The 54549-nt window shown below is 37.3% G+C and carries 50 protein-coding genes, 4 tRNA genes and 3 riboswitches (1 of these 57 cut by a window edge); of the genes, 13 read left to right on the forward strand and 41 right to left on the reverse strand.

The window, feature by feature from the left end:
* Positions 1–943, forward strand: the 3' portion of a protein-coding gene (pdxR, locus tag MOK21_RS19450; RefSeq protein WP_249075609.1) for a MocR-like pyridoxine biosynthesis transcription factor PdxR. It extends 434 nt beyond the left edge of the window; the window shows 943 of its 1377 coding nt (coding positions 435–1377); its start codon lies off the left edge, out of view; its stop codon occupies positions 941–943.
* Positions 944–1008: 65 nt separating this feature from the next.
* On the opposite strand, the gene MOK21_RS19455 is transcribed toward pdxR, so the two are convergent.
* The 3 genes from MOK21_RS19455 to MOK21_RS19465 all read right to left on the reverse strand — a co-directional run bounded on the left by MOK21_RS19455 (position 1009) and on the right by MOK21_RS19465 (position 4921).
* Entirely contained in the window at positions 1009–2052 is a 1044-nt protein-coding gene (locus MOK21_RS19455) for a hypothetical protein (protein WP_249075610.1), read from the reverse strand.
* Positions 2053–2070: 18 nt separating this feature from the next.
* Entirely contained in the window at positions 2071–3525 is a 1455-nt protein-coding gene (locus tag MOK21_RS19460) for an MBOAT family O-acyltransferase (protein ID WP_249075611.1), read from the reverse strand.
* A 427-nt stretch (positions 3526–3952) separates the two neighbouring features.
* Complete coding sequence (locus MOK21_RS19465) at positions 3953–4921, reverse strand: quinone oxidoreductase family protein (protein WP_249075612.1); 969 nt, start codon at positions 4919–4921, stop codon at positions 3953–3955.
* Between the two features lie 75 nt (positions 4922–4996).
* Between MOK21_RS19465 and MOK21_RS19470 the strand changes: the two genes are divergently transcribed.
* Positions 4997–6631 carry an ABC transporter substrate-binding protein gene (locus tag MOK21_RS19470; RefSeq protein ID WP_249075613.1) on the forward strand — a complete coding sequence of 545 codons (1635 nt, stop codon included), beginning with the start codon at positions 4997–4999 and terminating at the stop codon, positions 6629–6631.
* On the forward strand, positions 6631–7248 hold the full coding sequence (locus tag MOK21_RS19475) for a hypothetical protein (protein ID WP_249075614.1): 618 nt from the start codon (positions 6631–6633) through the stop codon (positions 7246–7248). Before MOK21_RS19470 ends, MOK21_RS19475 begins: the two co-directional genes overlap by 1 nt.
* A gap of 20 nt (positions 7249–7268) precedes the next feature.
* Here the strand turns inward: MOK21_RS19475 and MOK21_RS19480 are convergent, their stop codons facing one another.
* The 7 genes from MOK21_RS19480 to MOK21_RS19510 all read right to left on the reverse strand — a co-directional run bounded on the left by MOK21_RS19480 (position 7269) and on the right by MOK21_RS19510 (position 12842).
* Positions 7269–7727: a hypothetical protein gene (locus tag MOK21_RS19480; protein ID WP_249075615.1), complete on the reverse strand. Its 459-nt coding sequence runs from the start codon at positions 7725–7727 to the stop codon at positions 7269–7271.
* A 583-nt stretch (positions 7728–8310) separates the two neighbouring features.
* On the reverse strand, positions 8311–8457 hold the full coding sequence (locus tag MOK21_RS19485) for a hypothetical protein (protein ID WP_249075616.1): 147 nt from the start codon (positions 8455–8457) through the stop codon (positions 8311–8313).
* Positions 8454–8729 carry a hypothetical protein gene (locus tag MOK21_RS19490; RefSeq protein WP_249075617.1) on the reverse strand — a complete coding sequence of 92 codons (276 nt, stop codon included), beginning with the start codon at positions 8727–8729 and terminating at the stop codon, positions 8454–8456. The genes MOK21_RS19485 and MOK21_RS19490 overlap by 4 nt, the downstream gene beginning before the upstream one ends.
* Entirely contained in the window at positions 8722–8910 is a 189-nt protein-coding gene (locus tag MOK21_RS19495) for a hypothetical protein (protein WP_249075618.1), read from the reverse strand. Before MOK21_RS19495 ends, MOK21_RS19490 begins: the two co-directional genes overlap by 8 nt.
* Positions 8911–9075: 165 nt before the next feature.
* Entirely contained in the window at positions 9076–10260 is a 1185-nt protein-coding gene (locus MOK21_RS19500) for an NAD(P)/FAD-dependent oxidoreductase (RefSeq protein ID WP_249075619.1), read from the reverse strand.
* A gap of 50 nt (positions 10261–10310) precedes the next feature.
* A complete protein-coding gene (locus MOK21_RS19505) occupies positions 10311–10739 on the reverse strand; it encodes a helical membrane plugin domain-containing protein (RefSeq protein ID WP_049667242.1) in 429 nt (142 codons plus the stop codon).
* Positions 10740–11327: 588 nt separating this feature from the next.
* Positions 11328–12842 carry a DHA2 family efflux MFS transporter permease subunit gene (locus MOK21_RS19510; RefSeq protein ID WP_249075620.1) on the reverse strand — a complete coding sequence of 505 codons (1515 nt, stop codon included), beginning with the start codon at positions 12840–12842 and terminating at the stop codon, positions 11328–11330.
* Between the two features lie 157 nt (positions 12843–12999).
* On the opposite strand from MOK21_RS19510, the gene MOK21_RS19515 reads away from it, so the two are divergent.
* On the forward strand, positions 13000–13905 hold the full coding sequence (locus MOK21_RS19515; protein ID WP_249075621.1) for a TetR/AcrR family transcriptional regulator: 906 nt from the start codon (positions 13000–13002) through the stop codon (positions 13903–13905).
* Positions 13906–14039: 134 nt separating this feature from the next.
* On the opposite strand, the gene cydS is transcribed toward MOK21_RS19515, so the two are convergent.
* The 12 genes from cydS to MOK21_RS19570 form a co-directional block, all read right to left on the reverse strand.
* A complete protein-coding gene (gene cydS / locus MOK21_RS24020; RefSeq protein WP_374110256.1) occupies positions 14040–14138 on the reverse strand; it encodes a cytochrome bd oxidase small subunit CydS family protein in 99 nt (32 codons plus the stop codon).
* 11 nt (positions 14139–14149) lie between these two features.
* Positions 14150–15178, reverse strand: coding sequence for a cytochrome d ubiquinol oxidase subunit II (locus MOK21_RS19520; protein WP_249075622.1), 1029 nt, complete (start codon positions 15176–15178; stop codon positions 14150–14152).
* On the reverse strand, positions 15175–16518 hold the full coding sequence (locus MOK21_RS19525) for a cytochrome ubiquinol oxidase subunit I (protein WP_249075623.1): 1344 nt from the start codon (positions 16516–16518) through the stop codon (positions 15175–15177). Before MOK21_RS19525 ends, MOK21_RS19520 begins: the two co-directional genes overlap by 4 nt.
* A gap of 129 nt (positions 16519–16647) precedes the next feature.
* Positions 16648–17424 carry a sulfite exporter TauE/SafE family protein gene (locus MOK21_RS19530; RefSeq protein WP_249075624.1) on the reverse strand — a complete coding sequence of 259 codons (777 nt, stop codon included), beginning with the start codon at positions 17422–17424 and terminating at the stop codon, positions 16648–16650.
* 313 nt (positions 17425–17737) lie between these two features.
* On the reverse strand, positions 17738–18370 hold the full coding sequence (locus MOK21_RS19535; RefSeq protein WP_249075625.1) for a response regulator: 633 nt from the start codon (positions 18368–18370) through the stop codon (positions 17738–17740).
* Positions 18367–19404 carry a PAS domain-containing sensor histidine kinase gene (locus MOK21_RS19540; RefSeq protein ID WP_249075626.1) on the reverse strand — a complete coding sequence of 346 codons (1038 nt, stop codon included), beginning with the start codon at positions 19402–19404 and terminating at the stop codon, positions 18367–18369. The genes MOK21_RS19535 and MOK21_RS19540 overlap by 4 nt, the downstream gene beginning before the upstream one ends.
* Positions 19405–19733: 329 nt before the next feature.
* Positions 19734–20072 (reverse strand): rhodanese-like domain-containing protein, encoded by a 339-nt coding sequence (locus MOK21_RS19545; protein ID WP_249075627.1) that lies wholly within the window; start codon positions 20070–20072, stop codon positions 19734–19736.
* Positions 20073–20281: 209 nt separating this feature from the next.
* A complete protein-coding gene (locus MOK21_RS19550; protein WP_249075628.1) occupies positions 20282–21688 on the reverse strand; it encodes an MBL fold metallo-hydrolase in 1407 nt (468 codons plus the stop codon).
* A 21-nt stretch (positions 21689–21709) separates the two neighbouring features.
* On the reverse strand, positions 21710–22273 hold the full coding sequence (locus MOK21_RS19555; RefSeq protein ID WP_249075629.1) for a helical membrane plugin domain-containing protein: 564 nt from the start codon (positions 22271–22273) through the stop codon (positions 21710–21712).
* Positions 22274–22298: 25 nt separating this feature from the next.
* On the reverse strand, positions 22299–23492 hold the full coding sequence (locus tag MOK21_RS19560; protein ID WP_249075630.1) for an NAD(P)/FAD-dependent oxidoreductase: 1194 nt from the start codon (positions 23490–23492) through the stop codon (positions 22299–22301).
* Between the two features lie 381 nt (positions 23493–23873).
* A complete protein-coding gene (locus tag MOK21_RS19565) occupies positions 23874–25517 on the reverse strand; it encodes a sensor histidine kinase (protein WP_249075631.1) in 1644 nt (547 codons plus the stop codon).
* Entirely contained in the window at positions 25514–26215 is a 702-nt protein-coding gene (locus tag MOK21_RS19570) for a response regulator transcription factor (protein WP_249075632.1), read from the reverse strand. Before MOK21_RS19570 ends, MOK21_RS19565 begins: the two co-directional genes overlap by 4 nt.
* 103 nt (positions 26216–26318) lie before the next feature.
* Here MOK21_RS19570 and MOK21_RS19575 point away from each other — a divergent pair, with 103 nt between their 5' ends.
* From MOK21_RS19575 to MOK21_RS19585, 3 genes are all read left to right on the forward strand, one after another.
* Positions 26319–27491, forward strand: coding sequence for a DUF418 domain-containing protein (locus MOK21_RS19575; protein ID WP_249075633.1), 1173 nt, complete (start codon positions 26319–26321; stop codon positions 27489–27491).
* Between the two features lie 204 nt (positions 27492–27695).
* Positions 27696–28250 carry an SLOG family protein gene (locus MOK21_RS19580; protein ID WP_249075634.1) on the forward strand — a complete coding sequence of 185 codons (555 nt, stop codon included), beginning with the start codon at positions 27696–27698 and terminating at the stop codon, positions 28248–28250.
* A gap of 348 nt (positions 28251–28598) precedes the next feature.
* A complete protein-coding gene (locus MOK21_RS19585; protein WP_249075635.1) occupies positions 28599–28913 on the forward strand; it encodes a hypothetical protein in 315 nt (104 codons plus the stop codon).
* A 41-nt stretch (positions 28914–28954) separates the two neighbouring features.
* Here MOK21_RS19585 and MOK21_RS19590 read toward each other — a convergent pair whose 3' ends face one another.
* The 3 genes from MOK21_RS19590 to MOK21_RS19600 form a co-directional block, all read right to left on the reverse strand.
* Complete coding sequence (locus MOK21_RS19590; RefSeq protein WP_283164816.1) at positions 28955–30283, reverse strand: L-cystine transporter; 1329 nt, start codon at positions 30281–30283, stop codon at positions 28955–28957.
* 313 nt (positions 30284–30596) lie between these two features.
* Positions 30597–31553, reverse strand: coding sequence for a GGDEF domain-containing protein (locus MOK21_RS19595; protein ID WP_249075637.1), 957 nt, complete (start codon positions 31551–31553; stop codon positions 30597–30599).
* Positions 31513–32412 carry an EAL domain-containing protein gene (locus MOK21_RS19600; RefSeq protein ID WP_249075638.1) on the reverse strand — a complete coding sequence of 300 codons (900 nt, stop codon included), beginning with the start codon at positions 32410–32412 and terminating at the stop codon, positions 31513–31515. The genes MOK21_RS19595 and MOK21_RS19600 overlap by 41 nt, the downstream gene beginning before the upstream one ends.
* A 415-nt stretch (positions 32413–32827) precedes the next feature.
* Here MOK21_RS19600 and MOK21_RS19605 point away from each other — a divergent pair, with 415 nt between their 5' ends.
* The 4 genes from MOK21_RS19605 (at position 32828) to MOK21_RS19620 (ending at position 36752) form a co-directional block, all read left to right on the forward strand.
* Positions 32828–33013 carry a hypothetical protein gene (locus tag MOK21_RS19605; RefSeq protein ID WP_249075639.1) on the forward strand — a complete coding sequence of 62 codons (186 nt, stop codon included), beginning with the start codon at positions 32828–32830 and terminating at the stop codon, positions 33011–33013.
* The gene (locus MOK21_RS19610) at positions 33003–34421 is read left to right on the forward strand and encodes an amidase (protein WP_249075640.1); all 1419 of its coding nucleotides are present in this window, start codon (positions 33003–33005) and stop codon (positions 34419–34421) included. The genes MOK21_RS19605 and MOK21_RS19610 overlap by 11 nt, the downstream gene beginning before the upstream one ends.
* A 186-nt stretch (positions 34422–34607) precedes the next feature.
* The gene (locus MOK21_RS19615; protein WP_249075641.1) at positions 34608–35768 is read left to right on the forward strand and encodes a PucR family transcriptional regulator; all 1161 of its coding nucleotides are present in this window, start codon (positions 34608–34610) and stop codon (positions 35766–35768) included.
* A gap of 102 nt (positions 35769–35870) precedes the next feature.
* Positions 35871–36752: a DMT family transporter gene (locus tag MOK21_RS19620; RefSeq protein WP_249075642.1), complete on the forward strand. Its 882-nt coding sequence runs from the start codon at positions 35871–35873 to the stop codon at positions 36750–36752.
* 40 nt (positions 36753–36792) lie between these two features.
* Here MOK21_RS19620 and MOK21_RS19625 read toward each other — a convergent pair whose 3' ends face one another.
* The 6 genes from MOK21_RS19625 to MOK21_RS19650 form a co-directional block, all read right to left on the reverse strand.
* Positions 36793–37362 (reverse strand): YitT family protein, encoded by a 570-nt coding sequence (locus MOK21_RS19625; protein ID WP_249075643.1) that lies wholly within the window; start codon positions 37360–37362, stop codon positions 36793–36795.
* Positions 37363–37658: 296 nt separating this feature from the next.
* Positions 37659–38180, reverse strand: a complete 522-nt coding sequence (locus MOK21_RS19630) for a DUF2179 domain-containing protein (protein WP_249075644.1) — start codon at positions 38178–38180, stop codon at positions 37659–37661.
* Between the two features lie 345 nt (positions 38181–38525).
* On the reverse strand, positions 38526–38669 hold the full coding sequence (locus MOK21_RS19635) for a hypothetical protein (protein WP_249075645.1): 144 nt from the start codon (positions 38667–38669) through the stop codon (positions 38526–38528).
* 359 nt (positions 38670–39028) lie between these two features.
* Positions 39029–40327, reverse strand: coding sequence for a nucleobase:cation symporter-2 family protein (locus MOK21_RS19640; protein WP_249075646.1), 1299 nt, complete (start codon positions 40325–40327; stop codon positions 39029–39031).
* Positions 40327–40911: a xanthine phosphoribosyltransferase gene (locus MOK21_RS19645; RefSeq protein ID WP_249075647.1), complete on the reverse strand. Its 585-nt coding sequence runs from the start codon at positions 40909–40911 to the stop codon at positions 40327–40329. Before MOK21_RS19645 ends, MOK21_RS19640 begins: the two co-directional genes overlap by 1 nt.
* A 188-nt stretch (positions 40912–41099) precedes the next feature.
* Positions 41100–41201: riboswitch (purine riboswitch) on the reverse strand.
* Positions 41202–41397: 196 nt separating this feature from the next.
* On the reverse strand, positions 41398–43221 hold the full coding sequence (locus tag MOK21_RS19650; RefSeq protein WP_249075648.1) for an APC family permease: 1824 nt from the start codon (positions 43219–43221) through the stop codon (positions 41398–41400).
* Between the two features lie 174 nt (positions 43222–43395).
* Positions 43396–43547: riboswitch (cyclic di-AMP (ydaO/yuaA leader) on the reverse strand.
* A 551-nt stretch (positions 43548–44098) separates the two neighbouring features.
* On the opposite strand from MOK21_RS19650, the gene MOK21_RS19655 reads away from it, so the two are divergent.
* Positions 44099–45364, forward strand: a complete 1266-nt coding sequence (locus MOK21_RS19655; RefSeq protein WP_283164810.1) for an Nramp family divalent metal transporter — start codon at positions 44099–44101, stop codon at positions 45362–45364.
* 329 nt (positions 45365–45693) lie between these two features.
* Here MOK21_RS19655 and MOK21_RS19660 read toward each other — a convergent pair whose 3' ends face one another.
* The 5 genes from MOK21_RS19660 to MOK21_RS19680 all read right to left on the reverse strand — a co-directional run bounded on the left by MOK21_RS19660 (position 45694) and on the right by MOK21_RS19680 (position 50759).
* Positions 45694–46383, reverse strand: a complete 690-nt coding sequence (locus MOK21_RS19660) for an ABC transporter permease (protein ID WP_249075649.1) — start codon at positions 46381–46383, stop codon at positions 45694–45696.
* Positions 46376–47299 (reverse strand): ABC transporter ATP-binding protein, encoded by a 924-nt coding sequence (locus tag MOK21_RS19665; RefSeq protein ID WP_249075650.1) that lies wholly within the window; start codon positions 47297–47299, stop codon positions 46376–46378. The genes MOK21_RS19660 and MOK21_RS19665 overlap by 8 nt, the downstream gene beginning before the upstream one ends.
* A 137-nt stretch (positions 47300–47436) precedes the next feature.
* Entirely contained in the window at positions 47437–48372 is a 936-nt protein-coding gene (locus MOK21_RS19670) for a sensor histidine kinase (protein ID WP_249075651.1), read from the reverse strand.
* Between the two features lie 5 nt (positions 48373–48377).
* Positions 48378–49070 carry a response regulator transcription factor gene (locus tag MOK21_RS19675; RefSeq protein WP_249075652.1) on the reverse strand — a complete coding sequence of 231 codons (693 nt, stop codon included), beginning with the start codon at positions 49068–49070 and terminating at the stop codon, positions 48378–48380.
* A 228-nt stretch (positions 49071–49298) separates the two neighbouring features.
* Positions 49299–50759: an amino acid permease gene (locus MOK21_RS19680; RefSeq protein ID WP_249075653.1), complete on the reverse strand. Its 1461-nt coding sequence runs from the start codon at positions 50757–50759 to the stop codon at positions 49299–49301.
* An 86-nt stretch (positions 50760–50845) separates the two neighbouring features.
* Positions 50846–51022: riboswitch (Lysine riboswitch) on the reverse strand.
* Between the two features lie 176 nt (positions 51023–51198).
* On the opposite strand from MOK21_RS19680, the gene MOK21_RS19685 reads away from it, so the two are divergent.
* Entirely contained in the window at positions 51199–52407 is a 1209-nt protein-coding gene (locus MOK21_RS19685; RefSeq protein ID WP_249075654.1) for a CynX/NimT family MFS transporter, read from the forward strand.
* A 136-nt stretch (positions 52408–52543) separates the two neighbouring features.
* On the opposite strand, the gene MOK21_RS19690 is transcribed toward MOK21_RS19685, so the two are convergent.
* The 5 genes from MOK21_RS19690 to MOK21_RS19710 form a co-directional block, all read right to left on the reverse strand.
* A complete protein-coding gene (locus MOK21_RS19690) occupies positions 52544–53593 on the reverse strand; it encodes a nitric oxide synthase oxygenase (RefSeq protein ID WP_283164812.1) in 1050 nt (349 codons plus the stop codon).
* Between the two features lie 615 nt (positions 53594–54208).
* A tRNA-Glu gene (locus MOK21_RS19695) sits at positions 54209–54280 on the reverse strand.
* A gap of 1 nt (position 54281) precedes the next feature.
* Positions 54282–54358: transfer RNA gene (locus MOK21_RS19700), tRNA-Asn, on the reverse strand.
* Between the two features lie 4 nt (positions 54359–54362).
* Positions 54363–54439, reverse strand: a tRNA-Ile gene (locus tag MOK21_RS19705).
* Between the two features lie 8 nt (positions 54440–54447).
* Positions 54448–54521 (reverse strand) — tRNA-Gly (locus tag MOK21_RS19710).
* Between the last annotated feature and the right edge of the window lie 28 nt (positions 54522–54549).

Raw genomic sequence — 54549 nt, forward strand, 5'->3', positions numbered from 1 at the left:
GCGTACGGAAATTGCTCGCTATGTTGAACGATCAAGAGGCGTTACTTGTGAAGCATCACAGGTGTTTGTTTATAGTGGTACACAAAATCAGCTTCAAGCTCTCTGTCACTTTTTTGGCCAAAAAGCACACGTTGGCTTAGAGGAGCCTGGCTTTAAAAGAGTACGTGCAACATCGCAACAGTGTGGATTAACAACCCATGCTATTCCTGTTGATAACTTAGGGGTAACCATACCGAAAGAGTCCATCCACATGTTATACACAACACCTGCGCACCAGTTTCCGCTTGGGATGGTCATGCCTGTTGAACGGCGTGCAGAACTTCTGCAATGGGCTAATTCTGCGAAGGCATATATTATTGAGGATGACTATGATTCCGAATTTCGTTATAAGGGGCTCCCTATTCCCTCTTTAGCAAAAATGGACCAGCTTCAACGCGTTATTTATTTCGGAACCTTTTCCAAAACACTAATCCCAGCGCTGCGCATAAGCTACATGATTTTGCCCAAATCGTTAGTCGAAGAATTTATGCTTTTCAATCAAGAACAAAAATCTGTTGTTTCCAAAATCGATCAGCTTGTGTTAGCTGATTTTATTGCTCTAGGTTTATTCGATAAGCATTTAGCCAAAATGCGCACTATTTATCGTAAAAAGCAACAAGCGTTACTAGCAGCGATTGAGGCAAACTTTTCTAAGGAATTCGAAGTAATTGGTGAAAAATCTGGGTTACACATTGTTATGAAGTTACCAAAAAGGCTTTCTGAACAGGATGCCATAAGGCTTGCCCAGGAGGTAGGAATCAAAGTCTACCCATGTTCAACCTCCTATCAGCAAGCCTCAAAACATGCTATGGTCATTATAGGCTATGGTGGGCTAACCATTGAGCAAATCAATGAAGGCGTCGCGTTACTTGCAATAGTTTGGCAATCATCCACACCAAAATAATTTCAAGTTAAAAACTTAAAAAAGATGACTCCGACAGTACAAATCGGAGTCATCTTTAGAATCGTTTAATCAATATTTATATCTACTACTACATTTTTAAGGTATTCATCAAGATTCCCTCTATTTACATCCTGCATAATATTTGAGGGTTCATCCCTACTCTCTAAAGATTTTATGATTAAATCTCCAACGTTTGGATAGTAATGCAACCAATCAAAAAAGTTATTCTCATTTGTTGTTACGTCATTCACACCATGGAAGCTATATACGGTACCAAAAACATCCACCATATCGTTCATCCATCTACTATAAGCCTCGTAACGATCATCGTTATGCAAAATGGTTTGCAGCCGTTTTGCAGGCATTAACTCTGTAAAAATTACTAGTTCTGAATTTGGGAATGCATCTTTTATAGCTTGGAGCCTTTTTCGATAGTCGGTATCATACACAAAAGGCTTGGCTGTCTCCGCTTTAAATTTTTTCTTGAATTCTTGCCATTCCTGCTCCATATCATCATTGGAGTACGTCGTTTGAGCAATATTATGACGCGTGTAACTACGAGCGCCGTCGTAATGATTTGCTTTTGAAATATCATAATTAAAAAGAGCATAGTGCATCGTGCTTTCTGAAAACAGTGATTTTATTGCATAAAACGGTGCCTCAGACGTCTCAAAATAAGTTTGCGGAGGATTCAAAGCATTCGATTTTTCAGCATTCGCTGAATCAACATATAACTCCATAAAAATCCTCTTAAACGGCTTACCATTTTTCTTTTCAGCATATTGCATATAAGGCAAATATTCTTCTATATGCAGCCCGCTCAATGAATAGTTATAAACATTTTCTTTGGTAAAGGCTCTCTCATCAAGATACGTAATCCTGCTCGTTCCAATTAACAAACTATCATAGTTAAAATCATGGCTATTCATATAATTTGTTTTTAATTGTCTTTCATCAAAGCCAAGCTGATAGTCATTAAAATCATTTGCATGTGTGTAATTCCAAAGAGGGTCAATATAATAATTGAAACCCATAATTCCGAAAACAGGTAATCCTATTACGATGAAAGATGTGGCAAACAATTTTACTAACCATTTTTTCGGATCCAAGTTCATTCACACCTTTATTTAGAAATTAAAATATAAGAATATACTATTTTTTTGCATATAATAAATCGATACTAGCACTAGTGCAATCATACATTGTGTATAAATGATTGCTCCCCAATTAAATTTCATCTTATCCATTAATTGAATAGAATTTAAGGTCGTAAATGCAATAACAAGTGCGATTAACAGTCCTACAACAATCACTAATGGATCACTTAATGATAGCCCCAAAATATTAAATGCTTCCGCTTGAGCAAAACTCGTGTGTGGCTCCGTAAAGAAATTATTAATAGCTGTCATATCTGGCGTAAACATTTTGGCTATAATGGTGTTCGCTTGCTCCATACTTGTTGCACGGAAATAGACCCAAGCGATATTAACAAATTGGAAAGTCATAAACCATGAAAGTAAATACGGAAGCTTAATACCTGTTTTACTAAAAAGTCTCACTACGACAGACGCAAAGCCATGAAGAAGCCCCCATAAAATGAAATTCCAACCAGCACCATGCCAAAATCCACTGATGAAGAAAATAATTAATATATTTATATAGGTTCTAAAAGCACCTTTACGGTTACCACCTAACGGGAAATATACATATGTAGTTAAAAACCTGTTCAATGTCATATGCCATTTTTTCCAAAACTCTTGAATATTACGTGCTTTATAAGGAGAATAGAAATTGACGGGCAGTTTAATATTAAATAATAATGCTAAACCAATCGCCATATCAGAATACCCACTAAAATCATAATAAAGTTGCACTGTATACGATAATGACGTAATCCAAGCCTCTACAAAACTTAAGTTACTATAATTCGCAAAGCCTTCATTCGCCCATATACCAACCGTATCAGCAATAACAACCTTCTTAACTAAACCAATAGCAAAAATAAATATGCCTCGTGCAACATGTTCATGAATAACTTTACGATTTTCCTTCGTATCATACTGTGGAAGCATCTCATCATGCTGAACAATTGGTCCTGCAATTAATTGCGGGAAAAACAAAATGAACAGCGCATAATGACTAAATTTATAATGAGCTGTTCCATCACGATAACTATCAACAATAAAAGCAATCTGTTGAAATGTGATAAAACTAAGTCCTAATGGTAGCAATAAGTGCAACAGCGCAATATTTGTACCCAGTAAACTATTTATATTTTCAATAAAGAAATCAGTATATTTATAGTAACAAAGAATTAAAATATTGAAGGCGACCCCAATAATCATATACGTTTTTCTCCAACGATTATTAGTATTAATCACCCGACTTAAAGCAAAGTTCACAACAATTGAAATAGTGATGATGGCTAAATAAGTTAACTTAAAATAGCCATAAAAAAATAAAGAGCTCAGTACCAACCAATAAATCGCATATTGCTGGTTCCTGAAACGATTTAATAAAAAGTAAATAATAAATGTTATTGGTAAAAATAGAAAAATAAATTCAAAGGAATTAAAAAGCATTGCACCACTCCCCTAATAGCCATTCCTTTACTTAATGAAATACTATGGTTCACCATTATAATGTGTGGTTGATTTCTGTTACGATTGGCTTTTTCTGAGCCGTCCAGTCTGAACGAAAATCAACTAATTTTAACAGGTGAAGAGCTATCAAAATTAATGACCTATTTTAATTTAGCCAAATATACTATTTTAGTAAAAAGTCGAACTGTAATATATGTCAGAATCAGTCAAAGAAAGACAAAAATCCATATAATGATACCTCATTTTGGTAACTATTAAAAGGAAATCCTCGTTTATTGTCGATGAAATAATAAATTCTTTACTAATTGGGTAAGCTCTTTCGCAGAATTACAGTTACGTGGCACAACTACAAGCACTAAAGTAGAAACACCCCCTGTATAGTGATCACTAACAGGGGGTGTTCATTCTATATTTTAATTAAAATTTTCCCTTGATGCTGGCGACTTTCCATCAAATCATGCGCTTTCTGCATGTCCTCTAATGCAAAAATTTCAGCAATTGGTACTTGGAAGCTTTCATCCTTTAATAAGGTAAACATCTCCTGAGCAACTTGATGTAGCATTTCTGGCTTGGAAGCTCGAGTCGTTCCTAAGCTAAAGCCTTTCACATTGCGGCAGCTACTATGTAAATCCGATGTTTTTATATTTCCCGCCTTACCGCCACTATTTCCAAATTGCACTAGCGTTCCATACAGAGCTAAACAGTTCAAGCTTTCTTCCGTAATATTTCCAGCAATGGAGTCAAATATTATGTTTACACCATGGCCTTCCGTATATTCATTGACTTGAGCACTAAAATCATCGTATGTCAGTACATGGTGTGCGCCTAGTTCAAAGGCAATTGGCGCCTTCTTCCTATCACTAACTGTGCCAATAATATTTTTGGCACCTAGCTTTTTCGCCATCTGAATCAGCATTGTCCCTACCCCACCAGTTGCAGCATGAATCAAGACGCTATCGTTTGTACTAATTGGAGCAATTTGATGTGTTAAGAGATAGGATAAAAACAAAACTGTCGGCACAGCAGCTACCTTTTCCAAAGAGACATCATTCGGAACTTTGAAGACAAGCTGCTCTTTCGCCACCACATATTCTGCATAGGCACCATTCTTCGGGAATGCAATTACGATATCTCCAACTTTAAAAGTACTACATTCATCAAAAACCGCTTCAACTACACCAGCTACATCTAAACCGAGGATCATCGGAAAATTTGCTTTTGCCTTATTACCTGTTCTATTTTTAATATCAGCAAAATTCACACTCGTATAAGTCGTACGTATTAATACTTCCCCTGCTGAAATAGTAGGCTTTGGACATTCTACGTACTTTAAAACATCAGAAGTACCAAACTCATTAATAATCACAGCCTTCATATTTTCTCCCCCTTTGTTATAGTTAGATTATAAAATAAAACAATTTTCACAAAAAGAGACAAAAGGAGATATTAAATGTCCACCTTTCTATCAAAAAATAAAACACTATTTTATTTACTCACACTCTATTGCCAACAGAAAGGCAACAATTTTCATCATCAACAATTAGCAACTATATTAAAAATAAGTCCTAAACAACTAAATCGTTATCTTAAATTGTTTCAGCAACACAATTGGCTTATTTATAACGCCGGGAATGGACGTGGACACTTATCCAAAATCCAATGGCAAGGAGATATTGAACAAATTATTGTGGATAAGCTTAAATATCATCTCTCAACAATGACGATGTTGGATTGGGAAGAATTATTCGCATTTCCTAATTTAACGGATTCTTTAGCAGTGAAATTTAAGCATCTATATCAACAAAATATAAAAAACAATATCCTATATAATGAGCATTTGATTGTGCCAATCTACCATCCTATTCATACTTTACAACCGAATCAAGTAAACGATATTTATAGTGCCGCACTTCTATCCAATTTAACAAATCGTTTAGTTGAAGCAGATGCAAATGGTATTATCATCCCTTCTCTTGCGCACCATTGGAAAATTAATGGCGTAACATTGCGTCTTTATTTACGGAAGAATGTTGCATTCCACAATGGCGATTTACTAACAGCACGTGATGTAGCTTGGTGTTTACGCCAATTACTACACCTTCCTTTATGGCAGCCTATTCGAGAAATTACCATTGTTGATATGTGGACAATTGATTTTATTTTTTCGGAGACTTGCACATACGCACTACACTTACTAACAGATATCCAAGCAAGTATCTATAAAATTGTTGATAATGTAGTTTTCGGAACAGGTTCATTTGCTATATCAAAACATACACCCCATCAAATTGTTTTGGAGGCATATGACAATTATTTTGGCATGAAAGCATTATTACATACGGTAGAATTAAACATACTTCCAAAAGGATCTAATTCGTTTTATCAAACTAATTTCTCCAATGACATTAATCATAAAAAAATTAATATCCAAAACGGGGTTTGTGCAGTTATTTTAAATAAAAATAAAGAAGCTTGTTCAATTAAAGCGCAAAGGCAACATATTAAAAACATAATACATAAACATTTATATAAAGTTATTGAAAATGATTCTGCCTTACAAAATCATTTAAGTAGTTTTAGTAAAAATATCTCCCCGCTATGTAAAAAAGAGGTTTTAAATATCGGTGTACCTAAAGATAAAATCAATCTCGGCCAACACTTATTTTCATCTTTATCGAAATATGGCTATCACCCACAAATAGAATCCTTAAAACTATCTCAATATATTAAAGATAGCCTTCAGCCTCTTAAGTACGATGCATTTGTTTATACGAATGTCACAACTGTAAATAGTGCTTTTCAAAAATTGCATACCGCTTTCAGCCCAGTTTCTCCAATTTACAAAGTGTGCAAAGAAGATGCTTATTTTATCAATATCTTTGAAAAATTTAAATTAGCAACAATCGAAGAATGGCCGTTCCTTTTCGATTCTTTAGAGCACTATTTAATTGAAGAAGCTATTTTGATACCATTATTTACACATCTCGATGCTATACCCTTTGCCCAGGATATTTTAAAATTGGACTTCAACCACTTAGGGCACATCGATCTTTCAACAATTTGGTATGACAAGGAGGAATTATGATGAAAATAAAAGCAGTAAAAAAACAGCACAACGATATACCATACAATTACTTTGATAAAGAAAGTGATAAGGTGTGCTTTATGTTCTCTGGCAAAGGCTATACGTATGAAAAACCACTTCTTTATTATTCTACTGAGCTAATGCTGGAGCTTGGCTATGATGTAGTACAAGTATGCTATACATTTGATTCGAAGCAATTTGAACAAGAGCCAAAAGCTATTTCAGAAATGGTTTATAATGCAGCTAATCCTATTGTGGAATATATTTTAAGCACAAAACCTTATACAGAAGCTGTATACATTGGAAAATCACTCGGAACACTGCCCATCACAGATTTTTATATGCAGCAGTCTTCTTCTATTCCTTCTCGTTATGCGCTTTTGACACCCCTGTTATCACTTGATCATGTGATGGAAAATTTGCTTGGAAAGCAGGCCTTTCTAGCAATCGGTACGGCTGATCCTCACTACTCTAAAGAAAGATTAGATCAGCTTTCTTCCCACGAGCTTGCTATTGTAGAAAATGCTGACCATTCTCTTGAAATAGCTACTAATACGGTAACGTCAATCATCATTTGTCAGTCTCTATTTACAGCGCTTAAAGCTTATCTTCAATAATGTCGAAATCATTTCCGAATTTATCGGAATGTTTTTCTGACCTCAATGAGTAAAAGAGATATCGATGCTATCGCTTCGATATCGGAAGAATAAAGATATAAAAATAGTAGCGCCTCTTTTATAAGAGGTGCTACATAAATGTTTGGATAAGACATAATGTATGCTGATCTCGTATCGATAGCTCTGTTTGTCACTTTGGCGATTCTATCTTTCGTGGCTTTGTCGGGGCTATCCACGATTTTGGTGGTTCTATCCACGTTTTTGGCCTTTCTATCCGCAATTTCGGCCTTTCTATCCATCAGGCTGACTTTTTTGGTCGTTTTGGAAATTCTATCCATTACTTTGACCATTCTATCCACGTTTTTGGCCTTTCTATTCACGCTTTTGACCATTCTATCCGCAATTTCAGCCTTTCTATCCATCAGGCTGACTTTTTTCCGTCGCTTTGAATGTTCTTTCCGTCGCCCTACCTCTTTCATCCGTCACTTCGACTGTTCTATCCGTCGCTCTGATTTCTTTCCGTCGCTTCGGCTCTTCCTTCCGTCGCCCTGCCTCTTTCATCCGTCGCTCTGACTATTCTTTCCGTCGCCCTGCTTCTTTCTTCCGTCACTTCGACTGTTCTATCCGTCGCTCTGATTTCCTTCCGTCGCTTTGGCTCTTCCTTCCGTCGCCCTGCCTCTTTCATCCGTCACTTCGACTGTTCTATCCGTCGCTCTGAATCTTCTTTCCGTCGCTCTGACTTCTTTGACCATTCTATCCGCTATTTTCGCTTTTCTATCCATCAGACTGACTTTTTTTCCGTCGCTTCAGCTCTTCCTTCCGTCGCCCTGCCTCTTTCATCCGTCGCTCTACTATTCCTTCTGCCGCTCTGACTTCCTTCCATTGCTTTGGCGATTCTATCCACGACTTTGACCATTCTATCCACGTTTTTGACCATTCTATCCGCTATTTTTGCTTTTCTATCCATCAGACTGACCCTTTTTTGTCGTTTTGGCTATTCTATCCATGACTTTGGCCATTCTATCAACGTTTTTGACCATTCTATCCGCAATTTCGGCCTCTCTATCCATCAGGCTGACTTTTTTCCGTCACTTTGAATATTCTTTCCGTCGCCCTACCTCTTTCTTCCGTCACTTCGACTGTTCTATCCATCGCTCTGATTTCTTTCCGTCGCTTCGGCTCTTCCTTCCGTCGCCCTGCCTCTTTCATCCGTCGCTCTGACTATTCTTTCCGTCGCCCTGCTTCTTTCTTCCGTCACTTCGACTGTTCTTTCCGTCGCTCTGATTTCTTTCCGTCACTTCGGCTCTTCCTTCCGTCGTTCTGACTATTCTTTCCGTCGCCCTACTATTCCTTCTGCCGCTCTGACTTCCTTCCATTGCTTTGGCGATTCTATCCACGACTTTGACCATTCTATCCACGTTTTTGGCCTTTCTATCCACGTTTTTGACCATTCTATCCGCTATTTTTGCTTTTCTATCCATCAGACTGACCTTTTTTTGTCGTTTTGGCGATTCTATCCATGACTTTGACCATTCTATCCACGTTTTTGGCCTTTCTATTCACGCTTTTGACCATTCTATCCGCAATTTCAGCCTTTCTATCCATCAGGCTGACTTTTTTCCGTCGCTTTGGCTCTTCCTTCCGTCGCCCTGCTTCTTTCATCCGTCACTTCGACTGTTCTATCCGTCGCTCTGACTTCCTTCTATCGCTCTGAATTTTCTATCCTTCGTTTTAATTTCTTCCCATTACTCTGCTCTTCTTCCCGTCGCTCCATTAAAAAAAGGACATGAATACAATATTTCTATTGTTTCATGCCCTAAAAAAATATTAATACGCTAAGCCGAATAGCGCTTTAATGTGTGTAAGATAGCGAATGTTTGACGCTTCTTTCATAAGAGTTGCAGGAAGACCTTTAAGTTCTGTGTTGCTAGCACCGATCGTCGCAACAGCGTCTTTACGGCCTAAGCTTGCAAGTGTACCAGAGTTAATAGCAGAGAAAGGCTTCATCTCTTGGTTTTTGTATTGTGCGAATAAGTTGTAACCAGCGCACTCACCCATTTGCCATGCAACTTGAGCAGTTGGTGCGTATAGTGGACGTCCACCATCAGCTGGTAATGCAACAGATGCGTCACCGATTACGAATACATCATCGTGAGATGTAGATTGTAAGAACTCGTTAATTGTAGCTTTACCGCGGTCTGCCGCAAGACCAGACTCACCTACGATTGGAAGTGGAGCTACCCCACCTGTCCAAATAAGCGTATTAGCAACGATTGGTTCGCGATCTTTCAGAGAGATGACATTTCCATCAACGCCTGTTACAGGAGTACCTGTAATGAATTCAACGCCACGTTTTGTTAAGCTTTCAGTAGCACGTTGGATAAGTGCATCTGGAAGTACTGGTAAGATTTTTGGACCAGCTTCAACAAGTTTGATTTTAAGATCAGCAAAGTTAACACCGTGTTTTGCCGCGATTTTCGGGAAGTTGTCCACGATTTCACCAACAAGCTCTACACCTGTTAAACCGCCACCACCGATAACAATCGTAGCATCTGCTTCGTCTTTTGTTTGTGCATATGCTTTAATACGATCTTCGATGTGTTTGTTAATTTTGTTTGCTTCGTCCACTGATTTAAGTACCATAGAGTTTTCTTCTAATCCAGGGATACCGAAGAATCCAGTTTGGCTACCTAAAGATACAACTAAAGTATCGTAATTTAAAGTATAACCATTGTCTAGGTCCACTTTTTTAGTGTCTACATTGAATTTTGTTACTTTAGCAATTTGTAAATCAATATCTAAACCTTTAAAGATTTTTTTAAGTGGTAAAGCAACAGCACCTTCTGCAATAGTACCACCAGCTAAACGATGAAGTTCAGTGATGATTTGGTGTGTTGGGAATTGGTTTACTACAGTAATTTTAGCTTCATCAGCTGATAAATACTTACGTGCTGTTAATGCAGTTAAAACGCCAGCGTAACCAGCACCTAAGATGACGATTTCTTTTGACATGATTAATTAATCCTCCGTCCTTACGTTTTGAATATATCTCGAGTCAAGTCTTATTTAGCTTTACGTTCAGCGCTTACTTGTAAGAAAGCATTAACAAAACGGAAAACACCTTGAACTTGTGGGTCCTTTAACATTTTCATAAGACCAAATAAGCCAATTACTTCTTGGCTTTCAGAAGCGCGATCTTTCGCTTCAATTGCAGTAGCTGCAAGGTTTTTAGCCGATCCTACTACAGGGCCTGCCATTTCTGTTACAGCACCAACAGTATCATTTTTAAGCACTTCATCCGTTGCAACAGCTTGAGCAAACTCATATGATTTTGTTAATAGCGTCATCATTTCAGTTAACTTAGGTAATTGCTCAACTAAAGTTGTAAGTGATTCCTGAACCTCAGGCTTTAATAATTGATCTAGCACATCCAGTTGTTCTTGACTCACAGTTAATTGTTCAGACTGTGTTTGGTTTTTCGTTTCTGACATTTTGAACTCTCCTTTGCCATCACTATTACTATTTTAATTTTATTGCTTCCATGTAAAAAAGACCATTAAGGCACTTCTTAACAGTCGTTACAGCGCGTATATCTTACAAATCACCAGTCTCAAGAGCTGGATAGCAATTCGTATAACTTGTTATTACAATGTTAACTTTATTTTGCAAAAAGTGCATTATAATTCCATCCTTATCTTGTCTTGGTGACATTACAAACTCCATTATAAGACTGTTTACATATTATTTCAATGAGCTAAATCACAATTTCGACAATCTTTTCAAAATTCATTGATTTTGTAACTATATATCGTAGTTAAGCTTGCTTTTTTGTCCCTACTGTAAAAAAAATACAATGTTTTCGAGTTTTAAGGTACATTACACCAAAACGTTCCCGGGCACAACGTTTGTTGATGAGCCATCTCGAATCTTTAAAATGTCTTTTATTTGGTCTATTTAAACTTCCCCGCAATCGTTCGTGTAATACTACATTTTTTAGTTATGCCCAAACCACCTCATTGCTTTTATTTAAAAAAACCTGTTAGAAGGAAAAATTCCACTAACAGGTCTAAACATCAAATTTATTTAGTTGGTTTTTTTAAATCCATAGAAGCTGCTGCGCTTTCAACTTTAACGCGTTTTAAGAAGAACGCAAGCACTAGTGCAAGAACTGTAATACAAGCTGCTATGAAGAATGAATGTGTAATACCTTCTAATAAAGCATTTTGCGTAATCTGATCCTGCATTTGTTGCATTTGTTCTGGCGTTGGGGCAACACCTGATTGCGCTGCATTAGCTTTTGCGTCTGCAATTAATTCTTCCGCTTTTGCTTTTGTACGGTTATTCATAAGCGTTACCATTACAGCACTACCAATCGCCCCAGCCACTTGCTGTAAAGTATTATTAATGGCAGTACCATGTGGGTTCATCATTTGTGGTAATTGATTTAAACCATTTGTCATAATTGGCATCATAACCATTGACATACCGAACATACGAATTGTGTACATAGACACGATAAATGTATAGCTTGAATCTAACTCTAACTTTGTTAAACCGAATGTTGCAATTGTTGTAATCGCTAAACCAATTATCGCTAATACACGAGGTCCAAATTTATCAAAAAGTTTCCCTGTAATCGGCGACATAATCCCCATTACAAGTGCCCCTGGAAGCATCATTAAGCCCGCTTTAAATGGATCAATTCCACGAATCGATTGTACATAAGCAGGTGTTAAAATCATCCCAGAGAACATAGCCATTGATACGATAACCGAGATAGCAGATCCAAGTGCAAACATTGGATATTTATAAATACGTAATTCAAGTAAAGGTTGATCCATACGTAGTTGTTTAAATATGAAGATAATTAAAGCAAGAAGGCCAACTGAAATTGTGCCGTATACCCAAGGACTTGACCAGCCCTTATCCCCTGCAGTACTGAAACCATATAGAATACCACCGAACGCTATTGTTGATAATAGGACTGAAGGGAAATCCAAATGAACTTCACGTGTTTCCATCACGTTTTCTAATTTCCAAATACCAAATAATAAACTAATTACAGCAAATGGAATAATCATTTGGAATAGCATACGCCAATCATGGTGCTCAACAATATATCCAGATAATGTAGGACCTATCGCTGGCGCGGAAATCATAACTAAACCGAAAATCCCCATTGCTGCACCGCGTTTTTCTTTTGGGAAACTAATCAGCATTACATTCATTAAAAGTGGTGACATACTTGCAGCACCTGCTGCTTGCACCATACGACCTGCTAAAAGTGTACCGAAGTTAGGTGCAAATCCAGCCATAATCGTACCGATTGTAAAGACTGACATCGCTACAATAAATAAATGTCTATTTTTAAAGCGTGTTACGAAGAATGCTGAAGCAGGTACTAAAATACCACTTACAAGCATATAACCTGTTGCAAGCCATTGTACTGTTGAATACGTTATATCAAAATCTTTCATGATTGTTGGTAATGCAACATTTAACAATGTGTTATTAAGAAAAGCAACAAAAGCACCCACAAATAAAATTGAAATCATTCCATAGGGGGGCTTTTTCAGTGTTTGACCACTATTCATTTATATCCCTCAATTCTTTCTTGTTTTTTTCGATAAAACTTATTTTATACTCGCAGTCTACTTTTTTCAAGAATTAAGTCTATAAATTTTTAAAACATTGATATATAGGCGTTTTAGATATAGAATAAGAGTATAATATTTTAAAAAAGGTGAGGTTATGAACAAAAGAAAAAGACAAATCATTACTGCTGCCCGTGCTCTTTTTATTGAAAAAGGATTCGTAGATGCATCGATTAACGACATCATTAGTGCAGCTAAAATTTCAAAGGGTACATTTTATAATCATTTTTCTTCTAAAAATGAATGCTTAATCGCCATATTAGATGAAGGGCGCGAGGAGGCCAGTAATCGCCGCCACGAACTTCTTTATGGCAAAGACCCTACTGATTTGGAAGTATTAACTCAACAAGTTGCAGTACTCATGTATGTCAATCGAGAACATAATTTAATTCAAATTTTTGAATCGGTTTTCCATTCTCGTGATAATGAACTGAAAAAAATTATTTTAAACTATCATTTACAAGAACTGGAGTGGCTTGCTAATCGACTTGTACAAGTTTTCGGAGAAGAAGTTAGTCCAATTAGCTACGAATGTGCTGTGCAGACACTTGGTATGATTAACCTATCAATACGTGCTGTCTTAATTGCTGATTATAAATATATAAATCGCGAAGCCATTGTACGTGTAGCATTACGCAATATTAGCGTAATTATACCCGTTATGCTTGAATCAAAAGAAATCCTCATTAGTACGGAAATGATCAACACGATACAAAACGTCGCGAACTATAAAACTGTAGACAAGGCGACGGTCATCGAGCAATTAACAGGCTTTAAAAAAGGATTGCCTAAGAATGAAACAGCGGAAGGCTTAGAATATGTAGAATTCTTATTAGAGGAACTACAGCGCGAAAAGCCAAAGCTCTTTATCATCGAATCACTTCTTACACCTTTCCGTAAAGCATTCGTTGGAACCGAACACGCAGAAGAGGCACGTGATATCGCTAATAGCTTGTGGCGCTATGTAAAAATCGAGCGACCATCAGAGCGCTGCATGAAGTAAAATAACAGATAAACAAAAGGGGCTATATAGAAAGTCAATCACTCAGACTTTCCATATAGCTCCTTTTTTGAACTTCTATCCTATTTAATTAATTTATACGATAAAACAGACTCCTTAGGATTAGCGTCTGTAATCTATTTAATTTGACGATCTTTCGGTCCTATCCAAAAGCCAATCATAATGCTAATAGCTACTACGAGAAAAGGTGCATACAAAATAATAAATTGATTCATTATAGTTCCCCCTATACATGGTGATCGTGTTTACCGCAAGCATAATCACGATCAAACACAAACCATTTCATTACTAAATATAGTGAAGGTATGAGTAGAACTAATCCTCCAACAAACGCTATCACTAATGCAATTGCCATTGTTTCATTTGTAAAGCTATCATAGACTGAGATATACGGATACAGTAAATACGGATAATGCGAAATACCATAGCCGAAAAATGCAAATCCAAATTGGGCAACCATTAAAAAGACAGCTATGCCATAGTTTTTCTTTTTAAATAGAAGAACTAGCGTTATAAGAAATAGCACACCTGAAATGGCGAAAAGCCACCACAGATCTAACATATTTTCGTAATGCTCGGGCACATGTCCCTTTAACTCCACCATAATCCCTATTACACTTATTATGAGCGGCAAAGACCAACCGAGTGCATACTTTCTCATTAAATTAGAAGCATGTTCATCTTGTGCTCTTTTTCCATACCATGTTAGGAAAACAGCTGAAATATATAAAACTGCCACTATACTTAATAGCACAATAGACCACGTTAACGGATTGGTGAAAAGTTTTGCAAATTGTAAATGCGGTTCGTCATTTACAATTTTTACGAACCCTCCCTCAGATATCGTCAATACAATAGAAAGGGATGCAGGTATAAATAAACCAGTAATTCCGTACATCATTGTATATCCGATATGACCGCCTTTTCCACTGTAGGATTCAAATGCATAATAACTCCCTCTAATTGCAATTAATATTAATGAGATACTGACTGGCACTAGCAAAATTGTGCCATAATAATATGCCGTTTGAGGAAAGAAACCTACCGTTCCAACAAAGAAAAATACAAGGAAGACATTCGTAATTTCCCACACCGGAGATAAATAGCGCTTAATCACATTTGCTAATATATGATCTTTACTTATTAAGACACTATAAGCATTAAAGAAGCCCGCTCCAAAGTCTATGGACGCAACAATGACATAGCCGAATAGAAATAACCACAATACCGAAATTCCTAATATTTCTAAGCTCATTGCCCTGCACATCCTTCCACTTGTTTATGTTCTTCAATCTCACGTTCAATCGGATTGTTACGGAACATACGAATAAGCACTACGATACTCCCTATTGCTAAAATAATGTACAGCCCTGCAAATAGTATTAGCATAGTATCGACTTGACCACTTGTTGTAGCACCTTCCGCCGTTTTCATATAACCACGAAGAATCCAAGGTTGACGCCCTACTTCCGCAAACCACCATCCTGCCTCAACAGCAATAAGCGATAGCGGTCCACCTGCCAATACTATTCTCTTAAAACTTTTTGAAGAAATAAACTTCCACCCTCGCAACTTACCTAGCACATAAATAGCTGCAACGACAATTAGGAAAGTTCCGATAACTACCATGATGTCAAACAAATAATGGATATAAAGTGGCGGCTGTTCGTCCTCAGGAAATTGATCTAAACCTTTTACTTCTGCGAAAGGATTATTATGCGCCAATACGCTCAATGCGTACGGTACTTTGATAGCATATTTTACTTCTTCCCCATCTAATACTCCAAATAACACAAGCGAAGCATCCTCTTTTGTTTCAAAATGCCATTCAGCAGCAGCTAATTTCTCAGGTTGATATTCCGCTAAATACTTCCCAGAAAAATCACCTACAATGAGTGCTGCTAGCGAAAATACTAGTCCAAGTTTCAGTAAAAGATGTAATGCTTTTTTATGATACACATGCTTCGACCCTCGCAGCATACGATAAGCTGCAATAGAAGCTAATAAAAATGCTGCCGTCATATAAGATGTTACTAATACATGCGCTACCTTCGTTGGCATTGCAGGATTTAGCATCGCTAATACAGGTTGGATATTTACAAGCTCTCCATCTACAAGGTCAAAGCCCTGCGGTGCATTCATAAAGGCATTCACAATCGTAATAAAAACAGCCGACATAGAAGCACCAATCGCTACTGGGACCAATAATAATAGATGTCGCTTCGGATTTTTAAATCGATCCCATGTATATAAATAAAGCCCTAAGAAAATTGCTTCAACAAAGAACGCAAATGTTTCCATAAACAATGGTAATGCGATCACCTGACCAGCCAACTCCATAAAGTTTGGCCATAGTAGTGATAGCTGCAATCCAATGGCAGTACCAGTGACAACCCCGATTGCCACAGTAATCACAAACCCTCTTGCCCATCTTCTTGCGAGTAATAAATAGTGTTCGTCATTATTTTTTAATCCCACCCATTGAGCAATCATAATCATTAAAGGTATACCGACGCCAATTGTTGCGTAAACGATATGGAATGATAATGTTAACTCCGTTAAGGCCCGACTCCACATTACAGCTGAATCATTCATTTTATTTCATCTCCTAGGTACCAAAAATTCTTCCAATGATTGAAAGAAACATTATCCCCGCTACTAAAAAACTTATAATTATTAGCTTTCTTTCATGTGATTTATAGGCAACCACTTTTTGTTTTTTCATCATAATAAATCAACCCAAATTTTAATCGCCGTCGCTAAGATGAGTACGGCTAATATACTTTGCAAAATTTTCGTATTCATTTTTTTACCTACTTTTGCCCCTAGAGGCGCCGCCAGTAAACTTGCCACTATCATAATACCTGCGGAATAGTATTCGACTTGCCCTGTCATTAACTTACCGATTGTTCCGCCGATTGAAGAGATAAACGTAATGGCCAAACTAGTAGCAATCGTCATGCGCGTTGGGATCCCAAGTACTACAAGCATAATCGGAACAAGCAAGAAACCACCTGCAGCACCAACGATCCCTGAGCCAATCCCAACAATAAATGCTAAAATAGCGGCTAACGGCTTGTTGAAAGTTACTTCATTCATCGGCTTATCATCAATTTGTTTCTTAGGAATAAACATCATCACAGCTGCAATCAAGGCTAAAATCCCGTATACGACATTCACACCACTTTCAGACAAAAACTGTGATCCGTAGCTCCCAACAAAGCTACCAGCTAAAATGGCTCCCCCCATATAAAGAATGAGGGGCTTATTAAGATATCCACCTTTTCGATACGCCCAAACCCCTGCAATCGAAGCAAAAAACACTTGTACCGCACTAATACCTGAAACTTCATGTGCGGAAAATGCCGCTAAGCCAAAGAGTGGTGGTATATATAGCAGCATTGGGTATTTAATGATTGAACCGCCTATCCCCAACATACCGGACACAAAGGATCCAACGAATCCAATCAGGAAAATCACAATTATAAATGTTATATCCACTGTGCTTGCATCTCCTTTTATTTATGTGCTTTCAGTATAGTCCTGCTGCAATTTCAGACATATAGGGGTTTTCCACTATTAGCTTACTCACTGTGACAATATTAAAAATTATTCCTAAAAAACAAAAAAAGATCACTCATATTTCAAGTGATCTTAGCTTGTTGGCAAAGGAATAATTTTAAAAATGTGTATCCTTCAATTTCACCTTGGCTTAATTGTAGCTGTCGCTTTTCTTGCATACAAAGCGCCTAGCCGGAATGTTAATGTTGCAGAAGAGACATATTTCAATTACATACTGCACAGTAACAAGTTGTTACATATAGTTATTTGTTAGCCCATACTGAATAAGCTCAGCTTTATTACTTAAATTGAGCTTTTGCATAATATTTGATTTATGATTTTCAACCGTTTTACTACTAATATATAGCTGCCCAGCAATTTGGATATTCGTATACCCTAGAACTGTTAACCTCATTATCTCCTGCTCACGCACAGTTAAAATGCATTGATCTTCATGCCCCTTATGTTCAAATAATTTATCCAGCTGTTCTTGAGGAATACCTACGTTGTAATATATGCGACCACTATATACAGCATGGATAGCCTCGTATAGAATTCCACCTTGACTATTTTTTAAAATATAGCCATTGGCTTCAACAGCAATCGCTTTTTGAATATAAGCAACTTCATTGTGCATTGTTAACATAATAATTTTCACGTTAGGCATTTGCTTATGAATTTCTTGAGTAGCCGTAAATCCATCTAACCCATTCGGAATGGATACGTCCATTAAAATGACATCTGGGTTTAATGAAGTTGCCTGAATGATGGCCTCTGCTCCATCACCCGCTTCACCTACAACCTCTATATCTATATAATTTTCCAATAAAAGAACAATCCCTTTACGGATTAGCACATGATCATCTACTACTAAAACACGAATCATCTAAAGTCATCCTTCCAATTAGGTACTTGAATGCTAATTTGAGTACCTTTATTGTGAGCCGAATTAATATTAAAAGATCCACCTAACAGTGTAATTCGCTCCTCCATATGCTTTAAACCGAGTCCTTCTTTTTTCACGTACTGCAGATCAAACCCTACGCCATTATCTTCTATATAGAGTGATAAATTCGAAGCTTTCTTTTCGAGTCGTATGACGACCTTAGAGGCCTTCGCATATTTAATAATATTGTGTAAAGCCTCCTGCACGACGCGATAAATATTGATTTCTACAGAAGGATGACACCGTTCTTCAAAATCTGTTTCTAACATTATCGCAATATTAGGATGTACCTTTTGCACTGAATCGACAAGGGTGTCTAATGTAGGCGAAATCCCTAACTGATCTATGCTATGGGGGCGAAGCTGATAGGAATACAATTTAATATCACTCATTACTTGCTCTAGCTCATTGCGTACTTCTTCAATATAAGTATTTAGCTTTTCATTGTCTTTGACATAAGATTCAATCGCTTGTAGAGCAACAGATATTGTATATAATGATTGACCTACGCCATCATGTAATTCCTGCGCAAGCCTTTTATGTTCTTCCTCCTTGGCCTCAATTAGCTTTTTAATAATAAGCTTCGAAATCCGAGCCTCTTCTTCCTTTAGTTGAAGAGTTTGATCGCGCAAAACAAGAAGAAACTCTTGCTCGTTTGTTTTACCGTCTGTATACATCAGTGCCGTACTCATTTCAACATCTATCTTACTGCCATGATACGTCGGCATTTTCGATAAAAAGTAGGGAACCTCATTATGCTCTATTAAATAACATGTATGTTCTTTTGGAGACTTTTGACGGTTTTCACAAAATGAACAAAAGGGCACTCGCTCTCCTAATTTCCATCCCGTTAACCGCTTCGCCGAGGGATTCATCATTAAAATTTCACGGTTGTGATTCATTATGATAATGCCATCTTGAATATATTGAAATATTTGCTGTAAATATTTATTTTTCAGCTGTTCTTTCTCCAATTTAAACACACTCCTAGATCAATTATGCCTCGGCATAATTGCGTCCGGAATCGGCTTTGTGCTTGCACAAAGAACTCCTCTCCGATTCCGCGACATCCGCCGGAGGCTTTAGGCCAACACGATGTTGGTCACTCAGTCGTTGCCACAGGACGTGGCGTTTTTAGACTGAGTTCCTTTATTTCAGCGGATGTTTGGACACTTGCTGAAAAGTGACTTAAAACTGCATTCAACTCACCACCTATAGAAGTGGGAAACTTCAGCTGAAAGAAGTTAAAAAAGACATAAAGCCTCCCTTTAAGTTTACTTGTTACCAATCAGCATACTTGACCCTATACTTTTTCTTCTATCAAGCTATAACTCCTCACTTCATGCCCTGCTTTCCGAATGATACGAACACTCATATTTTTTTCTAGCTGTGTTGATGCAATAATATGAAGGGGTTTTTTTGGTAGTTCATGTATATGACGTACTAAATAAGCTATTGGTAAATTTAATGCATTTGGTGTAGGTGATTTATAAGAGTCATTATAATCACGTACATCCACTATCGCCATTCCCGCATTCAACTCTTGTAGTAAACACTTCTGTATTTGACGTACCGGGATACGTCGTTTATAAATAATTCTACCAACAATAAGAAGGAATATACTCAAACTTACAATAATCATTTTTTAACCCCTTTTACCGAGAAAAAAGGTTGTCTAAATCCGTTTTGCTTTCTACTGACGACCATGTATAAGTGTCATAACACCTTATTAAAACCTTTAATTAAAAATAAGAATTTCCTCCTAAGATGCCTCTATAAAGCACTAAACGAAGAAAAAATAGCAGACTAGGCTTACTAGTATGCTATTTTTCTTTTAGAAAACAACCTCATTTATTTAGTCACTGCCTCTTGTTGCCAAGCCATATAGCCACCCGTTAAATTTACAACGTCGTGAATGCCATTTGCTTTTAGTACACTTACAGCAATTGCAGAACGAGCACCGCCTTGACATTGAACAATAATTTTTTTAGTTATTTGCAATTCATCTAAACGTTTAGCTAGTGTACCAACCATAATATGTTGAGCATTTTCAATATGCCCTGCATCAAATTCTGTTTGATTGCGCACATCAAGCACATGAACTTGTTCACTTTCAATTAATGATTTCGCTTCTAAAGGAGTTATATTTTCATAACTTTCTAGAGAATTAGCCTCTTCCAATATTTTTGTCACGTCTCCATAGCCAACAACATTGTCTATACCGATAGAACGTAATGCTATTAAAATATCATCTAGTTGAGAAGGATTAATCAATAAATATAATGGTTTTGTATAATCTACTAGCCAACCAGCCCAATTGGTTAATGAATTATTGTAAGGGATGTTTAGTGTACCTGCGATAAATTCTTGTGAGAAATCTTCAGCCGGTCTAGTATCAATCACTTGCGTTCCATCTGCAAGAAGTTGAGTAATCTCTTCATAGTTGGACACTGCCTTTACTGGTGGTAAATTCTTAAGAAGTTCTATCCCTACTTTATTAACACGCTTCATAACAGCGAAATAATAAGGAGGCTCCGGTTGACCATCTAGTAACGCGTCAATAAATTTTTGTTCATCATCAAATTGCATAGCCCAGTTGAATTGCTTCTCATACCCCACCGTCGAAGATGGCACAGCTCCTAATGCTTTACCACAAGCACTTCCTGCTCCATGAGCTGGCCATATTTGCATGTAATCTGGTAAAGCCTTAAAACGTTCTAATGATTTAAACATCGCTTTTGCACCAGATAGTGATGTACCCTGAATACCAGCAGCCTTTTCTAACAAATCAGGGCGTCCGATATCACCTACAAAAACAAAGTCACCTGTAAAAATCCCCATTGGTTTATTTGCTACGCCGCCACGATCTGTTAATAAGAAAGAAATACTTTCTGGTGTATGTCCTGGTGTATGCATAACTTTAAAAATAAGATTACCTATAGTAAATTCATCACCATCTTTTAATAATTGATGAGGAATTCCTTCAAGGTTTTGATACTTCCAATCAGCATCCCCTTCGTCAGAAATATACATCGTTGTTCCAACACGGTCTGCTAACTCACGAGACCCAGCTACAAAATCGGCATGGATATGCGTTTCTAACGCACCAACAATTTGCATCTTTTCTTTTTCTGCTAATGCAAGATAGGGCTCAATATTACGCATCGGGTCAATAATGACCATTTCACCTTTCGCCTGACATCCCACAACATAAGAAGCGTGTGCTAATTTTTCATCGTAAAAATATCGTAATAACATGTGTAAAACTCCCCTTTATAATTAGTTTTTTTCTTTTAAAATATCTAATGCAGATTGGACATAATTAAGTGATTTTTGAACAGAAGGATCTTTCATCCATTTAACAATTGAAAAAACATTAATATGCTGAGGCTTTTCTTCTGCTCTTTGCTGTACCATTTTCAAGAAATCCAAACCTGTCTTTCCTTTTTCAACATATGGATCGACATAGCCCTTTAAATTATTCATTGTATAGTCTGTTGTTTGCTTATCCTGAAGTACTACTGTGACAAAATCAATAATGTTTTCTAACTGATGAATGATTTGAACAAGCTTTGGCAATTTCTCCATTAGCTGTACAATAGCCGTTATCGTTTCTGAGCCTACGTTATACGTAGAGACAAATTGCTCGTATCGATTTATTATCTTTTCATCCGTTAGCACCGTTTTTCCAAAATCCACTACATTTTCTGCTGATTCTATCGTTTGCTCTACATTCGGTAATTTTTCTAACAATCGCTGTAAAGAGTGTCGAACATCTGGTTTTTCAAGCGTTTCGAGTATTTGAAATAATTCCTCGCTCATGCTTATCGTTGCATTAGCCACGCCTGTCGCCTCCCTTCATTCGTAATTACATAGTGCCCTTCAACATTCCATCCCAGTACATAACAGGTAGTAAATCCTTCTTCATGAAATACATACTGGATCTTTCTACTGCCTGGTTGAAAGGCATAGATTCGACAGGCTCTTTACTGTAGTCAAACTCCGCCAATATCAGTTTGTTGTAGCCTGTTACAATTGGGCAAGAAGAGTAGCCATCATACATTTGCGTCATTGGCTGTTGTCTCATTAAAGCAATAAGATTTTGTGCAACGATAGGAGCTTGCTTGCGTATAGCTGCCCCCGTTTTAGATGTTGGTAGATTGGCATTGTCACCTATTCCAAACACATTGCCATACTTTTTATGCTGCAAAGTAAATTTATCAACATCTACCCAGCCACATTCGTCTGCTAATGCACTTGTTCGTATAAACTCGGGTGAACACATATAAGGTGTCACATGAATCATGTCGTATTTAATTTCTTCAACTGTGCCCGTATCTAAATTTTCAAAAATAGCTATTTTTTCATCAGCCTTAATTTCAATCAAATTACGACGGAATCGAGCATCAATATTTTTCCGCTCTATAACTTTTTCAAGCGCTTCACGATATTTCAAAACATCGAAAATAGCTGGATTGGCCGAGCCAAAAATAACATTAATATTGTCACGAACATTGACTTTATTAAAATGGTCCTCTGCTAAATGCATAATTTTTTGTGGAGCACCGCCACATTTTACCGGAGAGTTTGGATGTGTAAACAATGCAGTTCCTTCTTTAAAATTGCGGATCGTATCCCATGTATAATCCACATGTTTAAAAGAATAATTACTACATACACTTTTAGTCCCCAACGCCTCTTTCAGCCCTTTAATAGCTCCCCAGTCAATTTCTATCCCACCAGCAACTACTAAAAAGTCATACGTGTATGTTGTACCATCTAGTGTTATTACCTGATTTTGATTGGGGTCAAAACTACTAACAGCCTCTTTTAACCAAACAGCTCCTTCTGGGATAACAGAAAGCATCTCACGTTCAGAGTCCCACTTATTTGCTGCACCACCTCCCACCAATGTCCAAAGTGGTTGATAATAATGTTTTTCTGCAGGATCTATGATGGCAATCTCCCCTTGAAGCGAATGAGATTGACGGAGTAAGCGTGCCGCTACCGAAATACCAGCAGTTCCTCCTCCAACGATGACTACTTTAAAAGAAGTCTTCATGTGTATATCCTCCTTATCATGCTGTCTTTCGTATACAACTTTTACACCTTAATAATAGGTTTAAGAGTGAGCCGTTCATATAGGGGTAATCCCCTAAAAAATTACACTCTAATACTCAAATAGCGCAAAAAAGGCAGTACAAGGTGAATGTTTCATCACTTGTACTGCCCTAAATAACAGTGTTTTACTTTACTTCTTCAATCAAAAACTAGCCATCAGCCATAACGTGGAGTTGATTTCCGTTCCGACTGAGAGCTTTGCTTTCGCACTGGGGCGTCCGATGAATCGCCCTAGTCGATAAAAACTGAAATTTTTCCGATAAAACGAGATTTAATTCTGATAAATCTTCAAAAAATACCCCAACTTTTAGGCCAGAAACTGCTACTTACATTTAAATTTCATTACAAAGACTGTACCTTCCGCTCCTGATTGAACACTAATGGTACCGTTATGTAGATCAATTAACTGCTTAGTAATAGCCAATCCTAGACCTGTACCCGTTGTATCGTCCGTTGTATTAGTACCACGATAATATCGCTCAAAAAGGTTATCGAGCTCCTCCTGAGGAATCCCAGGACCTTGGTCAGCAATGGTTAGCATGATCTCCTGGCCTACATTTTGCGCTTCTACGTTTACCTTTGTACCTTCAGGCGTATATTTTTTAGCGTTGGTTATAAGATTATCTAAAATGCGCTTTAATAAAAGCTCGTCCGCTTCAAGCATAACATCCCCATAAACCTTTACAGACACTTGCTCATCAGCTAATTGAGGTAACCATACATTGAGTGGTATCAACACTTTTTCAAGCTGTATCGCTCTATTTTTCAGTTGGTACGTATAGGTTAAGTCTCCTATAAGGGCATCCATATACGTTGCCTTCTCCTGCATCGTAGTGGCAAAGACGCGCATTTCTTCTTTCGTCCACTCATAATCCTCAGAAGCAAGCATTGTTGAATAGCCATAAATCGAGCTTAAAGGTGTCTTTAAATCATGCGATAAGCCCGTTATCCATTCCTCGCGTAATTGCTCTGCATGCTTAATTTGTCTTTCATTGGAGGAAAGACGTTCTGATAAGTTATTAATCGATTCATCGACAGGCTGGAATAATTTAAACTTCCTCTTTAGCTTCCCTGTCTTCCGATGATGGATACTTTTATCCCTTTCTTTACTGTAGTTAAATTGCGTTAGTCGCTCGATACGAGATATTACATAAACAAGCGGACGAACAAATTGACGGGAAATACTAATCGATAAAAAGAGGATCCCTATTAACACAATAATATGTCCACCAAAGAACACGGAAACGAATAGCACCATCGCTTTATTAAAAGGCTCGTCAAATGGCTTATACGCTGGATTTGGCATCCGTACAACAAATGTCGAGCCATCCTCTAACGCTACATTTTGTGTAAGTTCTTTATTCTCAAAAATATCGTATTTTTCTTCTATCAACTGAGGCTTATTTAACTTTTTATAACGCTCACCAATGACTTCTACACGATCCCACTGTTCATTATAGATTTCAACAGAAGCCTTCTTATCCTGTAAACGTTGGAGTAGCTCTGAAGAAATCTCACCTTTTTCCTTCCAATCCTGAACCGCTTCTTCAAAAAGCGGTTGTACGGGGAAAGCCGGGAGGAATAATAAATGGTATTTAGGAATCGCCCACGTGTGCATCCCTGGCCGTTTAAGAGACATTATTTCGTTATCTGTCAAGCTACATAGTTCACATTTGTCTCCTGTGTAATCAACAATGTCCATCGATCGATTGAACAAATATAATTGCCCTAAGTTCTCCTCAGCTCGCTCCACTAAATAATCAGCAATTTTAATGGATTCCCCATTTTCAACGATAGCATCATCTTTAATTTCAGAGGAAGACATGATATGAATATCATCACCGACATGACCATTAATAAAGCTAGCAAAAAACACAAAACTAATAATAAAGCCAGAAATGATTAGTAAATAAAATATGATGAAATAAGATACAAAACGAAGCGTTAATCTTCTAGCTGGCTTCATGATTGAACGTCTCCAACAAGTTTATAACCAATACCCCTTACAGTAATAATGCAGGTTGGCTTACCTGGATTCTTTTCTATTTTTTCTCGCAGTTTTCGAATATGTACCATTACGGTATTATCATCAAACAAACAGTCACCCCATACGCGTTCGTAAATTTGTTCCTTCGATAACACTTGCCCTGCATTTTCACATAAATATTTCAATAAATAAAATAACCTACCGCTAATAATTTCCTTTGTGCCATTTACAGTCACCTCTGCCGCATCGATATCGAATGTAAATCGACTGCATGAAAACAAATGACTTTTAGGCACATCCTTTTTCTTCAAATATCTTGTAAGCTGGACCTTGACCCTTGCAACAAGCTCAAGTGGGTTAAATGGTTTCGTAATATAATCGTCAGCCCCATTCATAAAACCACGAAGCTTATCCGCATCACTACCTTTTGCAGTTAAAAAGAATATAGGCGCTTCACTTTGCTCTCGAATCATATTCGCCATATCAAGTCCACTACCATCCGGGAGCATAATATCTAATAGATAAAAATCAAAAACCTGCGTTTCAATTTTCTTCTTTGCTTCTTGAACAGATTTGCAGAGAGTAATGTTTAAAAACCCTTCTTTTCTTAAGATAATTTCAATCATTTCTGCAATTGCATGTTCGTCCTCTAATACTAAAATTGATGCGTCTTGCATGCTATCACCTTCTTTTAAGATTACTTTAAGGTAGCCATTATTTCACCATAAGCTTTCCCAAATACACTATGTATAAGATAACCAATTAAGGAGATAAAACGCAATGACAACTAACCGTGTTACCTTCATAGATACAATGCGTGGGTTTAGCTTATTCGGCATCTTAATGGCAAATCTATTGATTTTCCAGTTTGGCATGTATGGCAAAGATGAACTAAAAGATCTGTCCGCCCTCGATAATGGAGCCTGGTACTTTGTAAAAATCTTTATTGAAGGTTCCTTTATGCCGACCTTCACCATTTTATTCGGCTTCTCTCTTATTAAACTTATAGAGTCTATTCGTAGAAAAAAAGATAAGAGTCGATGGTCCATTTTACGCCGTGCAACTGGGTTAATCGCCTTAGGTTTACTACATTCAACGCTTTTATGGGAAGGCGATATATTATTTTCCTACGGCTTTATGATATTGTGTTTAATCCCATTTATTAATCGCAAACCAAAAACTTTATTTATTTGGTCTGGCATCTTCTTAATACTGATTACCAGCTTAACATTTGGTTCCGTTGAAAAAACTAAAAAAGAACAGCAAGAAATAGCAACCTTTGTTGAGAAAGCCGACAATGTATACGCTAATGGAAGCTACTTAGACATTTATGATTTCCGTGCAAATACTCTACCTCCTGGCATGGATGATGCAGGTTTAGTCATTTTCTTATTAATTTTCCTCGCACCAATGGTTACCACTTCATTGACTCTTTTCGGTATGGGGCTCGCGAAGAAGCAAGCTTTTATGAATATGGATGACGAAAAGAAATGGTATAAGCTCGGCGCTCTGCTTGTTCCAATAGGGCTAGCTTGTAAGAGTCTTAGTTTTATAGAAAGCAATTTTTCCGGAATGTTATTAACAGGTGGATCTGAATTATTAGCAGTTGGCTATGTCTGCCTTGCAGCTTTAGTATATAAAACTCGCCCTGTACAACGTCTCGCTCCTGCCTTCGAGAGTGTCGGTAAACTATCTTTAACCAATTATCTAATGCAAACCATTATTTGTACAACAGTATTTTATGGATATGGTCTAGGCTTATACGGCAAGCTCGGTGTATTTGGCGGTATTTTATTTGGAATCGCCTTATATAGCTTGCAATGTGTTTTCAGCCTTGCCTATTTCAAGAAATTTAAACGCGGACCATTTGAAACTGTATTGCGTGTATGGACGAATTGGTCTTGGAACGGACAGATTAAAGTAAAAAAGAAAGGAAGTACTTTACATGAATAGTGACTCCAAAGAGGACTTTACAGATACATGGTGGTTCTTAGGAATCTGTACTGCCGTAGCTGTAGTTTTAACACTATTTGCTTTTTCATAACACAATAAACTTTACTTGGGAACAACTATACAACACTATCTTGGAATTCGTTTTCACTTGCCCCCTACTGTATACTATGACTACACATACTATACAGCTTAGGGGGCGTTTTTTTGCTACAGCGGATTATTATTACTGGCTATAGACCACATGAATTAGGCATTTTTAATGACAAGCACCCTGGTATTGCCATTATAAAGAAAGCACTAGAAAACCGTCTACGTATATTAATCGATGAAGGGTTAGAATGGGTGATTATTAGTGGTCAGCAAGGTGTAGAAACATGGGGTGCCGAGGTTACTCTTATGTTACGAAAGGAGTTTCCTCACTTAAAATATTCTGTTATCACGCCTTTTTTAGAGCAAGAGAAAAATTGGCAAGAACATAAAAAAGAAAAATATCAAGCATTAATAGCTCAAGCAGATTTTGTAACAAGCGTAACGAAAAAGCCATACGAGGCTCCATGGCAATTTATCGAAAAAGACAAATTCATTATCCAAAACACAGATGGTCTGCTGCTTATTTATGATGAAGAGAATGAAGGCTCCCCTAAATATATGAAACGTCTTGCAGAAAAGTATATGGAAACACACGACTATACACTTTTAATGATTACTGCGTATGATTTACAAGTAGTAGCAGAAGAAATGCAGCAACAAGATTGGTAGAAAAAATTGCTATAATTTTCTGATAATTATATACTTGAACTATATTATGGATCATCACAATAGCATGTGGTTGATTTCCGTTCCGACTGGGCGCTTTCCTGGGGGCGTCCGATGAGCCGCTTCACTCGCGCTGCTCGCTCCAGGGTCTCGGGCCAACACGAGGTTGGTCACGAAGGCGTTATCACAGGATGTGATGTTCTTAGCCTTCGTTCCCCTATCGCTGATCCCCAAGGAGTCGCCCAGCCTCCACTTCAATCAACTTGTATAAAAATAGTATTTCTTTTAACGAATATAAACATTTTCTTTTCTACCCTTCAGTGCTAATTTCTAAAAAGGAGCTGATAACATTTGAGTAAAAAAATCGAAATGGTTCTTGAGTCGTCGCCGGTGAATGTTTCCCACGATACGTACCGAAGAGAGTGCAGATATACACGTGGAATTCATATTGAAGAACAAGAGTTTAGAGCTATTTTAGATTCAATGTGTCACGATTCTCGCTTGTATTTTGATTTTCATAATCCTCGTAGGGAGATTAAAAAAGGAACCTATTTAAATGGACACTCTGGATTAGCGCAAAGCATCTATAATTACTATAAAACTAATTATGACATTGAAATTAACGAACTAATTAATGGCAAAGATTTTTACGTAAAAATAATATAGAAAAAAGAGCTACTCTAAAAATTAAGAGTAGCTCTGCTTTATTATAGGTCCGATACTTGGGCACCTAATTCTTTATTGTTGTACATTTCAGTGTCCAATTCTTTTGTAATACGTGCTGTTGTCACACCTGCAGTCATTGAACCACTTACATTAAGAGCAGTACGGCCCATGTCAATTAATGGCTCAACGGAAATTAATATACCCGCAAGTGCAATCGGTAAATCAAGTGCTGATAATACAAGAATGGCCGCGAATGTCGCACCACCACCGACACCAGCTACACCAAATGAGCTGACAGCTACAACTGCAATAACAGTAATGATAAACACCGGATCAAGCGGATTAATCCCAACTGTCGGTGCAATCATAATCGCTAGCATTGCAGGATAAACACCAGCACAGCCATTTTGACCGATAGATAAACCAAATGAGCCCGAGAAGTTTGCAATACCCTCTGGTACGCCAAGACGACCTGTTTGTGTTTTAATGTTCATTGGCAAAGCACCTGCACTTGAACGTGAAGTGAAGGCAAACAATAATGTTTCCGCAGTTTTCTTTAAGTACGTAAATGGATTTAAACCACTTAAAGTAAGAATGAGTAAGTGTACTAATAACACAATAAATAACGCTACATAAGACGCTACAACAAACTTACCTAAGTTATAGATTGCCCCGAAATCAGATGTTGCCACTGTACGTGCCATAATTGCTAAAATACCATATGGTGTTAAACGTAAAACAATTGTTACAACGCCCATTACTAATGCATAGATGGCATCCAAGCCTTTTTTAATAGTAGCTGCAGTATCTCCATCCTTACGTGCTACACGTAAGTAAGCAAAACCTAAGAATGCTGAAAAAATGACAACAGCAATTGTTGATGTAGAACGAGCACCTGTTAAATCTAAGAATGGATTTGCTGGGAATAACTCAATAATTTGCGTTGGTAAATCCGGTGCAGTTAATCCAGAAGTTTTTTCCTCTAAATATGCTCCGCGCTCTGCCTCAGCAGCACCTTGCATAATATGGGAAGCATCTAAATGAAACACTGTTGCTGAAAAAATACCAACAGCAGCTGATACAGCGGTTGTGCCGATTAAAATAGCTAAAATAAGAGCGGCCATTTTACCGAAGTTTTTACCTACCTTCATTTTCGTAAAGGCTATTAAGATGGAAATGAAAATTAATGGCATCGCAACCATTTGTAATAATTTAACATACCCAGTACCGATAATATTGTACCAACTTGTTGTTTTTGCTAATACATCCGAATCAATACCATATATTAAATGCAGTCCAAGACCAAGTACAATACCTAAGCCTAGAGCCGTAAAAACACGATTTGAAAACTTAACGTGCTTTTTATTCATAAAATATAAAATTCCAACGAACACGAGTAAAACGGCAACGTTAAGAATAATTTGTAATGTTGACAATTGAAAGCCTCCTAAGAAGTTTAATTATAATGTAAATCGAATTATATACCTATAATCCCTATAATTCAAGTATGTTTTATTTAGATTAATAATTTCCTAAAGTAAGGCGATTTATTTCTTTTGATTATGCCCTTAAAATCGAATTTCATAATTCAGCCCATCTCCGTTGTAGAAAGATCCGTTATAAAAAAAGACTGTGGGTAAGCTCAAGTTATTACGAGCTTGCCCACAGTCTGAAATACTTCATTTAATGAACGAGGTAAATTTCTTTTTCATGGTCATTAATAAGGTAACAGCTTCCCGAAATTCTTTTACATTGTTTTTTCACACGTGTCACCGCATCCGACAATTGATCAACAGATTCAAATTGCTGATATTGATTAGTAATAACCGCAATGGATAGCGAAGTACAAGAAAAAGGCTCTAGTTTACCAGCCCTATTTCGTACTTGTAAATGGGTTAAATCCTCTACATCATAAAAGCTTAAAATACATGCTTCAAACTCATCAATAATCCTTTGACAGATTGGCGCAGCTTCATAATGCGGAAGAATTGCAACAAAATCATCTCCACCAATATGCCCTAAAAAATCTTCTGTACAATCTATATTTCTTTTCAAAATATCTGTTAAATACAGTAAAATCTTGTCTCCTTTATTAAAACCGTACGTGTCATTGTATGATTTAAAATGATCTAAATCAAAATATATTAAACTAAATTGTGATAGCTGTAATGCTCCCTCTAGCTTTTCATCAATTAATTTATTGCCAGGAAGACTACTTAATGGATTTAAAAAACTAGCAATAGCTACTTGTGTCTCTACGAGCTTTAACAATAGCTCTCGAATACTGACTACACCATAATATAAGTCATTTCTCGTTACAATCACATCATCATATAAGTCCTCTGGAGGTCTAGACATTGCTAACGTACTGACTTCTGTTATTGGTATATTGCGATCTACCATTAAAGGATTCTCTTTAATAATAAGCTGATTATGCCGTCCCATAAATAAATTATAGCCATAGCGTGTACCAATTTTTTGATAGAAATGTGTACGTGTAATATGCCCAATTGGTTTGTCATCTCGAACAACAACCACACTACGTAATGACGGATTACTTGTAAACAGTAAATCCACCTCTTGATTTTTCACGAATTCATCAATACAAGGAACGTTTTCTATGACTTCCCCTATCTTCATGGCCATCCATCCTTATTTTCCCCAATTGTATTTCCTTTGCGGGTTTCCCTATCGCATAACCTTGCGCGTAGTGGATTCCAATATCATGTAAATAATGAAGCTCTTCCTGACGTTCAATACCCTCTGCAATAATTTTGGTCTCAGCCTGCTCTGCGTATCGCATCAGCAATGTAACAAGCTGCTGCTGCTCGCTGTTTTTATCAATAAATTGTATTAAGGAACGGTCTAGTTTAATAAACTCTGGCTTTAAATAAATAAGTGTTTTCAAGCTATTATAGCCTGAACCCATATCATCCACTGCAATTCGATAGCCCTGTGATCGGTAATGTGATAATACACGTTCAAACTCTACAAAATCTATCACAGCACTACGTTCAGTTAGCTCAAACACTACTTGCTGTGGTTTTATGCCAAGCTCCTTTAATAACTGCAAGGTTTCACCACTATGGTAGTTCTTATCTAGTAACACATTAGGATGTATATTGACAAATACTAAAAAACTCTCGTTTATCCATTCTCTATGCAGTCGTTCTTTAAAACGCTGTAATGAAAGATTACGACAAAAGCATTCAAATAAAAATACACAGTCCGTTTGCCCAACAAATTCATAAAACTGATCGACGCTATTAAACAATTCCGAAGGCTCCGGACGGTTTAGTGCCTCGAAACCAAGCGTCTGCCTCGTCTGTAAATCGACGATAGGCTGAAAATAAGTATGTAAATTCTTGTCCTGCATAATTTGCTTCAATGCTTTTAAACGTTTTATATAGAGCGTATTGTTTTGATGCTGCCCGTATAAATACTTTAAATAAGAAAATAAATTACTTGTTTTTATGCTTTGTCTCACAACAGACTCCATTTTCGCACCTCTTAAATTGGTTATTAGGATCTATTGTACGCTTTGGTTGTAAATGTACTGTGAATAATATGTAAAAAGAGGTGGCTCTAGCACTAGAATTCCTTTTCAATAGTTAACACCGCTCTATTAAAAGTACTCTTAATTACTTGATAGAGTAGTATATTTTTCGCAATAAATTATATATTCAATCAATTCATTGATATATATTGTAAATAGTGTATGCTTGTAATAATAGTATTTTATTACCTTTTGCAAGAATTTATTATTTTTATCGTGAAATAATTAATTATCTCCAACTCCAGGGAAGCATCAGAGCTTATCCCACTCTATGGCGATGATTTTTTATAATAAAAAATCTGTTCTTTATAGGGAGACCTATTTAGATAAAAACTATTTTCAAGGGAGGATCCTGTTAATGAGTTTGTCGATTCAACAATTATTGGAGAACAAAGGAATTACACCAAAATCTGAACACCTTGAACTTCTAAAAGCACGTTGGGAAGGTATGCAATCCCTTCGTGGTAATTTAGAAGGCATCGCTATTGATGATGCTGATATCGCTATCCGTAGCATCCCTGGAGGTGACCACATTGACAACTGATTTACACTTAAAATCTGTTGAAGAGCTAGCACCTTTACTTGAAACTAAAAAACTCTCTCCTGTCGAATTAACGAAAGCAATTTTAGATTTTGCTGAAGAAAGTCAGCCTAAAATTAATTCATATATGGCTTTTTATCGTGAAGAAGCCTTAGCACAAGCACAACTGGTAGAAAAAGAAATCTTGAATGGACAGTATCGAGGAATGTATCACGGAATTCCTATGGCACTAAAGGATAATTTGTACTTTAAAGATAAGATAACAACGATGTCATCAAAGATTCATAAGGACTTCGTTTCAAATTATGATGCGACGGTTGTAGAAAAGCTTCGTCATGCCGGTGTTATTTTCACAGGTAAATTAAGCATGCATGAGTACGCATGGGGCATCACGAATAATAACCCTCATTACGGACCCGTTCGCAATCCATGGGACTTAGATAAAATTCCTGGTGGTTCTAGTGGCGGCTCTGGCGCAGCAGTTGCAGCAGGGGCAAGCGTTGCATCATTAGGTACAGATACAGCTGGCTCTATTCGAATCCCTTCATCAGCCTGTGGGATTGTCGGCTTAAAGCCTACTCATGGACGTGTCAGTAAATATGGCTGCTACCCTCTTGCTTGGAGCTTAGACCATATAGGTCCAATGACAAAGACAGTAAAAGACGCAGCTGGCTTACTTGAGGTTATTTCTGGATTTGACCATAGAGACCCTACTTGTACAGACGTGCCAACAGAAAATTATGTACAGCAAATTTCAGGCAATGTGAAGGACTTAGTCATCGGCATCAACGAAGAATATTTCTTTAACCGCGTTGATTCAGATGTAGAAAAGGCTGTTCGAGCAAGTATTCAAAGCTTAGTAAATCAAGGAGCCAAGGTTGAAATCGTTCGCATCCCATCCTTGCAATATGCAGAATGGGCAGAGCTCGTTACTTCCCTTTCGGAGGCAGCTGCTATCCATCATTCTGATTTACAGAAAAGACCACAGGATTTCGGAGATGATATTCGTCTGTTATTTGAGCTAGGTGAATTACCTTCTGCCGTTGATTACCTACAAGCTCAACAGGTACGACGACAAATAAAACAAGAGTTCACACAGATTTTTAAGCAGGTTGATGTACTTATTACGCCTACATTACCTGTAGTGGCAAGTACTATTGGTGATGACTTTGCCTATTTAAATGGTGAAAAAGTTGATTTAATTGATAATATCATTCGTTTTACAGGCCCGAGTAACTTAACAGGGTTACCTGCCCTTTCCGTTCCTTGTGGCTTTAAAGATAATTTACCAGTAGGCCTGCAAATCATTGGTCCAGCCTTTAAAGAAGGTCGTATTCTTAACGTTGGTTACGCTATTGAACAAACGAATCCGATGAAAAATAGAAAACCTAATATTTTCGCTAACATCTAAATTTGATAAAAGTGAAAGAATCTGCTTGCTTTCCGGACTTTGTCTGTAGAACTTCAGCAGATTCTTTTTAATTGGCTAATTGATCAACGATTCGAATTGCCTTATCGCTATTTCACTGTGTTTTATCAGTTATAATAAGTCATAGAAGTAAAAGCTCAATTACAAGAAAGGTTGTTTGATAGCCTAATGAACGTAGAGAACTTTTTACAATTGCCTATTACAAAAGATTTTACTGTCGTTGCTGGTCGCAATGGATTACATAAACCCGTTCAAAATGTGGAAATTCTAGACTTCGAATTTTCACCTGATATCCAAACGGTGAGAGAAACGGTTTTTTCACCGAATAGTGTTGTTTTAAGCAGTTTATTATTCGCAAAGCAAACACCTGAATATTTATGGAATGCCGTGAAAAACCTTATTGAACTAGGCGCAAGCGCTCTAGCTTATAAACCTGTTATTTATAAGGATTTACCAGAGGAAGTAATCGCTTATGCAGATGAACAAAATTTCCCGATATTGCGATTTGGCGGAGATGAATTTTTTGAAAAGATTATTTTAGAAACGATGGCCTATGCAAAAACGCAGGATTATTCATTCTTTTTAGATACAATCATGCGACGCCTTATGGAGGAAGAACTAACTGCTGAGCAGATACAGTCAATTTTACAGCAAATCAATAAACCTTTTGAAAAATATGTATTTGTTGCTAATATTCAATTGCAAGATCACGTAAATAATCAATGGATGCAATCTTTTTTTCAATTAGAGCCTCTATTGAAATTGGGGATGATTTGTACCTATAAAAAGAGCCTCTTTATTGTAATGACCCATCCATCCCAACATTTTCGATTTGAAAAACTTCTCAATGAATGGCTAACGATGTATGCAATTTCAACGGATTCATTGACCTTTGGCTATAGCCGCTGTCACGTAACACAAACAGACTTCCCTATTGCTGTTCGTGAAGCCTTTTATGCACGTATCATGGCTGAAATTAACACAACTTCTATATGTCACTATGAGAACCTTGCTTCCGATTGGTTGTTAATTGAATTGCATCGTAAGGACGCTAAATTTGCTATGGACTATGTAAATAGCTATCTCGGTCCCCTACTTATAGAAGAGGCTGATCCAGATTTAATGAAAACCGCTATCACCTATGTCGTAAAACAAGGAAATATTAAAGAAGTAGCCGTTGCTCATTTCTGTCATCCAAACACAATCCGTTATCGTCTGTCAAAAATACGTCAGCTAGTAGCACCTTTAGAAAATGATTATGTTTTTTATGAGCGTATAGCTGCAGCCGTTAAATTGTACTTATTACATAGCAAAACGAATGTTGAATGACAGCTTTGGAATAAGTACAAAAAAACGCCTGAATTTTTAGAATTAAAATCAACCTATTTTCTCCCATCTCATGCTATTCTATTGAAGTTAGGAGGAAGAATAATGAAACAATACATAGCTGATGGTATGCTATTAGTCACTGCAATCGTTTGGGGTAGCGGTTTTGTCATAACGGCAATTGCATTGGAATATTTAACAGCCTATCAAGTAATGGCAGGTAGATTCTTATTAGCTTCCATTATATTGACGGTCTTATTCGGTGCTAGATTAAAAAATGCCTCAAAATCGGTTATTTGGAAAGGTATTTTATTAGGAAGCATTTTGTATATTGCTTTTGCCCTTCAGACAGTAGGATTACAATATACGACACCCTCTAAAAATGCATTTTTAACCGCTGTCAATGTCATTATTGTCCCATTAATTGCGTTTGCGGTTTACAAGCGCCGTATAGATGGCTATGAGATTATCGGTTCGATTATAGCTATTGTTGGTATCGGCTTGCTCTCTCTGCAAGGCTCGCTAACAATGAATATTGGAGATGCACTTTCCTTAGCATGTGCCGTCGCCTTCGCTTTTGATATTTTTTGCACAAACCTTTTTGTACAAAAGGAAGATGCCATTGCTCTCACGATTATTCAATTTATCACAGCATCTGTTTTAGGTATCTTGGTCGTAGTCAGTCAAGGCGATATCCCGACCACTCTTGAAAAAGAAGCTATCTATTCAATCATTTATTTAGCCATTTTTTCAACTACGCTCGCCTATCTTTTTCAAAATATTGCGAACCAATATACATCTGCTACAAAGGCTGCAATTATCCTGTCTACAGAATCTTTCTTCGGCATGATACTATCCGTTATATTCTTACACGAGGTATTAACTAGTCGTATGGTCGTAGGTGCTGTCATGATTTTACTCGCCATATTAATTGCAGAAGTAAAGCCTGCACACCCTAAAAAAAGAATGATGAAAAGCTCTCGATAGCGAATTCCAAAATAGTTTCAGTCCTACTGAAGCTATTTTTTTAAACACGACTAGTCATGATACTTGTCGTAATTCCTACTACTAAAATTGTAATAATCGAAAGCAATAATGTATTAGAAGATAAAAGCAGTCCCCCAATGACGATGACGATTGAATCTATCACGAAAATAAGTATCCCGACATTAATTCCGGTTTTATCACTTAGAAATTGTGCAATCAAATCTGTACCACCAGTGCTTGTCTGAAATCTAAGCATCAAGCCCACACCAAAACCCATAAGCACCCCTCCAAATATAGCGCTATAGATAGCGTCTACCTGAATAAGATTCCGAACGGGCTTTAATAAATCGATACTAAGTGAAGATGCGATTAATCCATGTATACTATTGTAAAAATAAGCTCTGTATTTATACCAAGAAATCACAAAGATTGGAATACTAATAATGATGATCATTAAACCTATTTTAAGCTTATATATATAGTGTAAAATAAGCGCTATCCCTACAACTCCCCCATCTAAAATTTGATAGGGTGTTAAGAATAAATTAATTCCTAATGATACCGCGGCACTTCCTATAACAATGACCAAGCCTTTCGTAAAAAAATACATAAAACCCCCCTCCGAGACTTAGCATGTTTTTATAGTATGAAAAAATCGAATTGAACATGTTATTGTTCACGTCTGTCGGTGTAATAGTACTACTATTTTTTATCGAGCTTGGTCGCTAAATTTCTCTATAAATTGTGTGAATACAATACAAAAAATGGATCATCATCAAACGTGTGGTTGATTTCCGTTCCGACTTATTTACATAATAGACGTTTTAACAAAGTCATCCACAACTTTTGGTGATGAACAAAAAAATGCCCTTCTGCATATAAACAAAAGGGCAATGTTTGGGGCAACTATTTGTGTTTTACCTTCATTCGATCTAGCAAAAATCCACCTTTAAATGATTTAGGCTCGTACGAAATAATAAAAGCATTCGGTTCATAATGCTCAACAATTTGGAACAATTCCGTCTCACGGTTTCTCTTTGTTAAGATTTCATATTTATAGCGATTACTATCTCTACCTTCCCCAATATAGATTGTCACAGCAAATCCTTCATTACGAAGAAACTTTACAAGCTCTTCATTCTTATTTTGTGTATTGATCGTCGCATAGACATAGCCAATGGCCAGTTTCCGCTCAATGTTAGCACCGAGGAAAATACCTAAACCAAAACCAGCAGCATAAACAACCATCGCTAAAATACTTTGGTCTCCATTAAAGACAAGAGAAAGGCCAAATACATACACTAGCATTTCCAGCATCCCGAATATGGCAGCAAGGAACGTAATGTTTTTCACTAAAAATATTGTACGTAACGTTAAAAAAGGCACATAAACTAATTGAAGTATTACAATCAAAAATATACTCTTCATTTGTAAGAGACCTTTCAAAAAGTAGTTTTATATACTCTAAATATATGTTGTGATATCGACCTGCATTCCAATCGAATATGCCTCGTCACATTTCGGCTAAATCTGCTCAAAGAAATTAAAATGCGGCTATTTCCTTCATTCCCCAACAATAAGAATTTAAACATTTACTTTTTAAAAAAAATGTCACCTACTATAGAAGTAGATGACATTTTGTATGCTTCCCCATAGTCACAGAGCCATAGCTGCTACCGTTAGATAGTACTTTGTAGAAGGTCCATCAATGTCAGGAACGACCGACAGTGATGGATATAAAAAAGACACTCCGAAAAGAAGTGCCCCCAAATTTTATTGTATTTTCTTTTTGATTAGTTCATCTATGTAATATTCTTTAAGCCAAACTTCTAATTTCATTCTTTCTTCTTGACACATATGTGACTTCATAGTTACTTGTAGTTCTTTAATAACTTCTTCAGCAGTCTTTAAATTCATTTATACCCTCCCTTTCCACAAGTTTCATAATATTCTATATACAGATACTTTACAATAGCCATTTTTACCTTTATATAGGATAACATTATGAAATAAATGAGACAACTAGCTATTGCTGGTGAACTATAACCACCCATTTATACCCTTGCTTAGTTACACTTACAAATAGAATTCAACATAGGACAAATGAATTAAAAAAGCCGTCCATCTCCAACCGACTTCGAAATATTTCCTTATTGCCCATCGTATCCCGCATAAAAAATGCCACCTCCTCAAATCTAAATCAATAGATTAAAGGAGGTGACAACGTTCTTTTCATCAAAATATATTGTATATTTTGATGAATGTATTAAATTATTTTAAGCTTCCCCATGCATAGGGTCTTCCTTATGCTTCGGCCCAATCATGTTGAATAAAATATTAAGGATAATCGCTGTAACCGAACCACAGACGATACCGTTAGATGTTAAAAGAGATACTTTTTCTGGCAGTGCATCGAAAATTCCAGGTACAACTGATACACCAACACCAAGGCTGACTGCAATTGCAGCGATCATCGCGTTTTCCGCTGATTCATTCATGACAGGTACTAGCATGCCCATACCTTGCGTAATAACCATACCGAACATCGCTAGCATTGCCGCACCAAGTACTGGTGTTGGAATAATCGTAGTTAATGCTGCGATTTTTGGTAGGAAACCAAGTGCTACTAGCAAACCACCTGTGATGTAAATGACTTTACGATCTTTTACGCCCGACATACGTGTAAGTCCCACGTTTTGTGAGAAAGTTGTATATGGGAAAGCGTTGAAAATACCGCCAATCACAGAGGCTAGACCTTCTGAACGGTACCCACGTGATAAATCTTTTGAATCTAATTTTTTCTTACAAATATCACTTAGCGCAAAATAAACCCCTGATGATTCTACTAAAGAAACCATTGCTACAAGTGTCATTGTAATGATTGCAGATGCATTAAATGTTGGCATCCCGAAGTAGAATGGCTGCACCATGTGTACTACGGCAGCATCTGACACTGGGCTAAAATCAACCTTCCCCATAAATACTCCTAGGATTGTCCCCGCAACTAAACCGATTAAAATGGAAATTGCACGGACGAAGCCTGTAGAAAATCGATAAACGACTAAAATAACGACCAATGTAATAAACGCTAAGGTTACATTAGAGCCAGATGCAAAATCTGCTGCCCCTTGTCCACCTGCCATATTGTTTAAAGCTACTGGTAGTAATGAGATACCTATAATCGACACAACCGAGCCTGTAACAACTGGAGGGAAGAATTTTACTAACTTACCGAAAAAGCCTGCAATAATCATAACGATTATACCTGATGCAATAATAGATCCATAAATATCAGTAATACCTTGTTCAGGATTTGTACCGATTGCAATAATTGGACTAACTGCTGTAAATGTACAGCCTAGTACTACTGGCAAACCAATACCGATAAACTTACCTGAATACACTTGTAAAAGCGTTGCGATCCCACACATCATAATGTCAATCGCTACTAAATACGTCATTTGTGTTGAATCAAAGCCAATTGCTCCACCGATAATCAGTGGCACTAAAATGGCTCCAGCATACATCGCAAGTAAATGTTGAATAGCTAGCGTCGTCGATTTAACGGTATTCATTACGCATTAGCCTCCGCAGCAAATGTTACTTTGCCATCCTCAAGAGAATCTACAATTGCTAATGATTCTATGCGAACCCCTTGCTGGCGTAATAATTTCCCACCGTCTTGGAAGCCTTTTTCAATCACAATGCCGACACCTACAACATTTGCACCAGCTTGAGCGGCGATATCAAGCAAACCTTTAACAGCTTCCCCATTCGCTAAGAAATCGTCGATAATTAAAATGTTATCATCTTCATTTAAGAAACTACGTGATACTGAAATATCGTTTGTTTCATTTTTGGTGAAAGAATGTACTTTTGAAGAGAACAGATTATCTGATAGTGTTAATGATTTACGTTTACGTGCAAACACCACAGGAGCACCGATTTCAAGACCTAGCATGACAGACGGAGCAATACCTGAAGATTCAATTGTTAATATCTTTGTAATGACTTGATCAGAGAAACGGTTTGCAAACTCATGGCCTATTTCCTTCATAAGCATTGGGTCAATTTGATGATTTAAGAATGAATCTACTTTTAATACAGATGAAGATAAAACTTTACCCTCTTGCATAATTTTTTCGTGTAATAACTTCATTTTCTTGTTATCCTTCTTTCTTATAGTAATAACTCATTATGAGCGACTTACATTACGATACAGGCAAAAGCCAGAAGTAATGCAAGTAATAAAAAACGCTGAATACTTTGATTCCAATCATCTACGAGTGGAGCAAAGCATTCAGCGTAAAAACGTCGAAACGAATAGAAAACATACGATATGCAGTCTTCTAAAGCATTGCTACCCATAGTCGATTTATTTACGGTAAATCGGTAGAAACTTGCAAGCCGTATTCTTGCTATTATATGAGTGAAATAGTATTAAGCTGTAAAAACTTCTTTATGTTAATCACGCCATGGCGTCATTTCCAAAAATGGTACTTTATTCGGTATGTGCCTATATCTTACACATAGTAAAGTCTATTTTTTCGGAATTTACTGTCATTCTAGTAAATTTCAATTGCAAACGTTCGTGTTTTACAATTACGTTATGATTATATCAGACAATTTTCGAGCTTGCTAGTCATTATTTTGATAAATGGAATGGTACTGTCATAATGACGATATTTTTGTGAAATAACAGCGATGTACGAATTAATAAACTCGATTGATTGTGTAACATATGATGCCACCCTTTTTTCGGTAAAAACTGTGGAATGATCACTGTTACTTGGTAGCCTGATTTTATACATTGATGTTCAACCTTATCAATAAACTTCATCAACGGCTGCGTAATACTTCGATAGGGCGAATAGTATGTGACAAGCCGTATATTTGGCTGCCAAGCTTTCCATTTCTCCTCAAACGCTTTGGCATCTGCTTGATCGAAGGCTACGTAAAAGGCAATAATTTTATCAACGTTTAATGACTGCGCATAATGCAATGTGTTTTCGACTACTTTCGTCATACCAGCAACAGGTACAATGAAAACATTCCCCTCAACATCCGGTAATTTCTCATGATCTAATCTAAGTTGTTCACCAACTGTTTTATAATGCTGTTTAATACGGTGAAACGTCCAAATAATAATTGGTAAAAAGATAAACACTGGCCATACCTGCGGCAATTTTGTCACGAAAAACATCATCGCTACAATAAAGGAAATGATCGCTCCAACCGTATTGATTGTAAATTTAGCAAGCCAACCTTTTGGTTTTTCACGCCACCATTTTCTCATCATTCCAGCCTGCGCTAAAGTAAACGGAATAAATACACCAACTGCATAAAGTGGAATCAAATGCTCTGTTGTTCCATCAAATAACATGATTAAAACAATGGCAGCTAAACCAAGCATCATTATGCCATTGGAATAACCAAGTCGATCCCCACGAATCTGGAATATTCTTGGGATAAAACCGTCCTTCGATAAGTTGACAGCCAGTAAAGGAAAGGCTGAATAACCTGTATTCGCAGCAAGCACTAATATCATCGCTGTTGTTCCTTGCACGATATAATAAAAGATATTACGACCTACACTTGCCTCCGCTATTTGTGAAACAACCGTTTCTTTCCCATTTGGAGCAACTCCATAAAAATAAGCTAGGCTCACAATACCGATAAATAGCACTGCTAAAATACTACCCATGGCCAATAACGTTTTAGACGCATTTTTCGGCGCTGGATCTCTAAAATTAGGAATAGCATTTGAGATTGCTTCAACACCAGTCAAAGCTGAGCTTCCCGATGCAAATGCTTTTAATAAGATAAATAGACTGATACCTGCAACTGGTGTACCAACCTTTGGATGCAACTGTGCAGGAACTTGCCCTGTTACTACGTTATAAATCCCTACCCCGATTAACATCAACATCACGATTACAAATAAATAAACTGGATACGCTAAAATGGAAGCAGATTCTGTAACTCCACGTAGGTTTAAAATCGTTAAACAAATCACAAAAAACACAGCGATTACCACGTTATAGGGATGCAAACTTGGAAATGCCGAAGTAATAGCATCTGTCCCAGCAGACACACTTACCGCAACGGTTAAAATATAATCGACAAGCAATGATCCCCCTGCGACTAGACCAGCATTGACACCTAAATTTTCCCGAGAAACTACGTATGCTCCACCACCATGCGGATACGCAAAAATAACTTGACGATACGAGAAAATAAGTGCTGTCAGTAACACCACTACTCCAGCAGCAATCGGTAGTGAATACCAAAAGGCAACCGTACTTACTGTCATGAGTACAATTAAAATTTGCTCAGGACCATACGCTACCGATGACAAAGCATCAGACGATAGTATGGCAAGCGCTTTTGTTTTACTAAGCTTTTGTTCCCCTAACGCATCAGATTTTAATGGTTTACCGATAATATAACGTTTTAATGAGGATTTCATATTCTACACCTTCTAGTTTCATAGAATGTGTTCCGCATTTCTAAATCGATTACACTTGTGCATAATCGGTTTTAGCTATCGCTGTGGCCTTATTTCATTAAACAAGAGAAAAAAAAGTCTACAAGTCATCACTAAATAAGACTTGTAGACGTTCATTCGTCTGCCAAGCTCCACTTTTCTGCTCTTAACGCTTACGAGGTTAGCTGTCGGATTCGGGCCTGAGTAGCCCTACCCTTCCATAAATGAAGAGATTCACCCCAAGGATTACCTATGTAATCCGTAAAAATTGGGTCCCCCGCGTCTAATTGCTTCAGCGATTTAGAAATTTGAAACTTTTATAATGATGTCATATTACGCCTGTAATTAAAAAAAGTAAAGATGAAAAGAGCAGTTACAAAAAATTTTTTTCACTTGCTATTTCGACTATTTTTAGAATGCTTCACTACCATTACGTATGGTTAATTTCCATGCTCCTCACTCCAAATAACTTATATTCCTGGCAAATATTATCCTTAACTTTCGGCGATGAATTTTTGTTTGAGGAATATTATTTTAATAAGAGTAGAAAATATGTGAATATCCGAATTGGAAATCAATTAAAAAGCCACCTTATAAGTATATTCCCGCATAAAAAAAAGCTACGTACATTAATCCTTAATCATTTTCAAAGAATCGAATATTTTGCTATGTTGCTTCAATACATTAGTACACAAACAGAATTCTTCCATTGAAGTGATTTACAAAAACATTTCGAATTAAGTAAAAAATTGAGCAAACTCCTTCACATTTTTTCATTCTAGCTATAAAATAGGAATATAACATTTTCCTCTAGGAAACTTTATTTCACTCGCGATACTCTTTGAAATGAGGGAACAACATGGTTTACAAACGCATGTCAAAATCGTCTGCTGAGGCGGTTTTAGATGGAGATATAACAGGTTGGCGACGAATCTTACCGTTTCTCGGCCCAGCCTTCATTGCAGCGGTTGCCTATATTGATCCAGGCAATTTCGCAACGAATATTACAGCAGGTTCACAATATGGATATTTACTGCTTTGGGTAATCGCCTTATCTAATTTAATGGCGGTCTTAATTCAATCCTTATCGGCAAAGCTTGGTATTGCGACAGGTAAAAATTTACCTGAAGTAGCACGTGAACATTTTTCTAAAAAAACTTCTATATTTTTATGGATACAGGCTGAATTGGTCATTATTGCAACAGACCTTGCAGAATTTATTGGCGCTGCACTTGGGCTATATTTATTATTCAATATTCCAATGTTACCTGCAGCGCTTATTACAGCAGTCGGCTCATTTGCTATTTTAGAATTACAGCGCAGAGGCTTTAGAGCGTTTGAAGCAGGTATTTCTGGCATGGTGCTTATTGTGGTATTAGCGTTTGCATTCCAAACATTTTTAGCACAGCCGAATTGGGGCGAAGTAACAATAGGCATGTTCACACCTCGCTTTGAGGGAGTAGATTCTATTTTACTGGCAACAGGTATTTTAGGAGCAACGGTTATGCCACACGCTATTTACTTGCATTCTTCATTAACCCAAAACCGCATCGTTGGCCGAAATGATGAAGAGAAGAAACGGATTTTCCGTTTTGAGTTTATTGATATAATCATCGCAATGATCATTGCTGGTGCCATCAATATGAGTATGCTTGTTATTGCTGCGGCAGTATTCCATACACAAGGCGTAGTAGTTGAAGATTTAGATATCGCTTATAACGGATTAAAAGAGGCGCTTGGTCCGATGGCGGCAGTGTCCTTTGGTTTAGGGCTTCTCATTGCAGGTCTTGCTAGTTCTTCAGTTGGTACACTTGCCGGGGACGTTGTGATGCAAGGCTTTATTCGAAAGAAAATTCCGCTCTATTTACGTCGAGCTATTACAATGCTACCTCCTCTGGTCATCATTGCAGCTGGCGTAAATGCGACTTATGCACTTGTCCTAAGTCAGGTTATTTTATCTTTTGGTATTGCGTTTGCTCTTGTACCACTTGTACTGTTTACAAGTAAGCGTGACATTATGGGCAGCCTAGTCAATCGTCGTATGACAACAATTCTAGGATGGATTGTCGTGGTAATTGTAGTTACTTTAAATCTTTATTTATTATGGCAAACGGTATTTGGTTAAAAAAAGTGCCAGATACAAAGACCTTGATGTGGTCTTGTGTCTGGCATTTCTATATGTAAGGGGCATACTCTCTATAACGTGCGGTTGATTTTCGTTCCGACTGGGCGCTTTGTTGCTGTCGCTTCGCTTTCGCACAGATAAAACATTTGTAGCTGCCGCTTTGCTTTCGCTACAGATAAAACATTTGTTGCTGTCGCTTCGCTTTCGCCATGCCTTTAGCCTTCGTTCCCCTATAGCTAATCCCCTAGGAGTCGCCAAGTCTCCTCTTCAATCAACTTTTATATGGTATACAATTGTCACCCCTACTACGATGCGCTATTTTTTCAACTTTAAATATCTATTTTCTCAATGTTTCGGAATGATAAATAGGCTACGCTTATACCGATAATAGCTAAAGTGATTGGTATGAAAATTATATCATACAGGGTGAAGTTGCCTGAATTCGATGATACGACTGATACAATTAATATAGATGATACAATCGTTGCCGGAATAGAGTATTTTTTCATACCAAAATACAATGGTATTAATGCGATGCATGATGATGAAACTGCATTCATAATCACAGCGGGAATTCGTTGTATTATGAAAGAAAGCGTTAATGTATCCGGAAGCAATTGGAAACTCTCACTAACAGTACAAAAAACTGCTGTTACAAAAATAGTCGATAAAATAATTGCACAAAAAGTAAAAAGAACAACAATGGCTAGCTTTGAAGCAATTAATTTTTTTCTACTTAATGGATACATAAATGCTACAGTGATGGTTCTATATTTGAATTCTCCAATAATGAATTTAGCGATTAACACACTAGCAAAAATAATAAATACTGCTCTTACACCTGAATCTATAAAGCCAAATGCCGCCTGATAATTTCTGAGATCTTGATCCCCTTCTACTTTAGTAATAAAGATAAGCAGAAATATAACACCTAGTATTATAAAATTTGCTAAAACGGCTTTTTTTATATATGAACCAATATGGTATTTTTTCATTTCTAGCCGCATTAAATTAAGCACTAGCTACACCTCCATTGATTAACTTCAAGAAATAATCCTCTAATGAGCTTGTTTTTTTGCTAATGCCCTCAATTTCAATATCATGCTCAATCAATGTTTTAGATAGCACCTTTTGGGAAGCCGTTGATTCATAAATTCGAATACAATAATCATCCATTAGTTTGAAGTTAGTAATGTTCAATTTACTTTCTATAATAAAGGCAGCCATTTTCGCATCATTAACAATCACTTCAATATAATCTGCTTGACTACGGTTGACAGCGTCCATTGATACTTCCTTAATTAATCTTCCATCTTTAATAACCCCAACTGTATCTGCCAATTGTTCAATTTCACCCAAAATGTGACTAGAGATAATAATCGTAATTCCATACTCTTTACAAAGCATCTTAAATAGCTCTCGAAGCTCTTTAATGCCAACCGGATCTAGTCCATTAATCGGTTCGTCTAAAATAAGTAATTCCGGCTTCGTAATAATTGCACGTGCAATACCCAATCGTTGTTTCATTCCAAGAGAAAAGTCTTTCACACGCTTATTCTCCGTATTTGTTAGCTTTACTAAATCTAGAACATGAGCTATCTCTTTCTTGTCATAATAGCCCATATATTCGCAATGTAATTCTAATGTTTCCTTTGCTGTTAAATCTTCATAAAAAATCGGGTATTCGATAATCGTTCCCATCCTTTTTAGCACATCGTATGAGCGGTCCATTAATTTTTCACCAAAGATTTCAATATCTCCACTCGTTGGCTTCGTAAGGTTTGTTAGCATTTTCATGACTGTCGTTTTTCCGGCACCATTAGGACCTAAAAACCCGTATATCTCTCCCTTTTTCACATGCATAGTCACAGCAGAAACGACTTCTTTTCCCTCAAACACCTTTGTAAGCTGATTTGTTTTCACAATATATGTCATGTAGATCTCTCCCTTAAATTTAGCTACCCTTATTATAAAAAATGAAGCTCTCTAATTTATTACTTGATTCTTACAAATTTCTTAAGTGCAGAAGAAAAGCTTGTAAAGCCATAAAATTGCTCTACAAGCGCGGCTGCTCAGTATGTCATTCGTTTTAAAGAAACTGTAAAAATAGTCTTCTCATATGGGATACTAGAAAGCTGGATAGAGCCCTCCATTAATTCTACAAGACGTTTTGTAATCGTTAAGCCAAGACCGCTCCCTTGAAAGGATTTATTTCTAGAATCCTCAAGCGTATACAATCTTTCAAAAACATTATCAATATGATATTCGTCAATCCCCTTACCACGATCCCAAACATCAATAAAAATAGTAGTATCATCATTTCTTACCGTGAGCCCAATGATGTTTCCTGCAGCACCGTAGGCAATAGCATTTGACAATAAATTATTCAGCACCCTATCTAACGCTTCTTCATTACCAAGGGCATACATGGACATTTCTGGTATTTCTATATCAATCTCTAATCCCATAGACGTGACCATATCGTAAAATGATAAAATATTTTTTCGGCAAATTTCACCTACATTAATTTTCGTCATTGGATAATCTGTATCTCCAGCCTCCAATTTTGCCAGGTCAAAAAATGTATGAATTATTTTTAATACTTCCAATGTTTTAGAATGAACACCAATGAGTAACCTTTGCCGCTCTTCATCACTAAGTGACTGATTAAGCTGCAGCATTTCCGAATAACCTAGTACAACTGTTAAAGGCGTTTTAAGATCATGCGAAATATTGGCCAGCATCTTTTTCATGGAGCTTTCCATTTTTCGATGTGTTGCCCGCACTTTTTGATTGTGATCTAACAACGCATTCATCACAATAAGTAGCTGCTGCAATTCCTGATTGACCGTCGACACTAAAATCTTTTCGTTCGATTGTTCATCAATGATTACTTGCAGTTTTTGATGCATGTATTGAATCGTAGTGTCCTGTTGCCTTTTTGCTCTCACCTGAAAAATAATAATTCCTACGAGTAACACCATCATCAGTAATAAAAATATAATCATAGCGTTTACCCTTCAAATTTATAGCCGATGCCCCAAAGCGTTTTAATATATTGCGGATTGGATGGATCTTCTTCAATTTTTTCACGTAATCTTCTTATATGTACATTAATAATATTTTCATCCCCATAGTAAGCATCATTCCAAATCAATTGATAAATTTGCTGCTTTGTAAAAACACGATTACGATTTGTTACAAATAATTTTAAGATGGCAAATTCCTTCGACGTTAGCTTTAGCATTTGTCCATTCTTCTCTACCGAAAAATTAACAAGATCTATCAATAAGTTGTCTACCTCTACTATATCTTTCTTATCCTCTTCTTGATTGGCGTATTTTGTAGCTCTTCTAATTGCGGCTTTGACACGCGCCGAAAATTCCAGCATCGAAAATGGCTTGGCAATATAATCATCTGCCCCCAACCCTAGGCCTAACGCTTTATCGACATCACTATCCTTAGCTGACATGATGATAATCGGAAGTGATGCTTGCTCTCGTACAATCTTTAAAACTTCTAATCCATTAAGTTTCGGTATCATAATATCCAAAATTACTAAATCGAAGCGATTGTTTAAACAATTTTGTAGTGCTTCTTCTCCATTTACGGCAGAGGTAACAAGGAACCCCTCCATCGTTAAATAGCTTTCTACCATTTCACGAATGGCTTGGTCATCTTCTACTAATAAAATATGCTTTTGCACCTTCACGCACCTCTTTCCAACATATCTATTGATTGCCATTTATACAACAGTCTACCACATTCGGACTTACCACCAAAAGTAGGCAAAAATTTTGGAAACTAGAAACCCTCCGTTTAAATCTGAATAAATAAATTTTATCTATACAAATTTTTGAGGTTTCTATATTTCATACCTAAAAAAACTGTCCTGCGAGCATTTTTATAACTCACAGGACAGCTTTTTTATTAATTATTCGACTTTTAAATCACATTGCTCTAGTGGAATCATTTTTGTTTTATGCTTAATTTTATAGCTAAGCCATAACAGCAAGAACAGTGGAATACCGATATACGAGACAAGGACTCCGTACCAGTCTATTGTATTACCCATAAAGGCATTGTAGTTTTGTCCAATAACAACAATCATACAAACCGTAAAGGCAAACAGCGGACCGAATGGAAATAGCTTTGCTTTATACGGCAACAATTTCGGATCTAAGCCCTGTACATCGAACGCTCGACGGAAACGGTAATGGCTAAATGCTATTCCTAGCCAGGCAATAAAGCCAGACATCCCGGAAGCATTTAGAAGCCACATATAGACCACACCATCACCAAAGAATGAAGCTAAAAATGCTAGGCAGCCTACTGCTAAAGTCGCCAATAATGCATAAATTGGAATACCTCGACGACTTAGTTTAGTGAAAAATTTCGGTGCATGTCCATCTACCGCTAATTGCCAAAGCATACGTGACGATGCATAAAGCCCTGAATTCCCTGCTGATAGCATCGCTGTTAGAATGATAGCATTCATCAATGAAGCAGCAAAGGCAATTCCTAAACGGTCGAACACCAGTGTAAATGGTGACACAGCAATATCTTCAGATAACAAACGTGCGTCTGTAAATGGAATCAGCATGCCAATTGCACCAATCGCTAAAATATAAAATAAAAGAATGCGCCAGAAAACCGACTTAACTGCTTTCGGAATATTTTTTCCAGGGTCATCTGTCTCGCCTGCTGTTATTCCAAGTAGCTCTGTTCCTTGGAACGAGAATCCCGCAGCTAAGAAAATACCAAATGTAGCAAGGAAGCCACCGTGGAATGGTCCATCACTGATAAAGAAATTCGTAAAGCCTACAGGAGCTTTTCCTCCTAAAATACCAAAAATCATTAAGAAACTAATGATTATAAAGATAATGACAGTTACAACCTTTATCATGGAAAACCAATATTCACTTTCACCATAGCTTTTTACCGATAATAGATTAAACGTTAAAACGACCGCAATAAATAAAACAGTCCAAAGTGCTGATGAGCTATCTGGGAACCAATATTTCATAATTAATGACACAGCAGAAATCTCTGCCGCAATTGTTATTGCCCAGTTGTACCAGTAGTTCCAACCAAGTGCAAAGCCTAGAGCTGGGTCTACAAATTTGGTAGCATACGTACTAAATGAACCCGATGATGGCATATAGGCTGCCATTTCTCCTAAGCTCGTCATTAAAAAATACACCATGATACCGATTAATGCGTAGGCGAGTAGTGCACCTCCAGGACCTGCTTGCGCAATGGCACCTCCACTAGCTAAAAACAATCCTGTACCGATTGTACCGCCTAATGAAATCATTGTAATATGACGGCTTTTTAATTCTTTTTTCAACTTCGGCGCTTTATGACCGAGCTGATTGACTTTTATCTCACTCACGTTATAGCTTCCTTCCTTTTATAAGAGGCAAAAAAATGCCATCACATGAACATTACTGTGATGGCTAAGTAAATCCTCTGTTCTTTCAAAATGATAGCTCAACACGTTGTTCAAACGTGACAGTTCTGTTCCTTTCGGAGACAGCCCCAGCATGAGGTTTTCAAGTCCCCTCACACTTCGGCAGTATTTCCTTTCAACTAATATCTCTAATGCTTGTCATTTCCATTAGCATACTCTTAAATACCGCGACCTCTACCTCACTATAAACATGAGGCATATAAATATTAAATTTATGATGGGTTTTAGTTTAACATACGACCTATGCCATTTCAATAACTCGAACAATGTTCGGTATTTTGTGAATTTTCCACTATTTTGATTAGTGTGATAAAGTAGTATAGTAATTCAATCAAAATTGTTCTAACAGGGGGGGATTTACTTGACTACACATGAACATACCGATACTTATTCAAGCAGGAAAATTAACTGGAAAGGTACAACCTTATTACTAGTTATCGGCGTAATTTGTATTGCTTCGACATTACGGATGCCGCTAACAGTGGTTGGACCTATTATTTCCTTTATCCGTGAAGATCTCGGCATATCTAATATACTAGCGGGCTTTCTAACAACGATCCCACTACTAGCATTTGCAATCATTTCTCCATTCGCACCAATTGTCGCACGTAAATTGGGGCTAGAAATAACATTATTTTTATCAACTATTCTTTTAGCGTTAGGAATTGTACTACGCTCCCTTGGCACAACTAGTTTACTCATAGTCGGTACTATGTTAATCGGCATAGCCATTTCATTCGGTAATGTACTAATTCCGGGATTACTTAAATTAAAGTTTCCCTATCACGTAGGTTTACTTATGGCATTTTTCACAATGTCGATGAATTTAACAGCTGGACTCGGTGCTGGCATTAGCTATCCTGTTGCCAGTTCATCACTTGGCTGGCAAGGAGCGCTGGCAATCGCACTTGTTCTTGTCGTGTTAACCATTTTAATTTGGATTCCGCAGTTGAAATTTAATAAGCCTGAACCGACTGTTAAAACAACGAAAGAACGTACACCATTATGGAAATCTCCTGTTACTTGGGCAGTAACGGGCGCTATGGGGTTTCAATCATTATTATTCTACACAACCGCCGCTTGGATTCCTGAAATATATATATCACAAGGATTAGCTGCAGATCGTGCAGGGTGGATGTTTTCCATCATGCAATTTTCACAAGTCCCAATGGCTTTAGTGGTGCCTATTATCGCTAGTAAAATGACATCTCAACGACCTCTCGTATTAATGTTTACTGTATTTTACTTAGTTGGCTTTATCGGAGTAGTGATGGAATGGAAGAGCCTCGCTGTACTGTGGATGGTGCTACTAGGCTTAGCTGGAGGGGCTTCATTCGCTTTAGCAATGATGTTCTTTACACTACGTACCCGTACAGCTTTTGAGGCAGCTGATTTATCAGGGTTTGCCCAATCATTAGGGTATTTATTAGCCGCAATCGGTCCAATCTTATTTGGTTATTTGCATGATTTATTCGGCGGCTGGAATACCGCGGGTTGGTTATTTGTCATCGTAGTATTAATACTCTTCATATGTTCATTTAGAGCTTCTAAAAATGAATATGTGAATTAATATCCGCCGGAGGCTTTAACTTCTTTCAGCGGGTGCTCGGATATCCTCTGAAAGAAGTTAAAAAGCACTAGTTTTAAACAAACCAGTGCTTTTTTTATTTGCGAAAGACAACATTCAGTATATAAATAAAACAGTTCTATTCATACATTGGTTTCTGATAAAAATAGTTCGGTGTATTATAAACATTAACATAAGGCTTATGGAAAATATGCGTTGTAGCTGGTGAAAGAGGTGGGATCAACCACGTCCAATTGCCTGTAACTTTACGATCTATTGCTGCTTCTGTTTCCTCGAACAATTTAAATTGCTGTGCAGCTGTATGATGATCTACAATGCTGACACCGTCCTCTTTAAAGGAATGTAGAACTGCAATATTCAGCTCAACTAATGCACGATCACGCCATAGAGAAGCCTGTCTAGTTGTATCGAGATTGAAAATTTCCGCAATAGCAGGAAGCATATTATAACGTTCTTGATCCGCTAAATTACGTGCCCCAATTTCTGTACCCATATACCAACCATTAAATGGGGCGGCCTCAAAATCAATACTTGCCATTTGGAAGCGCATGCTTGAAATAATCGGCACTGCATACCATTTCAATCCTAACTTCTCTATTTGAGGAGATCCTGGATGACGAATTGGTACCTCGAGTATATATTCATCAGGAATTATAAACACCTGTGGCTCCTTTCCATCCACCTGTACAATAAGCGGAAGGATATCAAAGGCTGTTCTTTCACCTTGCCAGCCAAGTGATTCACATACTTTTGTAAAGTCAACTGAATGCGGATCACCAACGATCCCAGACTCCGTTTCATAGCCAGCATAACGAATTAGCTGATGATTCCATATACGAACTCGCCCTGGTGCAAAAACCGTTATTGTTGGGCGAATTTTCCCACCATTAGTTGCATACTTAATATGCTCAAGCAAAGCAGTGAAGATACCCTCTTCATTTGAAATATCACGGGCATCTACAACATGTAGCGATTGCCAAAACAATCGACCAATACACTTATTACTATTGCGCCAAGCCACTCGTGCACCAAAGATTAATTCTTCTGTTGTCGGTATATATTCGCCTGCTGTTTTAATTTGCTGTAATTTATTTTCTAGCCATGTTTTCGACTTATTTTGTTCTACTTGATAAAGTTCTAAAAACTGCTGTACTTCATGTAAATTCATATCGAATTCCTCCATCTACCCTCATATTAGAGGAATAGAACTATATTCACCACGAAAATATCTGCTAGAAAACATACATCTTTTATATATGAAATACTTTGTTCAATATTTAATATCATCTCTTTTATTTTTCTAAATTTATTTATGGATTAGGGTTCCCATTTTGAGTAGACATTATAAAAATTAGAGGAAATTACAGAGGAAAAACTATTGAGCATGGTTTTTTAATGAATTATATCTTGGCATAATTGCGTCCGGAATTGTCCTTTCGCTTAGCCTGTATTGAGGATCGACACGATGTCGTTGATTTTGGTAATGCCGTAGGACGTGGCATTTTACTGTTACAATCAATTAGCCGTTACCGCATGGATATGATGATTTTAGGCTAACACCCTACATGAAATCCCTTCCGATTCCGTGACATCCGTCAAAGGCTTTAACTTCTATGCCCAAGTATAGACAAGAGAAGCCTTCAGTCATTATCCCCATCTCAATATTTAAGAGTAGACGTTACTACCTGGGAATTAGAGATACAATTTCATTCATGAATGGTATCTTGTTGTCAGTATAGTTGGCATAAAAAAAGCATGTCGCACTAATGTGCAACATGCTTGATGACCCGTACGGGATTCGAACCCGTGTTACCGCCGTGAAAGGGCGGTGTCTTAACCACTTGACCAACGGGCCGTGGCTCCGAAGGCAGGACTCGAACCTGCGACAACCTGATTAACAGTCAGGTGCTACTACCAACTGAGCTACTTCGGAATAATGGTGGGCCTAAATGGACTCGAACCATCGACCTCACGCTTATCAGGCGTGCGCTCTAACCAGCTGAGCTATAGGCCCATTATTTTTGGAGCGGGTGATGAGAATCGAACTCACGACATCAGCTTGGAAGGCTGAGGTTTTACCATTAAACTACACCCGCATATGGTGGGTCAGGACGGAATCGAACC

It is taken from the genome of Lysinibacillus sp. BPa_S21 (assembly GCF_023337795.1).
GTDB lineage: Bacteria > Bacillota > Bacilli > Bacillales_A > Planococcaceae > Lysinibacillus.

What these genes read in the sequence shown, in the direction of transcription:
- MOK21_RS19460 (WP_249075611.1), bottom strand. Translation starts at nt 3,525, where the DNA reads ATGCTTTTTAATTCCTTTGAATTTATTTTTCTATTTTTACCAATAACA.
- MOK21_RS19465 (WP_249075612.1), bottom strand. Translation starts at nt 4,921, where the DNA reads ATGAAGGCTGTGATTATTAATGAGTTTGGTACTTCTGATGTTTTAAAG.
- MOK21_RS19470 (WP_249075613.1), top strand. Translation starts at nt 4,997, where the DNA reads ATGTCCACCTTTCTATCAAAAAATAAAACACTATTTTATTTACTCACA.
- MOK21_RS19475 (WP_249075614.1), top strand. Translation starts at nt 6,631, where the DNA reads ATGAAAATAAAAGCAGTAAAAAAACAGCACAACGATATACCATACAAT.
- MOK21_RS19480 (WP_249075615.1), bottom strand. Translation starts at nt 7,727, where the DNA reads ATGAAAGAGGTAGGGCGACGGAAAGAACATTCAAAGCGACGGAAAAAA.
- MOK21_RS19485 (WP_249075616.1), bottom strand. Translation starts at nt 8,457, where the DNA reads ATGAAAGAGGCAGGGCGACGGAAGGAAGAGCCGAAGCGACGGAAAGAA.
- MOK21_RS19490 (WP_249075617.1), bottom strand. Translation starts at nt 8,729, where the DNA reads ATGGATAGAAAAGCAAAAATAGCGGATAGAATGGTCAAAAACGTGGAT.
- MOK21_RS19495 (WP_249075618.1), bottom strand. Translation starts at nt 8,910, where the DNA reads ATGAAAGAAGCAGGGCGACGGAAGGAAGAGCCAAAGCGACGGAAAAAA.
- MOK21_RS19500 (WP_249075619.1), bottom strand. Translation starts at nt 10,260, where the DNA reads ATGTCAAAAGAAATCGTCATCTTAGGTGCTGGTTACGCTGGCGTTTTA.
- MOK21_RS19505 (WP_049667242.1), bottom strand. Translation starts at nt 10,739, where the DNA reads ATGTCAGAAACGAAAAACCAAACACAGTCTGAACAATTAACTGTGAGT.
- MOK21_RS19510 (WP_249075620.1), bottom strand. Translation starts at nt 12,842, where the DNA reads ATGAATAGTGGTCAAACACTGAAAAAGCCCCCCTATGGAATGATTTCA.
- MOK21_RS19515 (WP_249075621.1), top strand. Translation starts at nt 13,000, where the DNA reads ATGAACAAAAGAAAAAGACAAATCATTACTGCTGCCCGTGCTCTTTTT.
- cydS (WP_374110256.1), bottom strand. Translation starts at nt 14,138, where the DNA reads ATGAATCAATTTATTATTTTGTATGCACCTTTTCTCGTAGTAGCTATT.
- MOK21_RS19520 (WP_249075622.1), bottom strand. Translation starts at nt 15,178, where the DNA reads ATGAGCTTAGAAATATTAGGAATTTCGGTATTGTGGTTATTTCTATTC.
- MOK21_RS19525 (WP_249075623.1), bottom strand. Translation starts at nt 16,518, where the DNA reads ATGAATGATTCAGCTGTAATGTGGAGTCGGGCCTTAACGGAGTTAACA.
- MOK21_RS19535 (WP_249075625.1), bottom strand. Translation starts at nt 18,370, where the DNA reads ATGATTCGTGTTTTAGTAGTAGATGATCATGTGCTAATCCGTAAAGGG.
- MOK21_RS19545 (WP_249075627.1), bottom strand. Translation starts at nt 20,072, where the DNA reads ATGATTATTGTAAGTTTGAGTATATTCCTTCTTATTGTTGGTAGAATT.
- MOK21_RS19550 (WP_249075628.1), bottom strand. Translation starts at nt 21,688, where the DNA reads ATGTTATTACGATATTTTTACGATGAAAAATTAGCACACGCTTCTTAT.
- MOK21_RS19560 (WP_249075630.1), bottom strand. Translation starts at nt 23,492, where the DNA reads ATGAAGACTTCTTTTAAAGTAGTCATCGTTGGAGGAGGAACTGCTGGT.
- MOK21_RS19565 (WP_249075631.1), bottom strand. Translation starts at nt 25,517, where the DNA reads ATGAAGCCAGCTAGAAGATTAACGCTTCGTTTTGTATCTTATTTCATC.
- MOK21_RS19570 (WP_249075632.1), bottom strand. Translation starts at nt 26,215, where the DNA reads ATGCAAGACGCATCAATTTTAGTATTAGAGGACGAACATGCAATTGCA.
- MOK21_RS19575 (WP_249075633.1), top strand. Translation starts at nt 26,319, where the DNA reads ATGACAACTAACCGTGTTACCTTCATAGATACAATGCGTGGGTTTAGC.
- MOK21_RS19590 (WP_283164816.1), bottom strand. Translation starts at nt 30,283, where the DNA reads ATGAATAAAAAGCACGTTAAGTTTTCAAATCGTGTTTTTACGGCTCTA.
- MOK21_RS19595 (WP_249075637.1), bottom strand. Translation starts at nt 31,553, where the DNA reads ATGAAGATAGGGGAAGTCATAGAAAACGTTCCTTGTATTGATGAATTC.
- MOK21_RS19600 (WP_249075638.1), bottom strand. Translation starts at nt 32,412, where the DNA reads ATGGAGTCTGTTGTGAGACAAAGCATAAAAACAAGTAATTTATTTTCT.
- MOK21_RS19605 (WP_249075639.1), top strand. Translation starts at nt 32,828, where the DNA reads ATGAGTTTGTCGATTCAACAATTATTGGAGAACAAAGGAATTACACCA.
- MOK21_RS19615 (WP_249075641.1), top strand. Translation starts at nt 34,608, where the DNA reads ATGAACGTAGAGAACTTTTTACAATTGCCTATTACAAAAGATTTTACT.
- MOK21_RS19620 (WP_249075642.1), top strand. Translation starts at nt 35,871, where the DNA reads ATGAAACAATACATAGCTGATGGTATGCTATTAGTCACTGCAATCGTT.
- MOK21_RS19625 (WP_249075643.1), bottom strand. Translation starts at nt 37,362, where the DNA reads ATGTATTTTTTTACGAAAGGCTTGGTCATTGTTATAGGAAGTGCCGCG.
- MOK21_RS19630 (WP_249075644.1), bottom strand. Translation starts at nt 38,180, where the DNA reads ATGAAGAGTATATTTTTGATTGTAATACTTCAATTAGTTTATGTGCCT.
- MOK21_RS19635 (WP_249075645.1), bottom strand. Translation starts at nt 38,669, where the DNA reads ATGAATTTAAAGACTGCTGAAGAAGTTATTAAAGAACTACAAGTAACT.
- MOK21_RS19640 (WP_249075646.1), bottom strand. Translation starts at nt 40,327, where the DNA reads ATGAATACCGTTAAATCGACGACGCTAGCTATTCAACATTTACTTGCG.
- MOK21_RS19645 (WP_249075647.1), bottom strand. Translation starts at nt 40,911, where the DNA reads ATGAAGTTATTACACGAAAAAATTATGCAAGAGGGTAAAGTTTTATCT.
- MOK21_RS19650 (WP_249075648.1), bottom strand. Translation starts at nt 43,221, where the DNA reads ATGAAATCCTCATTAAAACGTTATATTATCGGTAAACCATTAAAATCT.
- MOK21_RS19655 (WP_283164810.1), top strand. Translation starts at nt 44,099, where the DNA reads ATGGTTTACAAACGCATGTCAAAATCGTCTGCTGAGGCGGTTTTAGAT.
- MOK21_RS19665 (WP_249075650.1), bottom strand. Translation starts at nt 47,299, where the DNA reads ATGACATATATTGTGAAAACAAATCAGCTTACAAAGGTGTTTGAGGGA.
- MOK21_RS19670 (WP_249075651.1), bottom strand. Translation starts at nt 48,372, where the DNA reads ATGATTATATTTTTATTACTGATGATGGTGTTACTCGTAGGAATTATT.
- MOK21_RS19690 (WP_283164812.1), bottom strand. Translation starts at nt 53,593, where the DNA reads ATGAATTTACATGAAGTACAGCAGTTTTTAGAACTTTATCAAGTAGAA.